Genomic DNA, 56,251 nt, shown 5'->3' with positions numbered 1-56,251 from the left:
GTGAAGATCGTGGTGAAGGCGATGACCGCGGCGATCGGCCCTGCCAGGTCGGGCGCGAACACCGTGGCCGAGAGGCTGGGGTCGGCGTCCGAGACGGCCTTGCGGTAGGCCTCGGCGTCGGCGCCCTTGGCGAGCGTCACGTCGTACTCGACCACGTGCGGGTCGTCGGTGAGGGCGGCCCTGGTGGCGTCGTTGGAGGCGAACGCCCGGGGGTTGCCCTCGGACTCCTCCCCGACGAGGGTGACGGGCAGCTGCCGCCCGTCCAGGGACAGGGTCAGCTTGTCGCCGATCCTGAGGCCGTGCTGACGGAGGAAGGACGGCCCGGCCTCGATCTCGTTCGGGCCTGTCGCCGGGCGGCCGTTCACCACCGAGAGCCACTTGGCGTTGGCGCTGTCGTCGCCGCCGTAGATGTTGGCGAACGCGGGCTGGTTGTGGCCGACCAGCCCGACCTGGACCAGCCCGCGGGTGCTGACCCGCTCGGCACCGGGAGCGGCGCGCAGCATCGCCTCGGTCTGGGCGGGGGTGAGCTTGGGTGCGGCCTTGTTGCCCGCGAAGTGGGCGGTCTGGACGTTGACGTGGGTGTGGCCGTCGGTGTGGTCCACCAATCTGGTCAGGGTGGTGCTCAGACCGGTCGTCATCGTCACGGTGACCACGCCGATCACGATCGCCGACATGGTCAGCGCGGTGCGGCCGGGGCGGGCGAAGGGCTGGCCGAGGCCGAGGCTGACGGCGCGCGGCAGCCGGGTGCCGCTCAGCCGGCGCTGGACCTTCAGGCCGCGGCCGTTGCGCGGCGTGCTGCCGGCCGAGATGGCCTGGGCGGCGGGGAGCCGGTGGGCGCGCGAGGCCGGGGCCAGGGCGGCGAGGACGACCAGCAGCGGGACGCCGATCAGGGTGGCGGCGGGCAGCCCGCCGGCGGGCTCGATCACGGCGGTGCCGGTGACGATGCCGGAGAACGCGGCCCGGAGGATCGGGTGCGCCGCCGCCCAGCCGGCCGCCGTGCCGAGGACGGTGCCGGCGACCGCGGGCACCGAGACCATCGTCAGGTAGACGGTGACCACCTGGCGCGGGGTGAAGCCGATCGACTTCAGCACGCCGATGTGCCGGTAGCCGGAGACCACCGCGCCGCTCACCACGTTGCCGACGATCAGCGCGGAGACCACCAGGCCGAGCACGCCGAAGACCGTCATCAGCGGCAGGTAGGAGTCGGCGCCCGCCGAGAAGGCGTCCTTGAGCACCAGGTACGACTGGGTGCTGACGACCGCGTCCCCGGGCAGGCCCTCGGTGGCGGTGGCCAGGGCGGAGCTGAGCCGCTGCTCGTCGGCGGCGTCGGTGAAGCGGTAGAGCATCTGGCGGCCGGTGGGGTGCAGGGCGGTCGCCTGTTCGGGGGTGACCCAGCCGCCGGCGCTCTGGCTCATGCTGGTGGCGAAGCCGACGATGGTGAGCTGTCGGCCGCCGCCGATGGGGATCGGGGTGTTCAGGAGCCTGTCCGCCGCACCGCCGAACGGCGAGTCGAGGACCACCTCGCCGGGTGCGGCGGCCCAGCGGCCGGAGAGCAACTCCACCCGGTCCACCGGCCCGGCCGGGTCGGCGCGGCCGACCAGGGTCAGCGGCCCGGGCGGGCTGCCGAACCAGTCGCTGGGGACCTCCACCGTGGCCTGGTCGAACGGCCCGGCGGCCGCCGCGACGCCCGGCCGGTGGGCGGTGGCGGCCAGTTGCTCCGCCGGGGCCGCGGCCGGGTCGAAGGCCGCGACGACGTGCGCTCCGCGCTGCTCGCCGAAGGCCGCGTCGAAGGGGGCCCGGGCGGCGCTGATCACCGCGAGGGCGAGCAGCACGGTCGTGGTGGCGCAGAAGACGACCAGGCCGATCACGACGGTCTGCACCCGGCGGCGCTTCACGGCCGCCCGGGAGGCGCGCCACACGGCACCGGTCATGCGGAGGCCTCCAGCATCCGCTCGTTCGCCACGCGCCCGTCCGCCACCTCGACGAGCCGGCTGGCGCAGCGGGTGGCCAGGTTGGGGTCGTGGGTGACGATCAGCAGGGTCTGCCCGATCTGGTTGAGGTCGATCAGCAGGTCCATCACCTGCTCGCCCGAGCGGCTGTCCAGCGCGCCGGTGGGCTCGTCCGCCAGTAGCAGGGCCGGGCGGTTCATCAGGGCCCTGGCCACCGCGACGCGCTGGCGTTCGCCGCCGCTGAGCGTGGCCGGGTAGACGTCCTTGCGGTGCGCGACGCCGAGTTCGTCCAGCAGCTCCAGTGCCCGGCGGCGGGCCTGGCGGGCGCTGGTGCCGGTCAGCTGGGCGGCCAGGGCGACGTTGTCGAGGGCGGGGAGGTCGTCGATCAGGTTGAAGAACTGGAAGATCATGCCGATGTGGCGGCGGCGGAAGAGGGCCAGCCCGTGCTCGTTCAGCTGCCCGAGGTCCTGCCCGTGTACCCGGACGGTGCCGGCGGTGGGCCGGTCCAGCCCGGCCACCATGTTCAGCAGGGTGGACTTGCCGCACCCCGAGGGGCCCATCACGGCGACCGCCTCGCCGGCGCGGATCCGCAGGTCGAGGCCGTCGAGCGCCTTGGCGTCGCCGAACTCCTTGTGGACCCCGGACAGCTCGACGACGACCTGCGCGTCGTCCGGCCGGGAGGTCCCGTCGTGGTCGTTGCTCATGGTGGACGACCGTAGGCGCGGGGCCCCCGGCCGTACGTCCCACCCCGGGTGTAACCGTGGACGGCCGTAGTACCGGGGATGTACGGCAGCGGCACCCCCGGATGATGTGGATCATCGCGTGACCTGGGAGGCTGACGCCGTGTGGGGAACGGGGTGGGAGTGGGCGGCCGTCGCGACGGCCGGTGCGGCGGGCACGGCGGCCGGCTGGCTGGCGGTGGCGCTCGCCCGGGCGCGGCGGCTGCACCGCGCGGCCATCGGCGAGCGCGGCTGGCTGCTGGAACGGGAGCGGGAGAGCGCCGCCCGTACCGCCGTGGACGCCGAACGGGCCCGGATCGCCGCCGAGTTGCACGACATCGTGAGCCACAACGTGAGCCTGATGGTGGTGCAGGCCGGGGCCGCGCGCGAGGTGCTGGCCACCATGCCGCAGGAGGCGGCGGCCGCGATGGCCGCGGTCGAGGCCGCCGGGCGGGACACCATGACCGAGCTGCGGCACCTGCTGGGCCTGCTCGCCCCCGCCGCGGACGGCGGCGAGGAGCCGGCCGGGGACGGCTTCGCCCCGCAGCCCAGCCTGAGCCGGCTGAGTCCGCTGATCGACCGCTTCGCCTTCGCCGGGCTGCCGGTCGAGGTGCGGATCTCCGGTGAGCCGAGGCCGCTGCCCGGCGGCATCGACGTGACGGCGTACCGGATCATCCAGGAGGCGCTGACCAACGCGCTCAAGCACGGGGACGGGGTGACGGCGGAGGTGACGGTGCGCTACGCGGACCACTACCTGCGGGTGGAGGTGCTCAACAGCGGCCCGAGCGTGCTCTCCGGGGCGCCCGGTCCGGCCCCGCGGCCGGCGGACGGCGCCGGGCGCGGGCTGATCGGCCTGCGCGAGCGCGTCGCCGTGTACGGCGGGGACCTGGACGCCCGGCGCCGGATCGGCGGCGGCTTCCGGGTCCGCGCCCGCATCCCGCTGGACCGGCCGTGACGGAGGGGACCATGGACGTGGAACAGGGGACCATGGGCGTGTCGCGGGGGGCCGGGAACGGGGCGCAGGAGCCGGGGCAGCAGCCGGGCCGGGGGCAGGAGCCGGAGCAGGAGAGCCGCCCGCGGGTGGTGATCGCGGACGACCAGGAGCTGGTCCGCACGGGCTTCCGGATGATCCTCACCGCGCGCGGCATCGACGTGGTCGCCGAGGCCGGCGACGGCGCCGAGGCGGTGGCCGCCGCCGTCCTGCACCGCCCGGACGTCGCGCTGCTGGACATCCGGATGCCCGGCATGGACGGCCTGGAGGCCGCCCGGCGCATCCTGGCCCAGGTGCCCGGCTGCCGGGTGATCATGCTGACCACCTTCGACCTGGACCACTACGTCTACGCCGCGCTGTCCGCCGGGGCCAGCGGCTTCCTGCTCAAGGACGTCACCTCGGCCCACCTCGCCGCCGCCGTACGGCTGGTGGACACCGGGGACGCGCTGCTCGCCCCCTCGATCACCCGCCGCCTGGTCGAGCGCTTCGCGGCCGGCGCGCCGCGCCCGGCCCCGGGCGCCGACGGCCCGCCGCTGCACCGCGACCTCGCACCGCTCACCCCGCGCGAGGCGGAGGTGCTGGCGCTGCTCGGCCGCGGGCTGTCCAACACCGAGCTGGCGCGCGAACTGACGCTCAGCGAGTCGACGGTGAAGACCCACGTGGCCCGGATCTTCGCCAAGCTCAACCTGCGCGACCGGGCGCAGGCGGTGGTGCTCGCGTACGAGACCGGGCTGGTCGCGCCGGGCGGCGGCTGACCGTCAAGTCATCTCCACCGCACATCAGTTCGCGTGACTATCAGCCGAATCTCACTCATTGGAGTTAACTCCGCACCGAACTCCCCTTTTTGCCATTCCATGGGGCACCATCTGCATGTCCACGCCCGAACCGGACGGATCACCTCGGGCGCCACCCCGGCATGACGAGCACACCTGGACCAGCCCGTGACCACCAATGCTTCCGTGTGGGACTGCCCCTTCCACCACACCGACGGCCTGGAGTTCGACCCCCTCCTGAAGCGGCTGCTCACCGAGGCCCCGGTTGCCAGGATCCGGCTGCCGCACGGCGAGGGCGAGGCCTGGCTGGCCACCCGCCACGAGGACGTCAGGACGGTCACGACCGACCGCCGGTTCAGCCGCGCCGCGGGCATCGGCCGCGACCTGCCCCGGATGACGCCCGCCCCGATCGCCCAGGCCGAGGCGATCAACCTGATGGACCCGCCCGCCCACAACCGGCTGCGCCGGCTCGTCGCCCAGGGCTTCACCAACCGCCAGGTCGAGCGGATGCGCCCGGCCACCCAGCGGACCGTCGACGGCTACTTCGACGAGATGACCGAGCACGGCGCCCCCGCCGACCTGATGCACTTCCTGGCCGGCCGCCTCCCGCTCGCCACCATCTGCGAACTGCTGGACATCCCCGCGGCCGACCGCACCGAACTGCGCGGCCACGCCGTGGCGATGATGCGGATGGGCCCCGGCAGCCGGGACGGCCAGGAGGCCGCCAAGACCGCCCTGCGCGCGTACTTCACCGAACTCACCGCCGAACGCCGGGCCCACCCCCGCGAGGACCTGATCAGCGCCCTCGCCACCGCCCGCGACGGCGACGAACTGCTCGACCCGGACGAGCTGACCGTCATGGCGATGGTCCTGCTGGTCACCGGCCACGACACCAGCACCTACCAGCTCGGCAACATCGGCTACACCCTGCTCACCCACCCCGAGCAGCTCGCCAAGCTGCGCGCCCAGCCGGACATGCTGCCGCGCGCCCTGGAGGAGCTGCTGCGCTTCATCCCGTTCCGCCAGGGCGTCGGCATCGCCCGGGTCGCCACCGAGGACGTCGAGCTGGGCGGCACGCTGATCCGGGCCGGCGAGGCCGTGCACGTCTCCTACCTCACCGCCAACCGGGACCCTTCGGTCTACGAGCGCCCCGACGAGCTGGACCTCGACCGCGGCGCGCCCACCCACATGGCCTTCGGGTACGGCCAGCACCACTGCCTCGGCTCGCACCTGGCCCGGATGGAGCTGCAGGTCGCCATCGGCACCCTGCTGCGCCGCTTCCCCGGGCTGCGACTGGCCGTCGACCCGGCCGAACTCGACTGGGACTCCGGCTCGATCTGGCGCTTCCCGCGCACCCTGCCGGTGGCCTGGTAGCACCTCCCCTCGACCCACCGTTCCCGCAGCACTGGGGAGACCCGCACCCATGGCAACACTCTGCCGCCCCGCCGTCGCCGTACCCGAGCACGTCATCACCCTCGCCGAGACCCTCGACCTGGCCCGCACCCTGCACGCCGGGCACCCGCAACTCGGCCTGGCACTGCGGCTGATCGAGAACACCGGGGTGCGCACCCGGCACCTGGTCCAGCCGATCGAGCGGACCCTCGCCCACCCGGGCTTCACCGTCCGCAACGAGCTGTACGAGCGCGAGGCCAAGCGGCGCGTCCCCGAGGTGGTCGAACGGGCCCTGGCACACGGCGAGTTGACGGCTCGTGACATCGACCTGATCATCTACGTGTCGTGCACCGGCTTCATGATGCCGTCGATGACCGCCTGGCTGATCAACACCATGGGCTTCCGCTCCGACACCCGCCAGGTACCGATCGCCCAGCTCGGCTGCGCGGCCGGCGGCGCAGCCGTCAACCGGGCCCACGACTTCTGCCGCGCCTACCCGGGCGCCAACGTGCTGATCGTGGCCTGCGAGTTCTGCTCGCTCTGCTACCAGCCGACCGACCTCGGCGTCGGCTCGCTGCTCTCCAACGGCCTGTTCGGGGACGCGATCGCCGCCGTGGTGATGCGCGGGAACGGCGGGTGCGGCGTGCAGGTCGAGCGCAACGGCTCGCACCTCGTCCCGCACACCGAGGACTGGATCTCGTACGGGGTGAAGGACACCGGCTTCCACTTCCAGCTGGACAAGCGGGTGCCCGGCACGATGGAGATGCTCGCGCCCGCGCTGCGCGGCCTGGCCGGGGAGCACGGCTGGGACGTCTCCGGGCTCGGCTTCTACATCGTGCACGCGGGCGGCCCGCGCATCCTGGACGACCTGTGCCGTTTCCTCAACCTGGAGCCGGCCACCTTCCGCTACAGCCGGGCGACGCTCACCGAACGCGGCAACATCGCCAGCGCCGTGGTCTTCGACGCCCTGGCCCGGCTGTTCGCCGACGGCGGCGCACCCGAGGGCACCACCGGGCTGATCGCCGGCTTCGGCCCGGGCATCACCGCCGAGATCTCGCTGGGCAGTTGGGTCGGCGCACCGGCCGAGGGGGCGCGCCCTCGCCGTCCGCGCGCCATCTCCACCTCCGACATTGCCCTCGTCCACCCGACCGCCCCCCGCCGTTTCCCGGCCGGCACTACCATCACCGAATGACCGACACCGCGAACCACACCGATGCCTCTGCCAGATCAACCGAACTCGCCGCACTGTTCCCGGCGTTGCACGCGCCGCAGTACTGGAGCTGGGGGCGGTTCGACGCCCGGTTCTCCACCGAGCTGCCGCCGGACGCACTGGTCACCAACATCCACCTGGTCGGCTTCGCGGACGACCGGGTGGTGCTCTGCCGGGACGACCGGGACCACTGGTTCCTGCCCGGCGGCACCCGGGAACGGGACGAGAGCATCACCTCCTGCCTCACCCGCGAGCTGGCGGAGGAGGCCGGCGCCCGGCTGCTCGGCGAGCCCCGCTGGCTGGGCGCGCACCGCTGCCGCACCGAGGACCCGGTGCCGTACCGGCCGTGGCAGCCGCACCCGGAGAAGGCCTGGCTGTGGGGCTGGGGCGAGGTCGTGCTGGACTCCGCGCCGACCAACCCGGTGGACGGCGAGCAGGTGGTCGAGGTGCGCGCGGTGCCGCACGCGGAGGCCCAGCGGCTGCTGCTGACCGGGCACGACGCCTGGTGGGGCGAGCTGGTCGCACTGGCCGTGGAGCTGCGCCGGCGGGCCGCACTGGGGTGAGACCCCGGCCCCGGCGGTTATTCCCGCTGCCGCGGAAGGTCACTTGAACGGCCGAACACCGCGCGAACATGTCCGATTTGCGGTGGTATTACTCAGCCATGGACACCACTTCACTGGCCGTGGACTACCCGGTGCTCAACATCTTCTGGACGATGCTGGAGTTCTTCCTCTGGGTGCTCTGGTTCTTCCTGCTGTTCAAGATCATCACGGACATCTTCCGCAGCCACGACCTCAGCGGCTGGGGCAAGGCCGGCTGGCTCGTCCTGGTGATCATCCTGCCCCTGATCGGCGTCCTCGTGTACCTGATCGTACGCGGGCAGTCGATGACCAAGCGCGACATCCAACAGGCCCAGGAGAACCAGGCCGCGTTCAAGGCCTACGTCCGGGACGCGGCGACTTCGGGGCCCGAGGGCGCCCCCCGCAGCCATGTCGACGACCTGGCGAAACTCGCGGAGCTGAAGGAGAAGGGCGCGATCTCCGAGGAGGAGTACCAGAAGGCCAAGGAGAAGATCCTGGCCTGAACGTCCGGACGGTCGACGACGGCCCGGGGCCGGTGGACGCGGCATGCGTCCACCGGCCCCGGGCCGTCGTGGTCGGTCAAGGGCCCGACTCAGCGCCGCCCGGAGCGGCGGCCGCCCGAGCCGCCGTCGCCACCGCCGGCCAGGCCGGCCCGGCGCAGCGCGTCCGCCATGGCGCTGTTGGCCGGCGCGCCGCCGCCGAAGCCACTGCGGTCGCCGCCCTGGCCGCCACCACGCCGGTCCTGGCCGCCGCGACCGCCCTGGCCACCCTGGCCACCCTGACCGCCGCCACGGCGCTCCTGGCGGGGCGGGCGGGCCTGCCGCTCGCCGCGGTCCCCGCGGTCCCCGCCGCGCTCGCGCCCGACCTCGTCGTCCAGCCGCAGGGTCAGCCCGATCCGCTTGCGCGGCACGTCCACCGAGAGCACCCGGACCTTGACGATGTCGCCGGGCTTGACCACCTCGCGCGGGTCCTTGACGAAGTTCCGCGACAGCGCCGAGACGTGCACCAGCCCGTCCTGGTGGACGCCCACGTCCACGAAGGCGCCGAAGGCGGCGACGTTGGTGACCACGCCCTCCAGCACCATGCCGACCTCCAGGTCGCCGATCTTGTCGACGCCCTCCTTGAAGGTCGCGGTGCGGAAGGCCGGGCGCGGGTCCCGGCCCGGCTTGTCCAGCTCACCGAGGATGTCGGTGACGGTCGGGACGCCGAAGGTGTCGTCGGCGAAGTCCGCCGGGCGCAGCGCGCGCAACCGCTCGCCGTTGCCGATCAGTTCGCGCAGCTCCCCGCCGGTCGCGGCCAGGATGCGGCGCACCACCGGGTAGGCCTCGGGGTGCACGCTGGAGGCGTCCAGCGGGTCCTCGCCGCCGGGGATGCGCAGGAAGCCGGCGCACTGCTCGAAGGCCTTGGGGCCGAGCCGGGAGACGTCCTTGAGCTGCCGGCGGGTGCGGAACGGGCCGTTGGCGTCGCGGTGCGCCACGATGTTGTCGGCCAGCGTGCCGGTGATCCCGGAGACCCGGGTGAGCAGCGGCGCCGAGGCGGTGTTGACGTCCACGCCGACGGCGTTGACGCAGTCCTCGACCACGGCGTCCAGCGAACGGGAGAGCTTCACCTCGCTCAGGTCGTGCTGGTACTGGCCGACGCCGATCGACTTGGGGTCGATCTTGACCAGTTCGGCCAGCGGGTCCTGCAGTCGGCGGGCGATCGAGACCGCGCCGCGGATCGACACGTCCAGGTCCGGCAGCTCCTGCGAGGCGAACGCGGAGGCCGAGTAGACCGAGGCGCCGGCCTCGCTGACCATCGCCTTGGTGAGCTTCAGCTCGGGGTGGCGCCCCAGCAGGTCCTCGGCGAGCTTGTCGGTCTCCCGGGAGGCGGTGCCGTTGCCGATCGCGACCAGGTCGACGTCGTGCTTCTTCGCCAGCGCCGCCAGGGTGGCCAGCGCCGCGTCCCACTTGTTGGCGGGCTGGTGCGGGTAGATCGTGTCGTACGCGACGACCTTGCCGGTGGCGTCCACCACGGCGACCTTCACCCCGGTGCGGAAGCCCGGGTCCAGGCCCATGGTGGCGCGGGTGCCGGCCGGGGCGGCGAGCAGCAGGTCGCGCAGGTTGGCGGCGAAGACCCGCACCGCCTCCTCCTCGGCCTCGGCGCGCAGCCGGGAGCGCAGGTCGATGCCGAGCCGGACCAGGATGCGGGTGCGCCAGGCCCAGCGGACGGTGTCGCCGAGCCACTTGTCGGCCGGGCGGCCGCGGTCGGCGATGCCGAAGCGGGCGGCGATCCGCTGCTCGTAGTCGTTCTCGCCGGGCAGGTCGCCCTCGGTGTCGCCGTCGTACGGGGAGAGGTCGAGGTCGAGCACCTCCTCCTTCTCGCCGCGCAGCATCGCCAGGATGCGGTGCGAGGGGAGCTTGGTGTACGGCTCGGCGAAGTCGAAGTAGTCGGCGAACTTGGCGCCGTCGCCCTCCTTGCCGTCGCGGACCCTGGCGACCAGCCGGCCGCGGGTCCACATCCGCTCGCGCAGCGAGCCGACCAGGTCGGCGTCCTCGCCGAAGCGCTCGACCAGGATCGCCCGGGCGCCCTCCAGCGCGGCGGGGCCGTCCGCGACCGACTCGTTCAGGTACTGCGCGGCCAGCGCGGCCGGGTCCTGGGACGGGTCGGCGAGCAGGGTGTCGGCGAGCGGCTCCAGGCCGGCCTCGCGGGCGATCTGCGCCTTGGTGCGCCGCTTCGGCTTGAACGGCAGGTAGATGTCCTCCAGGCGGGCCTTGGAGTCGGCGGCGAGCACCTGGGCGCGCAGCGCGTCGTCCAGCTTGCCCTGCGCCTCGATCGACTCCAGGACGGCCGCCCGGCGGTCCTCCAGCTCGCGCAGGTAGCGCAGCCGCTCCTCCAGGGTGCGCAGCTGGGCGTCGTCGAGGGAGCCGGTGACCTCCTTGCGGTAGCGGGCCACGAACGGGACGGTCGCGCCGCCGTCGAGCAGTTCGACGGCGGCCTTCACCTGCCCCTCGCGGACGCCCAGTTCCTCGGCGATCTTCCGCTCGATCGCCTGCTGGGCCTGCCGGGCCACCTGTTCGACTGGCGTGGTCACGAAGCCGGTCACCTTCTCCATCAGTGCTTTCGCCGTACGCCCTGCATTCTGGCAGGTGCCGACGACGACGCCCGGGCGCCCCCGGGGCGGCCGGGCGTGGCGCGGTGCCGTGCTCCGGCGGGGGCGGCAGTGCCGGGGCGCCGGCCGGTCGCCTTCCGGCGGGTCCTGCCCGGCGGATCCTCCTCGAACCGGCCCGGGAACGTGCGCAGTTCGGGAATCCTGCCGATTCGGGAATCCTGCTGAACGAAAACGATCGGGCGCTGTACGCTGCCGGACATGTGCGCTGCCACCCGGATGCACCCCGACGGACCGGTGGTCGACGCGGCCCTGGTGCGGCGGCTGATCGCCGCCCAGTTCCCACAGTGGGAGCGCCTCCCGATCATCCCCGCCTCCGCCCCCGGGGCGGACAACGCGATGTTCCGTCTCGGGCCCGAACTCGCCGTCCGGCTGCCGCTGGTGGCCTGGGCCGCCGACGGCCTGCGGCGGGAGCGGCAGTGGCTGTCCCGGCTGGCGCCACGGCTGCCGCAGCCCGTTCCGGCGCCGCTCGAGGTCGGCCGGCCCGCCGCCGGGTACCCGTGGGAGTGGTCGGTGCTGCGCTGGCTGGGCGGCACCAACCCGGTGGTCAACTCGCTGGCCGCGCCCGGGGACCTGGCCGGCGACCTGGCCCGCTTCGTCAACGCGCTGCGCGCCGCCGACCCGGCCGGCGCGCCGACCGCCCAGCGCAGCGTCCCGCTCGCCTCCCGGGACGGCGCCACCCGCGCGGCCATCGCCCAGCTCGCCGGCTCGATCAACACGGCGGCCGCAACCGCCCTGTGGGACAAGGCGCTTCGGCTGCCCGAGTACGCCGGGCCGCCGGTCTGGACGCACGGCGACCTCACCCCCGGCAACCTGCTGGTCGCCCCCACCGGCCGGCTCTCCGCCGTCCTCGACTTCGCCCTGATGGGCGTCGGCGACCCGACCGCCGACCTGATCGCCGCCTGGAACCTGCTGCCCGCCACCACCCGCCCGGCCTTCCGCGCCGCCCTCGGCGCGGACGAGGCCATGTGGGCCCGCGGCCGGGCCTGGGCGTTCTCCATCGCCCTGGTGACGATCCCGTACTACCGCCACACCGACCAGGCGCTGACCGCCAACGCCCGCCACGTCGTCCGCGAGGTGCTCGCCGACCGCAGCGTGTAGGGGCCCTGCGGCGACCGGCCCGCCGGTCACCAGTTCCGGGGCGCGACCACCTCCTCCACGTCCACGTCCGTGAACCCGTAGGCCGTCGCGACGATCCAGAAGTCCTCGGCGATCTCCTCCCGCGCCACCGTCTCGATCTCGCTCCCGGCCGCCTCGAACTCCGCCTCCAGGAGGTTGAACTCCTCCGTCGCGGCGTGGGAGAGCACGTACAGGGCCGCCGGATCCGCCGGCCGCTCGGCCTCGATCCGCTCGCACAGCCGCACCAGGATCGCCTTGCCCTTGTCGACGACGTGATCGGGGAAGTACGGGTCCCGGTACATCCCCCGCAGGAACGCGTGCTCCGCCACCCGCTGATTCGTGATCGCCACGATGCCCTCTCCGTTTCCGCCCGTTCCGCAGGAGAACCGACGCGCCGATCGTGCCCGACGGCACTGACAACGACGGCGCCCGGGCCGCGGGCCCTGGTCCGGGCCGCGTCCGCCGGGAACACACCCGACGGGCGACCAGGTCCAAAACCTGTCCCGGTCAATGTCCGCTGCTAGCCTGAGCCGCATGACCGGACTGCGGGAGCTGAAGAAGGAGCGGACCAGGCGGGCCATCTCCGAGGCGGCCATCGCGCTCTTCCTCGAGCGCGGCTTCGACCGGGTTTCGGTGGCGGACGTCGCGGCGGCCGCCGAGGTCTCCAAGCCGACGCTGTTCTCCTACTTCCCCAGCAAGGAGGACCTGGTCGTCCACCGCTTCGCCGACCACCAGGAGCAGTCCGCGGAGGTGGTCCGCAGCCGGCTGCCCGGCGAGCCGGTGCTGGACGCGCTGCTGCGGGACTTCCTGGCCGGCCTCGGCCGGCGCGACCCGGTCACCGGCCTCAACGACCACCCGGCGGTGCTCGCCTTCACCGCCCTGGTCTACGGCACCCCCAGCCTGGCCGCCCGGGTCGGCGAGTACGTGGCGCGCGCCGAGCAGTCGCTGGCCTCGGCGCTGCGCGAGGACCCCGGGCTGCCCGGGCCGCGGGAGCTCACCGCCACCCTGCTCGCCGCCCAGGTCACCGCCACCCAGCGGGTCCTCGCCCTGCACAACTGGCGCCGCATCCAGGACGGCCGCACCGCCGACGACCTGCACGACGAGGCCGTCGGGGACGCCACCCGCGCCTTCGACCTGCTCGCCCACGGCTACCCGCCCGCCGGGGCCTGAGGTCTTCTTCTAGAGTGCGCGCATGACGACGCGCCACCACTCCTTCGACGCCCTGCACAACTTCCGTGACCTGGGCGGCTATCCGGCCGCCGGCGGGCGGTCCGTCCGGTGGGGACTGCTCTACCGCTCCGACTCGCTCGGCAAGCTCACCTCCCCCGCGGACCTCGACCGGCTGCGGGCGCTCGGCGTACGGACCGTGATCGACCTGCGCTACCCCTGGGAGATCGCCGCCAAGGGCCGGGTGCCCGGGTTCGAGGGCCTGGAGTACCACAACCTCTCGATCGAGCACCGCCCGTACGACCAGGCCGAGATCGACCCGGAGCTCGACCCCTGGCGCTACCTCGCGGACCGCTTCGCCGAGGTCGCCGAGGACGGGGTGAAGGAGATCCGCCAGGCCCTGGACGTGATCACCGCCGCCGAGGCCCCGGTGGTCTTCCACTGCGCCTCCGGCAAGGACCGCACCGGGCTGATCGCCGCCCTGCTGCTCACCCTGCTCGGCGTCGACGAGGACGTCATCGCCGCCGACTTCGCCCTCACCGAGCTCGCCACCGCGCACTTCGTCGCCGAGTGGCACGCCGCCCACCCGGGCCGCGCCCTGCGCTGGCCCGGCTACGGGCGCGCCCCCGAGACCGTGATCCGGCTCGCCCTCGCCGATCTCGCCGCCCGCCACGGCTCCGTCGAGGCCTACCTCACCGGCACGCTCGGCGTCGACCGCGCGCAGGTCGACGCCCTGCGCGCCCGGCTGCTGACCGGCTGAGCGCGCGGGCGCCACGCCGGGCCGCAGGGGCGATAACCAGTGGCGGGGAGGGCGGTCGGGGCCGACGATGCACGGCATGAGCGAACAACCCGCACGATGGACCGAGGCGACCGTCCACCCCGACATGTGGGCCGACCCGGACGACGACCCCCGCAACAACGAAGGCCCCGGCCCCGACGGCGAACTCGCCACCCTCCAGGGTTTTCTGACGAACTACCGGCTGACCCTGCGGATGAAGTGCGACGGCCTGGCCCCGGAGCAGCTGGCCCGCCGCTCGGTGCCGCCGTCGACGATGTCGCTGCTCGGGCTGGTCCGGCACCTGGCCGAGGTGGAGCGGGACTGGCGGAACTGGATCACCGACGGCGAGCCGCTGCCCAGGCTGTACGGCGCGCGGGACGCGGACTTCGACGGGGCCGTCGGCGAGCCGGCCGTGGCGGACGCCGCGTTCCGCGACCTGGAGCGCGAACAGGCCGCGCTGGACGCCGAGTTGGCCGGCCACCAGGACCTGGGCGAGCGGGTCGGCAAGGAGCGGATCTCGATCAGGGAGCTGCAGGTGCACCGGATCGAGGAGTACGCCCGCCACTGCGGCCACGCCGACCTGCTGCGCGAGTGCGTCGACGGTCGGGTGGGCCAGTAGCGGCGCCGGCAGGCGTCAGCGGCGGCGGTTGCCCCGGGCGGGGCGGCCGCCGCCCTTGCCGGAGCGGGGTCCGGAGCCGCCCCTGGCCGCCGGGGCCGGCGCGGTCTCGGGCCAGTGGCCGGGCCGGGTGAGGGAGTCCGGGAGGCGGGTGGTGGCGTCGCCGCGGGCGGCGTCGAGCTGGGCCTGGGTGAGGAAGAGGGCCGTGGAGAGGTCCGCGCCGGCCAGGTCGGCGTCCCGCAGGTCGGCGCCGACCAGGTCGGCGAGGCGCAGGTCCGCACCGGAGAGGTCGGCCGCGACGAGCAGGGCGCCTCGCAGGTTGGCGCCCTGGAGGTCGGCGCCGCGCAGGCGGGCGCCGAAGAGGTCGGCGCCCCGGTGCTCGCGGCGGCGCGGGACGGCCGCGCGGACCAGCTCGCCGGCGCGCAGCAGCAGGTCACTGACCCGCTGCCGGTGGGCCGGGACGTCGACGGCGAGGATCTCCTCGGGGGTGCCGCCGGCCAGCCGGTCGGTCTCCGCCAGCGCCTGCCGCAGTTCGTCGTGGAGGGGGAGGGCGGCGGCGAAGGTGAGCGCCTCGGTGAGGTAGCGGAGCAGCTCGTGCAGCTGCCGCACGATCGGGAAGACGTCGAACATCGCCTTGGCGCTGTCCGGCTCCTCGCGCCAGCTGCGGCCGCCGAAGGTCACCTGGGAGACCCGCTGCCCGGCACCGAAGCAGTCGTAGACGGTGCAGCCCTGGAAGCCCGTGTCACGCAGCCGGGTGTGGATGCCGCAGCGGAAGTCGGCCTGGAGGTTGTGGCAGGGGCTGCCGGCCAGCTTGTTCATGGCGAAGTCGGTGCCGGCGGCGAACGGCAGGGCGACGCAGCAGAGCCCGAAGCAGCTGCCGCAGTCGGCCCGGAGCGGGTTCGGCGCGGCCGCCGTGGGGTCCTGCGGCGACTCGGTCTCGCGCACGTTCCGGGGTCCTTCCAGCAGTCGGGCGCCGGGCGGCGCCGTGAACCCGGAAATCCTACTGGGCAGACGACCCTCGGCGCCGGTAAGTTATGCAATGCAGTAGAGACCATTACACACGGGGGTGGGCGACGTGCGGGACCCGGACGTCAGGGAGCTGGTCCGGATGTGGATCTCCGGCTGGGCCGTCTCACGCGGCTCCGCCGAGCCGGTGGAGCGGCCCTGGGGCTGGAGCATCGACGTCGGCGCGCCGGTCGGCGAGGTGGGCCGGCACGTGCTGCCGGAGCCGACCGAGGCCGAGGTCCGCAAGCTCGCCGAGACGGTCACCGCGCCGACCACCTGGCTGAAGCTGTTCGCCGAGGACGACACCGTGCGCCCCTGGCTGGACGAGCGGTGGCGCCTGGACGCACCGGGCTTCCTGATGAGCGTCCCGCTCACCGCGGGGCGGCCCGGGGCCCCGGCCGGGTACACCGTGACCTCCTGGGAGCGGGGCGGGGTCCTCCGGGTGCTGGTGCGCACCGAGGACGGGCACCTCGCCGCCCGCGGCCAGGCGGGCCTGGCCGGGCCGGTGGCCGTACCGGACCAGATCACCACCGCGCCGGGGCACCGCCGCCGGGGCCTGGGTGCCCTGGTGATGCGGACGCTCCAGTCCGCCGCGTACGAGCGGGGCGCGCGCACCGGCGTGCTGGTCGGCACTCCGGAGGGACAGGCGCTCTACACGGCGCTCGGCTGGACCACCCACGCCCCGATGGCGAGCCTGGTCCTGGAACCGGCGAACCCGGGAGCCCAGCGGAGGGCCTAGCGGTACGGCAGCAGCTCCGGCCGCTTGGCCGGGCGGCCGTCGCCGGAGGAGCGGCCGGTGAGGCGGCGGCCGATCCACGGGCCGACATGGGTGCCCAGCCAGCGGGCGTCCTCGCGCAGCCGCTCGGCGCGGCCGGCCGGGGCGGCGGCGGGCAGCGGGGCGCGCCAGTCGAAGGCGGCGGGGCGGCCGAGCGCCTCCAGCACGCCCTCGGCGACCCGGCGGTGGCCCTCCGGCGACAGGTGCAGGCGGTCCTCGGCCCACAGCCGGCGGTCGTCGAAGCAGGGTGCGGAGAACAGGTCGACCACCGCGAAGCCGTCCTGTCGGCCCAGCTCCTGGACGAAGGCCTTCAGCCGCAGGATGGCGGGCAGCAGCCGGGCGCTGCCCGACATGCGGCGGGTGGGGTCGGTGCTGGTGAACAGCACGACGGTGGCGCCGGTGGCGCGCAGCTCGGCGGCGCAGCGGCCGAGCTGCCGCTCGACGGTGGCGATGTCGCAGCCGGGGCGCAGCACGTCGTTGAGGCCGCCGGCCAGGGTGACCAGCTCGGCGCCCATCGCGGCGGCGGGGGCGAGCTGCTCGTCGTGGATCTGGCCGATGAGCTTGCCGCGGACGGCGAGGTTGGCGTATCGGAAGCCGGTGCCGTTCTCGGCGGCCAGCGCGGAGGCGACCCGGTCGGCCCAGCCCTGGTAGTGGCCGTCCGGCAGCAGGTCGTCGCACATGCCCTCGGTGAAGGAGTCTCCGACGGCGACGTAGCTGCGGTAGGGGGTGGGCACGGGCTGGCCTCCGCTCTCCTGGGCCGACCAAGGCGGTTCGACGATCCGACGATCGTACGTGCGCGCCCACCCTCGGCCGCCGCGGACCCCACCGCCCCGGCACAGCGGGCCCCGCCGCCCATCGCGGCGAGCGGGCGCGCGGCCGTCAGCCGGCCGCGACCGCCGCCTCCTCCTCCGGCTTCCGGGGCGTGAACCAGTGCTCCCGGACGGCGTCGGTGGGCCGCTGCTCGCCGAGGGCGGCCAGGCCCCACTCCCCCAGGGCCTCGACGACCGGCCGCAGTTCGCGGCCGCGCCCGGTCAGCTCGTAGACCATCGCGTTGGCGGGCCGTTCCAGCCGACGGCGGAGGACCAGCCCGTCGCCCTCCAGCTGCTTGAGCCGGGCGGCCAGGATGTCGGTGGAGACGCCGGGCAGGTCGGCGTGCAGGTCGGTGTAGCGGCGCGGGCCGCCGAGGAGCTCACGGACGATCAGGAGGCTCCAGCGCTCCCCCACCGCGTCCAGGGCGCGGGCGACGGCGCAGTACTGGTCGTAGCTTCGGCGTGACATGCGGATCAGCATAGCCAAGAGGTTGGACTTTCCAAGTACACACTTGGTAGAACAAAGCTGAAGCAGCGGAGCGGTGGTGACGGTCGGGAGGCCGCAGATGGAGTTTCGGCAGTCCAGCAAGCTGAATGACGTGTGCTACGAGATCCGGGGCCCGGTGGTCGACCAGGCCAACGCCCTGGAGGAGGCCGGGCACAGCGTGCTGCGGCTGAACACCGGCAACCCCGCCCCGTTCGGCTTCGAGGCGCCCGAGGAGATCATCCAGGACATCATCCGCAACCTGCCCGCGGCGCACGGCTACAGCGACTCGCGCGGCATCCTGCCGGCCCGTCGCGCGGTGGTGCAGTACTACCAGCAGCGCGGCGTGCAGGGCGTCACCGTCAACGACGTCTACCTCGGCAACGGCGTCTCCGAGCTGATCCAGATGGCCGTCACCGCACTGGTGGACGACGGCGACGAGGTGCTCGTGCCGATGCCCGACTACCCGCTCTGGACGGCCGCGGTCCGGCTGGCCGGCGGCAAGGCCGTGCACTACCTGTGCGACGAAGAGGCCGAGTGGTACCCGGACCTGGACGACATCGCCGCCAAGATCACCGCCCGCACCAGGGCGATCGTCGTCATCAACCCCAACAACCCCACCGGCGCGGTCTATCCGAAGGAACTGCTGGAGGGCATCCTCGACCTGGCCCGCCGCCACCACCTGATGGTGCTGGCCGACGAGATCTACGACAAGATCCTCTACGACGGCGCCGAGCACCACTGCCTGGCCGCGCTGGCCGACGACGTGCTGACGCTCACCTTCAACGGCCTCTCCAAGGCCTACCGGGTGGCCGGCTTCCGCAGCGGCTGGCTGGTGGTCTCCGGCCCCAAGCAGCACGCCACCGACTACCTGGAGGGCCTGACCATGCTCTCCGGCATGCGACTGTGCCCCAACGTGCCCGCCCAGTACGCCGTGCAGGCCGCGCTCGGCGGCCACCAGTCCATCAACGACCTGGTGCTGCCCGGCGGTCGGCTCACCGAGCAGCGCGACATCGCGGTCAAGGCGCTCAACGAGATCCCCGGCGTCAGCTGCGTCAAGCCCAAGGGCGCGCTGTACGCCTTCGCCCGGCTGGACCCGGCCGTGCACCGGATCGTCGACGACGAGCGGTTCGTGCTGGACCTGCTGTTGCGCGAGAAGATCCACGTCGTCCAGGGCACCGGCTTCAACTGGCCCCGCCCGGACCACTTCCGCTTCGTCACCCTGCCCCGGGCCGACGACCTGGAGACGGCCATCAACCGGATCGGCCGCTTCCTGGCGACGTACCGCCAGAGCTGACCACGTACGCTGGGCGGCCATGACCGTCCTGCGCTCCGTCGCCCTGTTCGCCCTCGCCGCCCTCGCCGAGATCGGCGGCTGCTGGCTGGTCTGGCAGAGCGTGCGCGAGTCGCGGCCGTGGTGGCTGGCCGGCGTCGGCGTGATCGTGCTCGGCGCGTACGGCTTCGTCGCGGCGCTGCAGCCGGCCAGCGACTTCGGCCGGGTGCTGGCCGCCTACGGCGGGGTGTTCGTGGCCGGCTCGCTGCTGTGGGGCATGGCGGTGGACGGCTTCCGGCCGACCCGCTACGACGTGCTGGGCTCGCTGATCTGCCTGGCCGGGGTCGGCGTGATCATGTACGGGCCCCGGCGCTGACGTGCACGGGCCCCGGCGCCGGACCTCCGGCGCCGGGGCTCCCCAGGGCCCGACGGGACTACCAGCCCCAGCCGCCGCCCTGACCGTCGTCGTCCTGGTTCGAGTCCCAGCCCTCGCCGACCTTGCGCAGGATCGTGTAGTTGTCGATCTGCGTGCCGTCCTCGGCGAGCGCGGTGACCTTCATGACCGACTTCTGACCCAGGTGCTTCGGGGTGACGTCGACCTTGATGAAGGAGTAGCCGGTGTAGCGCACCCGCGACCACTGGATGGTCTCGGGGGTCTTCACCCTGCCCTTGCTCCAGTAGTAGGTCTTGACCTCGTCCTGGTGGTTCTCGTGCCCCTCGTAGGTGTCCGGCACGTCGAACTTGTACAGGCTGCGGCCGGCCGCACCGGCGGTCACGTAGACCACGCCGTCCTTGGCCGGCTCGATGGTGGCGCCGCTCGGCACCTGCTTCGAGACCTTGTTGCCGAGGATCGCGTCGGTGCGCTCGTAGATGTGGTTGTGGCCGTTGATGACCAGGTCCACCCGGTACTTCTCGAACAGCGGCACCCAGGCCTCGCGGACACCGCCCTCGGAGGCGTGCGCGACGGTGGTGGAGAAGGCGCAGTGGTGGAAGAAGACCACGACGAAGTCGATGGTCTCGTCGTTGCGCAGGTCCTTGAGGGTGCGCTCCAGCCACTTGGTCTGCTTGTTCGCCGAGATGCCCAGGTTGGCCGGGATCTCGTAGGAGACGTCGTTGGCGTCCAGCGAGACGACCCCGACGTTCTTGTAGCGGAAGGTGTAGACACCGGGGACGGCGCGCGGGTCCGGGCCGTTGTTCGGCAGGAAGAAGCGGGCGTTCTCGCCGCCGTAGCCGTTCGGCGAGTACCAGGCCTCGATGTCGTGGTTGCCGTACGCGACCATCCACGGGATCTCGGCCGCGACCGTCTCGGTCTGCACCAGGAAGTCGTCCCAGGTCTTCGCGTTGAAGACGGACTTGTCCGGGTCGGTGCCGGAACCGGCCGGGTCGGCGTAGCAGATGTCGCCGGCGTGCAGGTGGAAGGCCGGGTTCTGGGCCTTGATGACGTGGTCGTTGCCGGCCGCGTGCGAGCTGACGCCCTGGTCGCCGAAGGCGGTGAAGGTGAACGGCTCGTACACCTTGCCCCAGCGGTGGTCGCGGGAGGGCGCGGTGCGGAAGGTGTGCAGGGTGGAGATCTGCTGCTGCGAGGCCGGGTCGAAGCCCTCGTGGCCGACACCGTAGTAGTAGGTGGTGTCGGGGCGCAGGTCCTCCAGCGCCACGTGCAGGTAGTACTGGTCCACCGGCCGGCCGGTGGGGGTCAGCGCCGGGGTGTGCAGGGCGCGGACCTCGGCCTGGACCTTGTGGCTCAGCTCCCACGGGGTCTTGCCGAAGCGCAGGAACGGCTTCTTGACCGGGGCCGGCACCTGCCAGGAGACGCGGAACTGAGTGTCCGGCTCCGGGCCGAACTGGAGGTGACGGCCGATCGGTGCGACCAGCGATCCGTCGATGCCGTCGGTCGTGCCACCGGTCAGCAGCTGCGGGCCGGCCGGGGCGGCGAAGGCCGTCCCACTGCCCAGCGCGCCGCCGACGGCGACGGCGCCCACGGTCACGGCACCGGCGCGCAGCATCCGGCGGCGGGAGAAACGGGCCCGCAGGTACTCGTGCTGCTCGGCCATGCTCATGCGGTCGGCAAGCTTGGCCGGCACGCCCATGTTGGGGATATCCATGCGCGGGACTCTTCCAGCGGCGCGTTGATCGCGCACGGACGCCGGGTGAACGGGTTGCAGCGTACCCCCCATTCGAACGCCAATGTTCGACCATGGTTCGGTAAAGGACGTGTCCGTACCGTCTCGACACCGCATCATGGCCCCCGTCCGCCCCTCGGCCTGAGGGTCCGTCGGGTGACGGCGGGGCCGCCCGCGCGGGTGGCCCGGGGTCAGCCGGAGGGCTCGTCCCACTGGTTGGCGGCCCGGTTGCCGGTGCCGTCGCAGGTGCGGCAGATCTCGTCCCGGTAGGCGTGCTTGGCGCCGGTCGCGTCCACCCGGTAGCGCACGTACACCCCGGTGCCGTCGCAGAGGAAGCAGTTGCCGCCCCCGCCGCCCACCTCGGTGGTGCCGGTGCCCTGGCAGGTCCGGCAGCTGAGCCCGGCGGTCCGGCCGGTGCCCGCGCAGATGCGGCAGACCGTCGTCATCGGCTTCCTCCCTCGCGCGCAGACGGCTCGGCGCCGCCCGGGACGGTCCGACGCCACCGGTCATGGTAGTGGTGATGGCCCCGGGACAGGCCTCATCCCAGGTGGATACGATCCGACGATCAGCCCGTAGTGCCGGGGCACCGTCTCACTCGGGCAGGCCCTCGCGCACCCGCCGGGAGACCGAGATCAGCTGGAGGTCGAGCAGCCCCGGCGGATCGGCGAGGCCGGGACCGCCCGCGCGCACCCAGGCGGCGATGTCGTCGATCATCTCGTCCATCAGCACGAAGCCCAGCCAGACCGGCCGGCCGCCCGCCGCCCGGCCCTCGGCGGAGGGGCCGACCACCACCACGTTGGACTGGGTGCACACGTCCAGGCAGGTGACCGCCCGGACCCGGCCCGCCGAGCCCACCGCCGTCCGCAGCCGCTCGTACTGGCCCGCGTGGTCCACCCCGGGGTGCTTCGCCTCGGTGCCACAGCAGCAACCCCGGCAGACCGTGACGGTCACCGGGGCGCCGGCGCCCCGCTTGCGGTCCCGGGCACCGTCGCGGTCTCGGCGGCTCATCGGTTCTCCTGACCCCTCCTGGTCGGCGGCGCACTGCGCACCGGCCTCCGCACTGTACCCGTCACCCCGCCGGCGCCCCGGCCGCGGGTCCCGCCGGATGGCCGGTTAGAGATACGGACCGGTAGATGTCGGCCACCGGGACGCCGCTCCCGGAGTGTCGCCGCCGGAATCTCGGCCCCGGGGTGTACATCGGGGGGTTCAGGCCGGGGGGCGGCGGATCGGGGGGTCCGATCGGGTTGCCGTCCCACGGCGTCGATCTCACGGCCCAGGGGGAATCCGTGGTCACCGAAACAGCACCGCCCAGACCCACGACCGGTCCGGTCTCGCTCTACGAGGGGAACAACATCGAGGAGCTCCGCCAGGTGGTCGGCGAGCGCCTGGCCCCGCACCGGCTCACGGTGCTGGGTGAACAGCGGCTCCCGGGCCGGTTCCGGTCCTTCCACGAGGGCCCGGTGGCGCTCTACGACCTCGGGTACGGGACACCGGTGTGCCTGCGGACCGGAGAGCTGCCGGACTTCTACAACGTCATCCTGCCGTACGCCGGGGGCGGCCGGGTCGTCGCCAACGGCACCGAGCTGGCGTCCGTGCTGTCCGTGGCCGGGCCGGGCGACCGGGTCACCATGGAGTGGGACGCCGCGGCCCTGAACGGGGCCCTGGCGATGTCCCGGCAGACGGTGGAACAGGCGCTCGCCGTCCGGCTGGGCGACCTGCCGCAGGATCAGCTGCGCTTCGCGCCGGTCCTCGACCCGGCCGACCCTGCCGTCCGGTCCTGGCTCGAACTGGCCGGGTCCTTCCGCGAGTTCGCCGTCTCGGCACTGGGCCGCCAGTCCCGCCTGGGCCTGCAGCACTTCGAGCAGCTGCTGGTCGAGGGCCTGCTGGACGCCCAACCCCACTCGCTGGGCCGGGAGACGGCCGACCGCGGCTCCGCGCTGCTGCCGAGCGCCCTGCGCCGGGCCACCGACTACTGCGCCGAACACCCCGACGAGGCGCTGTCCGTGTCCGACATCGCCCAGGCCGCCCGGGTCAGCCTGCGCACCCTGCGGGAGGGGTTCCGGCGCCATCTGGACACCACGCCGCTGGCCTACCTGCGGCGCGTACGGCTCGACCGCGCCCACCACGACCTGCTCGCCATCGCCGACGGCCGGGCCACCGGCACGGTGACCGAGGTGGCCTGTCGCTGGGGCTTCACCCATCTCGGGCGGTTCAGTGCGGACTACCGCCGCGTGTACGGGCAGTCGCCCTCGCAGACCCTCGGCCGCACCGCCTGACCGAGGGCCCGGCAGCCGGTGCGCCCCCTGTCGGGGAGGGGGCGCACCGGGCCACGGGGCCCGCTCGCCCCTTCCCCGCCCGCCCCGTGCCGCGCTTCCGCACCCCGGCGCCCCCGGTACCCGCCGCGCCCTCGGCCCGCAGCCGCCGCGCCCCGGCGGCCCCGCACCCGCCGCGCACCGCTACCCGACCGCCCGCGCCGCCGCCCGTCCCGCGGTACGGCCGGAGAACAGGCAGCCGCCCAGGAAGGTCCCCTCCAGCGAGCGGTACCCGTGCACGCCCCCGCCGCCGAACCCGGCCGCCTCGCCGGCCGCGTACACCCCGGGCAGCACCTCGCCGTCCGGCCGCAGCACCCGGGAGGACAGGTCGGTCTCCAGTCCGCCCAGCGACTTGCGGGTCAGGATGTTCAGCCGGACGGCGATCAGCGGGGCGGCGGCCGGGTCGAGGATGCGGTGCGGGGCGGCGGTGCGGATGAGCCGGTCGCCGAGGTGGCGGCGGGCACCGTGGATCGCGGTGACCTGGAGGTCCTTGGCGAAGGGGTTGACCACCTGCCGGTCGCGGTCCTCGACGGTGCGGCGCAGCCCGTCCGGGTCGATCAGCTGCTCGCCGGTCCTGGCGTTCATGCCCCGGGCGAGGTCGGCGAGGTTCCCGGCGACCACGAAGTCCGGCCCGTGCCGCAGGTGGCCGCGGACCGGCCCGGGGGCGCCGGGCAGCGCGCGCCCGAGCACGCCGCGCACCGACTTCCCGGTCAGGTCGGGGTTCTGCTCGGAGCCGGAGAGGGTGAACTCCTTCTCGACGATGCGCTGGTTGAGCACGAACCAGGTGTACTCGTACCCCGTGGACATGATGTGTTCGAGCGTCCCGAGGGTGTCGAAACCGGGGAACAGCGGGACGGGCAGCCGCTCGCCGCGCGCGTCCAGCCAGAGCGAGGAGGGGCCGGGCAGGATGCGGATGCCGTGCCGGGCCCAGATCGGGTCCCAGTTCTCGATGCCCTCGGTGTAGTGCCACATCCGGTCGCCGTTGATCAGGCTGGCCCCGGCCCGGCCGGCGACCTCCAGCATCAGTCCGTCCACGTGCGCGGGCACGCCGGAGAGCAGCCTGGCGGGCGGGGTGCCGAGCCGGGCCGGCCAGGCCCTGCGGACCAGGTCGTGGTTGCCGCCGATGCCGCCGGAGGTGACGACCACGGCCTGGGCGCGCAGTTCGAAGCTCCCGGCGACCTCGCGCGAGCTGGCCTCGCCCCGGCCCGCCGGGCTCGGCACCAGCACCTCGCCGGTGACGGTGTCGACGGCGCCCGCGGTGGCGGACAGCCCGGTGACCCGGTGCCGGAAGCGCAGGTCCACCAGGCCGCGCGCGGCGGCCGCCCGGACCCTGCGGACGAAGGGCGCCAGCAGCCCCGGCCCGGTGCCCCAGGTGATGTGGAAGCGCGGCACCGAGTTGCCGGGCCCGTCGGCGAGGAAACCCCCGCGCTCGGCCCAGCCGACCACCGGGAAGAACCGCACGCCCATGCCGTGCAGCCAGGAACGTTTCTCGCCCGCCGCGAAGTCCACGTACGCCTCGGCCCAGCGGCGCGGCCAGGCGTCCTCGGGCCGGTCGAAGCCGGCCGTGCCGAGCCAGTCCTGCCAGGCGAGGGCGTGCGAGTCGCGGATCCGCATCCGGCGCTGCTCGGGCGAGTCGACCAGGAAGAGGCCGCCGAAGGACCAGTGCGCCTGGCCGCCGAAGGAGGCCGCGGGTTCCTGGTCGAGCAGGATCACCTTCCGTCCCGCGTCGGCGAGTTCGGCGGTGGCGGCGAGGCCCGCGAGGCCCGCTCCGATGACGATGACGTCGGCGTCCAGGGCCATGCGCAGTCCTCCGTCGCGGCTCGCGGTGGCGGCGCGTCCGGGACGCGCCGTCGCTGTGCGCCCGATACTGCGGTCTGCGGCGAGGTCCGGTCAACCGGCGGGTGACAACCGCCGGGCCGAATTCCGCTCCGGGGCGTTTCGGAATTGCCGTCGACAGCCGCACGGCCCGCGGTCGGACGAATTGTGAAATGCCGTCCGGGGCCGCCTGACGGAATATCGGCAATTTCCGCGCACACCATGGACGCCCGGGAAACCTGGCAGTAACTTACCTGCGAGTAGCTGCGGCCCGGCTCGGCACGACCCCCACCCGTCGTTTCTCTCCCCCCAGGAGGAACCGTGCTCCGCCCTGCCCGGAAATCCCGGCACCTCCGGAATTCCACCGCACTCGCCGCCGTCGCCCTCGGCGCCGCGCTCGCACTCACCTCCACCGCCGCCCAGGCCGCCACCCCGGCACCGAAGCACTACGTGGCGCTCGGCGACTCCTACGCCGCGGGCGCCGGCGTGCCGGGCCAGTCGGCCGGCCTGTGCCTGCGCTCCGACCGCAACTACGGCCACCTGGTCGCCGCCGCCCTCAAGGCCGGCGCGTACACCGACGCCACCTGCTCCGCCGCCAAGATCAAGGCGATGACCCAGCCCCAGTACGACGCCTTCATCCGGGTCAACGACCCCCAGCTGGACTCGGTGACCGCCGACACCGACCTGGTCACCCTCGGGATCGGCGGCAACGACCTCGCGGCCAGCGACCTCGGCCTCGGCGAACTGGTCGCCACCTGCATCGCCGGCGCCGTCGTCAACCCGCTCGGCACGCCCTGCAAGGACGTCTACCACCACGGCTACTGGGACTGGAGCAGCATGTCCTGGCAGTACGGCACCGACGACCTGGCCGAGCGGATCCGCACCACCATCGCCCCGCAGCTGGCCGACACCCTCCGGCGGATCCACGCCAAGGCGCCGGGCGCCAGGGTGCTACTGGTCGGCTACCCGTCCGTGCTGCCCGCCGACGGCTCGACGTGCGTCCTGCGCCAGCCGGTGACCCCGGGCGACGTCGAGTACATGCACGGCGTGCTGGACAAGCTGAACGCCGCCCTGAAGTCCACCGCGGCCGCCAACGGCGCGACCTACGTGGACACCGCCACGCCGACCCTCGGGCACGACGTCTGCTCGGACGACCGCTGGATCGAGGGCGCGCTGCCCGGCTCGCCCGCCGTGCCGTTCCACCCGAACGCGACCGGCGAGCGGGTGATGGCGCAGGCGGTGCTCGCGGCGCTGAAGTAAGGCTGCCGCCACCCGCCCCGCCCGCCCCGCCCGTACGCCCGCCGGCCCGGGCCCGGAGAGCCCCGAGGGGCCGGTGACCAGACCCCGGTCACCGGCCCCTCGGTTCCGTGCGCGCTACTCGGACTTCGCGGAGGCGGCGGGCGCGGAGGCGGCGGGCGCGGAGGCGGCGGGCGCGGAGCCGGCGGCCAGCCCGGCCGACCACTTCTCCTCGACGTTGCCGAACTTCCAGTAGGCGATCGCCGCGGCCCAGGTGAGCACGAACAGCCCGACGATCGCGTAGCCGACGAAGTTGAGGTCGAGCCCGCCGACCCAGGCGATCGGGCCGCTGGTGATGTCCAGCTTCTCGCCGAGCAGGCCGATCAGCTCGATCGAGCCGATCACCAGCGCGACCAGCACCGACAGCCCGGTGACGGTCAGGTTGTAGTAGATCTTGCGGACCGGCTTGGAGAAGGCCCACTCGTACGCGAAGTTCATGAACGAGCCGTCGATGGTGTCCAGCAGGCTCATTCCGGCCGCGAACAGGATCGGCAGGGTGAGCAGCGCGTACCAGGGCAGCGAGAAGGCCGCCGCGCCGCCCGCCAGCACCAGCAGGGACACCTCGGTGGCGGTGTCGAAGCCCAGGCCGAACAGCAGGCCCACCGGGTACATGTGCCAGGGCTTGGTGACGGCCCTGGTGACCCGGCCGAGGATGCGGTTCATCAGTCCGCGCCGCTCCAACTGGCGCTCCAGCTCGGCCTCGTCGTAGTCGCCGTGGCGCATCCGGCGGAAGACCTTGAGGATGCCGTTGAAGGCGCCCAGGTTGATCAGGCCGAGCAGCAGCAGGAAGGTGCCGGAGACGGTGACGCCGATGAGGCCGGTCATCTCGTGCAGCGTCGAGTCGTCGGACTCCAGCTGGCCGGCCAGCGAGCGGATGCCGAAGGCCAGCAGCGCGCAGAGGCCGAAGACGATCGAGGAGTGCCCGAGCGAGAACCAGAAGCCGACCGACAGCGGACGCTTGCCCTGGCCCATCAGCTTGCGGGTGGTGTTGTCGATGGCGGCGATGTGGTCCGCGTCGAAGGCGTGCCGCATGCCGAGGGTGTAGGCGGTCAGGCCCATGCCCGCACCGAACACCTGGCCGCCGACGTCGTAGTGCTCGGGTTCCACCAGGGCGAGCAGCGTGAACCAGCCGATGACGTGCAGCGCGAGGATGAAGCCGCCCATTCCGGCCAGGCGGATCCACTCCTCACGGGTGAGCCGGTCGCGCCATCGGGGGGCGGTCATCGTCGTGTCCTTTCGGTCGGGCGGTCGAAGCTGGGCCATCTTTCCGCCTCGGTGCGCGCAGTTGCAAGTCATGCGCAATTACGGATTCGTCTCCCTTCGCCTCCACCCCCCTCCCGAAGATCGTCACGACTCGTACAGGGCTTCGTAACCTCCGGGGACTTTCACCGGGCGCTCTACGCGCGGATACTCCCGTTCTACGCGCGAAACCTGAGCGCTGCCCCCTCAACTCCCCACGGAGGAACGGCTCATGACGATCCGCATTCGAACCGCCGCCGCCCTGGCCGGAGCGGCGCTGCTCGCGGCCGGCCTCACCACCCCCGCCGCCACCGCCGCGCCCGCCACCCCCGCCGTCAAGGCCGCCGCGGTCAGCGCGACCCCGCACCGGGTGCTGTTCGACAACAGCAAGGCCGAGACCGCGGGCAACGCCGACTGGATCATCAGCACCAGCCAGCCCGACCCGCTCGCCCAGAACGCCAACCCCACCACCGAGAAGAGCTGGACCGGCGCGCTGTCCGCCTGGGGCGTCGCCCTCCAGAAGACCGGCCAGTACAGCCTGAAGACCCTCCCGGCCGGCTCCACCATCAGCTACGGCACCGGCGCCGCGCTCGACCTCGCCAACTTCGACACCTTCGTGATCCCGGAGCCCAACATCCGGTTCAGCGCGAGCGAGAAGACCGCGATCATGAAGTTCGTCCAGAACGGCGGCGGGCTCTTCCTGATCTCCGACCACGTCAACAGCGACCGCAACAACGACGGCTGGGACTCCCCGAAGATCATCAACGACCTGCTGACCAGCAACGGGGTGAACAACAACGACCCCTTCGGCTTCTCCGTCGACCTGCTCAACATCACCACCGACAACCCGCGCGCGGTCAACGACGCGACCGACCCGGTGCTGCACGGCTCCTTCGGTACCGTCACCGGCTCGATCCTGCGCAACGGCACCACCTTCACCCTCAAGCCCGCCGACAACCCGAACGTCAAGGGCCTGGTCTACCGGACCGGCTACAGCGGGAACACCGGCGCGTTCTTCGTCACCAGCACCTTCGGCTCCGGCCGGGTCGCGATCTGGGGCGACAGCTCCCCGATCGACGACGGCACCGGCCAGTCCGGCAACACCCTGTACAACGGCTGGGACGACCCGGCGGGCACCGACGCCGCCCTCGCCCTCAACGCCACCGCCTGGCTGAGCAAGGCCTGACCGGCCGCGCACCCCAGGGGGCGCCCCGCCTGTGGCGGCGGCGCCCCCGTCCCCCTTCGCCGGACCCCTCCCATCGGGCCAAGGACCCCTCCCATCGGGCCAAGGACCGCTCTCATCAGGCCAAGGGCCGCACCCTCCCCTACTGTCGAAGTACCGAACCGTCGCGACGCCGACGCCCGGGACCGATGGGAGCGGCCATGCCGTCCTACCCCTTCCACACCACCCGCGAGGACCTGCGCATCCCGCTGCCCGACGGCACACGGCTGGCCGCCCGGCTGTGGCGGCCGGTCGGCGGCGAGCCCGGCCCCGCGCTGCTGGAGTACTCCGGCGGCCGCCTCACCGACCGGACCGCCGCCGAGGACTCCCGCCGCCACCCCTGGTACGCGGGCCACGGCTACGCCGCCGTCCGGGTCGACACCCGCGGGCACGGCAACTCCGAGGGCACCCCCGGCGAGCCCGGCGGCGTGCAGGAGCTGGCCGACGGCACCGCCGTGGTCGACTGGCTCGCCCGCCGCCCCTGGTGCAACGGCCGGCTCGGCCTGCTCGGCGTCGGCACGGCCGGCACCACCGCCCTGCGCCTCGCCGCCCGGACCCCCGAGACCGTCGGCGCCGTCGTCACCGCCTGCCCCGAGGGCGGCCACCGGCTCGGCGGAGCCGTGCTCGCCGCCGACCTCCACGACCGGCTCACCGCGCTGGTCGCCGACGCCGCCCTGCCGCCGGACCCACGGCACGTCGGCGACGCCTGGCGGCCCGCCTGGCTCGCCCGGCTGGAGTCACTGCGGCCGCCCGTCGAGGACTGGCTCGCGGCCGGCGAGTCCACCGTCCCGGTGTCCGTCCCCGCCCTCGCGGTGGCCGGCTGGGGCGACCCGTCCTGCTCCTTCGTGCTGCGGCTGCTCGCCGAGTCCCCCACCGCGCGCGCCCTGATCGGCCCCTGGCCGCACGGCCTGCCCGAACCCGCCCTGCCCGACACCCTGCGCTGGTGGGACCACTGGCTGCGCGGCGTCGACACCGGCGCCCTCAAGGAACCCGCCCTGCGCAGCTGGCTCGGCACCCGCTGGACCGGTGACGAGGCCTGGCCCTCCCCCGACGTCCGCGAGATCCACTACGGCCTGGACGGGCCGCTGCGCACCGCCGGCACCGCCTCCGAGGACCGGTACGTCCGGGTCCGCTCCCCGCAGCACACCGGCCTCAACGCCGGCGCCTACGTCCCGCACGGCCGCCCCGCCGACCGGCCGCCGGACCAGCGCGAGGAGGACGGCCGCTCGGTCTGCTTCGACTCCCAGCCGCTGCCCGAACCGGTCGAGCTGCTCGGCGCCCCCACCGTACGGCTGCGGCTGCGCGAGGACGGCGTGCCCGCCCAGGTCGCGGTGCGGCTGTGCGCCGTCGGCCCGGACGGCACCTCCGAGCTGGTCACCCGGGGCGTCCTGGCCGCCGAGGGGCCGGACGCCGAGGTCGAACTCGCGGCCTGCGCCTGGACCTTCCCGGCCGGACACCGGCTGCGGCTCGCCCTCTCCTCGGTCTACTGGCCCTGGGTGTGGCCCCCGGCCGAGGACACCGGGTACGGCGTCGACCCGTCCCGCTCCACCCTGAGCCTGCCGGTGCGCCACCTCGCCGCCGACGTCGGCGCCCCGCCCGTCACCTTCGAGCCCCCGGAGCTGCCCGACCCCCTCGACGTCCACCTCACCGAACCGCTCACCGCCCGGCCCGAACACCTCACCGTGCACGACATCGGCCGCCACGAGTGGCGCACCGAGCTCTCCCCCGCGGGCGACGGCACCCGCACCCACCCCGACGGCCTGGTCCGCGACGAGCACACCGTCACCGCCTACCGCGTGCTCACCGGCGCCCCGCTCAGCGCCCAGGCCCGCACCGACCGCACCGTCCGGCTGGAGCGGCCTGACATCGGCTGGGACGTCACCGTCCAGACCCGCACCCAACTGCGCTGCGACGCCGGACACTTCATCAGCATCGTGCAACTGCGGGCGCTGGAGGCGGGCTCCGTGGTGTTCACCCGGGAATGGCAGCACCGGGTGCCCCGGGAGAGCTGATCAAAGATTTCCTTATGCGCTTGCCTAATATTTCGAACCTGGCTTATAAATGGCCCCCATGAAGACCACGAAGACCATGAAGACCGTCGGCCTGATCGGCGGCATGAGCTGGGAATCCACCGCCGAGTACTACCGCCTGCTGAACCGGCTCACCCGCGAGCGCCTCGGCGGACTGCACTCCGCCCGACTCGTGCTCTACTCCGTCGACTTCGCGCAGATCGAGCGGCTACAGGCGGCCGGCCGGTGGGAGGAGGCCGGCGAGGTCCTCGCCGACGCGGCCCGGTCACTGGAGGCGGCGGGCGCCGACCTGCTGCTGATCTGCACCAACACCATGCACAAGGTCGCCGACCAGGTCGCGGCGGCGGTCTCCGTCCCCCTGCTACACCTGGCCGACACCACGGCGGCGGCCGTCCGGGCGGCGGGCCTGCGACGGGTCGGGCTGCTCGGGACGGCCTTCACGATGGAACAGGACTTCTACCGCGGCCGGTTGGCGGCGGGCGGCCTGGACGTCCTGGTGCCGCGGGCGGACTCGCGCGCCCTGGTCCACCGGGTGATCTACGAGGAACTGTGCGTCGGACTGGTCCGCGAGGAGTCCCGGGCGGCGTACCGGCGGGTGATCGGGGAACTGGTGGCCGGGGGCGCGGAAGGGATCGTCCTCGGCTGCACCGAGATCGAACTGCTGGTCCGGCCGGAGGACAGCCCGGTACCCGTCTTCCCCACCACCCGGCTGCACGCCGAGGCGGCGGTCGACGCCGCCCTGGCCGGCCTCTGACGGGCCCGGACGATTCCTCGGCGACGACTACACCTTCATCGAGGGCGAGGTCACCCCGAACGCCGCCCTCGGCACCCAGGTCGCCCACTTCAACGACCCGGACGGCACCAACCTGGAGATCATCCGCCCCGAGGGCGGCTTCGCCAGTTAAGAGTTCGCGGCGGCGGGTTGTCGGGGCCGGCCACGCAGGGCCGCCCGGGCCCGGGCGACGCCGCCGGGGGTGGCGGGCGCGCCGGTGCCGACGGCAACGGCCCTCGTGCCGAGGCCCGCGCAGGCGCGACAGATGCCGGGCCGGGGCACCGGGTCGTGGCAACGGCCGCACTCGGCATACGGATTGGGCGGGGCTTCGGGGCGTTCCGGCGGCAGCTTGCGTTGCAGGCGGTCCCGGAGGATCGCCGCCGGGCAGTGCATCGGCTGCGGCAGCCCGGGGATCAGGGCCTGGGCCAACTCGGCCTCGCTGCAGCCCCGTTCCAGCCACTGCGCGACGAGCGGTGCCAGCGCCTGCGCCTCGGCGAGGCCGAGGCGCAGGCGGGGCTCGGGCCTGATCACCCGGAACAGGGTGGCCACGGCGGCCCGCGTCCGTTCATCCGGGAGGGTGGGTTCTTGTCCCGGGTCATTTACGGGAGGGGTGACAGCACCGCCGGAACTCCCTCCACCGGAGGCCGGGCGGGGGACAGTCGGTGCGGGCTGAGGGGTGTCGAAGACGTGGGCCTCGGAGCGGACGGTGCCGTCGGCCCTCCGGACCTTGTCGACCCGGTAGTACCCGGCGTCCTTCAGTTCTTTGAGCGCCCGCCGGACCGCGCCCCGCCCCTGCGGACTGCTGTCCGCCATCTGCCGCCCGTCCTCCCGCCACCCGTCGGGGCGGGAGAGCAGGTCGGCGAGGAGGCCACGAGCGGTGTAGCTGAGCCGACGGTCCTGCAACAGGCCGTTCGGAAGAACGGTGAACGCGCGCGTGTGCGCGTTACGATGAATCCGCATCTGGAGCTGTTCTCCTGGTGCCAGACCCCGGGGTGTTCCCGCACCGCCGGGGTCTCCTATGTTCGGTTGATGATGCGGAAAGTAGCACAGTAGCTACACAGAGTGCGAACGGTTCGCGCGCAAAGCCCTGCCCGCCGCACCAAGTACACCCCCACCTTCGGCGCGGGAAGTCGGCCCCACCGACTTCCCACGCCGAGCACAGCACTCAGGAATGGGCGCGTTCGATCGCCTCGAAGATGTCCGCATCGGTCTCCTGCTGCCACGACGGCAGATCGACCCAGTCGGCGACGTAGCCCGGCTTCGGATTCTCGATGTGCTTGTGGATCTGGGCGATCCAACACGTCGCGACGAAGCGGCCCTTCTGCTCCCGGGTCAGCTTGGACGTGTTGCCGCCGCTCACCAGAATGAAGTCACGGACCTGGCCGAACACGGCGGCGGCACACGCGCGCTCCCACTCGGGCGTGTCGTCCCACGGGGCGACATAGCCTGCCTTCGGCTCGCCCGGGTAGTGCTTCGACACGCCGGCGATCCACGCTTCGCGGAAGAATTGCCCGTCAGACGACATGCGTTGATCCCTCGTCAGGCGGCGCCATCAAGCGCCGAAATCTGCTGGTCCAGGGCTGAAGCCCCGGCGGTCGGCCACGAACGGAACGAGACGATTCCTGACCGCCTGCAACTTCCTGCTGATGTAGCCCGAGCCGGTCTGGTCCGCCAGCTCCAGAGCGGCGTGAGTGTAGTGACTCGCCTGGTCCAGATCACGGCACAGGGCGTCCCGGCCGCCCGCCGTGGGGCGTCGGCTGACGTGTGGCGAGGCGGTCAGGAGCACCGAGCGAGTCGATGCGGGCCGAGGAAATAGGACAGGGCGGCGTGCGACGGGCCGTCAGCGACCTCACCGTTCGTCAGAAGCCTCACGACCTCGCTTTCGGGTACCCACTCCACGCGGGTCGCCTCGGACACGTCCTCGGGCTCGCCGACCCGGGTGCAGCCGGTGACGTGGTAGACGTGGAAGTGGGCGTCGCCGATACCAGACATGGCGTCGTACTCGGTCAACAGCTCGACCCGACCGGGACGCCAGCCGGTCTCCTCCTCGACCTCGCGGACGATGGCCGCCGTCGGCTCCTCGCCGGGCTCGGCCCAACCGGCCGGCACCTCCCAGCCCCAGCGGCCGGTGATGAACCGGTGCCGGTAGAGGAGCAGGAACTCGCCGGCCTCGTTGGTGACGACGGCGGTGGTCGAGGAGCGGGGATAGCGGACGACGTGGTGGTCGATCCGGCCGACACCGGGGATGTCGACGTCATCGAGCCAGACCTCGACCCACGGGCTCCCGTAGACCTGCCGTCGCCCGAACACCTCCCACTCCACGAGCAGTTCCTCCCTCACACGCGCACCAATTGCGTTCCCGACTCTCTCACGCGCGCGGCGAGCTCCCGTACAGGCCTCTCGGCCGACCAGGGCGACAGGGACACCTGAAGCGCTCGGGCGCGCAGGACGATCGGTTGGATGATGCCGGCCCGCGCCAGGTCGAGGGCGGAGTGTGCCGTGACACTCGCGGCTTCGAAGTCGCCTTGGGCGAGCCGCACCTCGGCGAGGTCGAAGGTGAGGACGGCCCTCCCCTTGAGATCGGGCGGCCCGGCCGTTCTCGGCCGGGCCGCCCGAAGAACTGCTCACCCGAACTGGATCCGGTGGCGAGTTGGTCCCGGTGGCGTGGTACCTGTGATCACCGCGCCGTCCGACGGGGCGTCCCGGCCTACCGCCGGGGCCGACCAACGTCAACATTGTTTGCCCGAATGATCTGTGACCGGGCGAGTTCGGGGGTACGGTCCCGCATACAGGTTCAAGGCATTCACGAGATGGGGCCAGCGTGGCACCTCCGGACGGAATCAGTACCGGCCAGCGCATCGCCGCCTACGAAGATGTGAGAGGCCTGAGCCATCGGCAACTTGCTGATCGTGCTCACGTCTCGTACAGCCTGCTCACGAAGGTGGTGGCCGGGCACAAGCCGGCGACACCAGAGTTCGTGGCAGCGGTGGCCAGAGCCTTGGGAGTCGATCCAGGCGACCTTCAGCCGTTCTCGCACATTGACGGGGTGGCAGATGATCCGCTGGTCCCATTGATGGGGCCGATCCGTACGACCCTCGACCTGTACGACCTGCCTCCGCAGGAGGCCGTTCGGCCTCGTGCCCTACCTGCGCTCCGGGCGGCGGTCCGGCAGGCGAACGCGCTGGCCCAGGCCGCAAAGTACAGGCCGATGGTGGCGATGTTGCCAGGCCTCCTGGTCGAGCTGCACACGGCCGCGCACGAGTTCACCGGTGATCAGCAGCGGCAGGCATGGGGTCTGCTGGCGGAGGCCTACCGGTGCGGGCACTCGGTCGGGATCGCGATCGGGCTGAGCGACTTGTCCGCGACCGCGCCGGCCCGGATGGACTGGGCTGCGGAGCGGGCCGGGGACCAGGCGCCCGCGTTGCGGGCCGCCCGCGAGTACCTGCGGGTCACCGCTTACCTGCGCGTTGGCGACCTCGCGGCCTGCCGGCGCCTCCAGGAATCCGGCCGCGGACACCTGGAGGGCACCGACATCAAGACTCCAAGCGCACTGGTCACCACCGGGCAACTGCACCTCGGCTCGGCCGTGGTCGCCGCCCGCGCCCGACAGAAGGACCTGATGCAGCACCACCTGGACGAGGCCGAAAGAGTAGCCGCCCAGACCGGCGAGCGGCCGGACCTGTCGCTGCACTTCGGGCCCACCAACGTGCAGGTGCACCGGGTGATGACTTTGGTGGAGGCCGGCGAGCACGACCGGGCGGTGGCCGCCGCGAAGGGGCTGCGGTTCCCCACCGGATGGGCGCCAACCAGGATCGGGCATCACCACATCGACCTGGCCCGCGCCTACCGATGGATGGCCAGACCGGAGGCTGCACTCGACCAGCTCGACGCCGCGTACGCGGTCGCACCCGACCAGGTATCCCGGCACCCGCTCGCCCGCGAGACGGTGACCGCACTGTCACGCTCCGCTAGCCGCCGGAGTCTGCGGCTGTCAACCTGGATCACCCGAACGGGTATCTGACGACCTTTCACTTCTGGTGAAATTCAAGGACTTCCATCAGCGGCATCGTGGTGTTCAGCACCCCCGAGAGGCGAAGCCTCGGGGTGTGAGCCCGGTCAGGTCCGGGCTCACCAACACCACTGCCGCATCCCTTGGAGCCCGCGATGGCCGCCGCACCCCGCCCTTCGTGCCCTGCCCAGACGCCGCCCGGGCCGCGCAGATCCGCCGAGGATCGCCTACGACGGAACGCCCTGGCCGCCGCAGCGGCCGGCTGGGCAGAGTTCGCCCCGACCGCCGACCCCCGGGCCCGCCGGGCCTCGTGAGTTCGGAGACGGCTCTCTCTCCGCTTGCAGCACGCCCCGCCCCCGGTCGGGTGATCCGACCCCGATCGGCGGCAGGTCTGGCGTACGTCGTACTTCCTTGACATGCTCCCGCTCCGCCTCTTCGAGGTACCCCCATGCTCACGTCCCGTCGTCCTCGCATGTTCGTCGCGCGCCTCGACTCGCGGACCGAATCCACGCCGCTGGCCCGCTACTTGCTCCGGGCCTACCTGTCCGCGCTGCCTTCCGGCGACCGCTATCGCGATACCGCCGAACTGCTCCTCGGCGAGCTCTTCGCCAACGCCGTCCAGCACTCCGACGCCCCCGCCGACCAACACATCGAGGTCCGCTTCGCCCTCACTGGCTCCCGCCTGCGGCTGGAGGTGCACGACGCCGGAAGCGGCCACCCGTCGGTCCGTACCGCCGCGCCTGACGACGAGCACGGGCGCGGCCTCTACCTCGTGAACGAGCTCGCCGAGCGCTGGGGCTGTGCCTCCCGCCCGTGCGGCGTCGGCAAGTTCGCCTGGGCTCTCGTCGCCCCCACCACCGTCTGAAAGCCCGATTCCCCATGCACCTCGCCACCCTTGCCCGGCACACCCTCTCCCGCGGCGCCACCCCCGCCGCCACCTACGCCCTCCTCGCCCGCCTCGGCCACCGACCCCTGCCCGTCGCCCGCGCCGTCTGCCTCGCCCTCGACATCCCCCACACCGAGACCACCCGCCGCCTCGCCGACTGCTACGACGCCCTGCTCGCCGACCCCCGCCCCGACTCCGCGAGCGACACCGGCGAACTCCTCGAAGCCCTCGGCGTCTTCGACATCCCCAAGTCCCTCACCGACACCGAACTCGCCGTCGTCGAACACTTCCTGACCGCCGTCGACGCCATGGGCGGCATCCGCCCCGGCCACCGCCACGGCCTCAACCGCTGGTTCACCACCGGCAACCTCACCACCGCCTACCTCTCCCTCGCCGCCGCCCACCCCCTCCCCCGCACCGGAAACCCCGCCCTCTACTGGACCACCCTCGTCACCGCCGGCGAACTCCTCGCCACCACCCTCCCCTCCGACCGCCGCATCACCTACGCCCTCACCCACTGCCGCACCCGCGCAACCCGCCCGTAAGCGCGGGAAGTCGGCCCGGCCGACTTCCCGCGCAGGAGTGGCCCGTCGCCGCTTCGGCAAGGCCAAAGCGGCGACGGAGGGTGGGGCGAGTGCTGCTCGGCGGTGCTCTCGGCGGCCTGGCCAAGCTTGGCCAGGCCGCCGTTGCTCTTGCGGTTCCTGGAAGGGGCGGAAATCGAGTGGGGCGCAGCTGTTGCCGCTGTTCCGGCCTGCTCTCTTCGGGCGGCCCGGCCGTTCTCTGCCGGGCCGCCCGAAGAGAGCACCGCTTCCGGCCGAAGCCGTCCGGCGCGGGGTCTCGCCCGAGGGCGGCCTCGTCGGCTGATCCCCTCCTCCCCGGGCCGGATCCGTCAGCGGTGTGAGAATGCCGGGACGGGGAAGGCCAGCCAGGGGAGGGCGAGCATGCTGACCGAGTCGGTGTACCGGACCGAGGACGTGGAACCACGGGACCGCTTCGAGTACTGGCAGCACCAACTCGCCCGGCTGATAGCGCCGTTCGACGTCCACACCGAGCACCGGGCCGACTTCCGGTCCGAGGTGCACGTCCTGCCGCTCGGCGACCTGGCGCTCTGGACGATGGAGCACCCGCCGCTCGCCGCGAGCCGGTCAGCACGCTTGATCCGCTCGTCCACCGACCCCGAGCTGTACCTGTTCTCGCTTCCGTTCGGCGACACCGCCACCGCGGTCCGCTCCGACGGCCTCGGCGCCTACCGCCCGCACGACGTGGTCCTGCAGGACAGCGCCCGGCCCATCCTCCTCCGGGCGAGCACCGACGATCCGCGCCAGCGGTTCCGCGGGGGCTGGCTGACCGTACCCCGACAGGCGCTGCCGCTGTCGCCGGACCGGATCGGCACGCTCACGGCCCGCCGGATGCCCGGGGGCACGGGCGTGGGCGCCCTGCTCGTCCAGCTGCTCGCCGGCATCGCCGCCGACCCCGGCGCCTACCGGGCCGGCGACGCACCCCGGCTGGGCACCGTCGCCCTCGACCTGGTGTCGGCGCTGCTCGCCCACCACCTCGACGCCGAGGACGCCGTACCGCCGGAGAGCCGGCGCCGGGCCCTGGTCCAGCGGATCCGGGCCTTCATCCGCGCCCACTTGCACGAGCCGGACCTGGACCCCGGCGCGGTCGCCGCCGCGCACCACATCTCGGTCAGCTACCTGCACCGCCTCTTCGAGGGCGAGGAGGAGACCGTCGCCGCCTGGATCCGCCACCAGCGCCTCGAACGGGCCCGCCGCGACCTCGGCGACCCGGCCCTGGCCACCACGCCCGTCCACGTCATCGCGGCCCGCTGCGGGTTCCCCCGCGCCGCGGACTTCACCCGCGCCTTCCGCGGCGCGTACGGCCTGCCGCCCCGCGACTACCGCCACGGCGCCGTGACGGCCGGCGGTGGACTCTGAACCAAGCGGCAGTGGACCGCATGCTAACGACAACCGCCGGGCGGGATCGGCAAGCTGATGGTGCGTCCGACAGGGGGGATCGAGTGGCGGACGCGACCAACACCGACACCCTCGAAGGGGGACCATCCATGTCCAGCAACGGACTCCGCAGGACCCGGCGCTCCGCCGCCGCCGTCGGCGTCGCCGCCCTGGCGCTCACCCTGAGCGGCCTCGGCGGCGGCCAGGCCTTCGCCGACTCGCACGCCGGCCTCACGGCCTCGATCGAGATCAAGAACGACAACGGCAAGTGCCTGGAGATCACCAGCTCCTCCACGGCGAACGGCGCCAGGGCCCAGCAGTGGGACTGCAAGGGCCAGGCCGGCTCGAAGTGGCGGTGGCAGTCCGCGGGCAACGGCTACTGGAACCTCGTGAACGCCAACAGCGGCAAGTGCCTGGAGATCCAGAGCTCCTCCACCTCGAACGGCGCCGAGGCCCAGCAGTGGTCGTGCAACGGCCAGGACGGCGCGAAGTGGTGGACGGTGCAGGAACGGACGAACCGGTGGACGATCCGGAACCACAGCGGCAAGGTCCTGGAGATCACCAGCTCCTCCGACGCGAACGGGGCCAACGCCCAGCAGTGGGAGAACAAGGGCCAGTCCGGCGCGCTCTGGTACTGGTAACGAGCCGCCGGCCGCTCCCCGCCAGGCCTGCCGCCCGGCGGGTAGCGGCCCGGCCCGCTACGCGTGGTCGGCCAGCACCTCGGCGATCACGTGGCGGGCGATGGAGGTCATCCTCGGGTCGCTGTCCCGGTAGTAGGACACCTCCATCAGGGCGATGGACAGGGCCCAGCCGCGGGCGCGGTCCCAGGCCGCGTCGTCGGGGGCGGCGGCCGCGCGGAAGGCCGGGCGGGCAGCCGCGGGCAGCACGTACCAGGCGGGGATCAGGTCGACGGCCGGCTCGCCGAGGCCCGCGCAGCCGAAGTCGATGACGGCGGCGAGCCGGCCGTCCGGGCCCACCAGCATGTTGCCGGGCTGGAGGTCGCCGTGGAGCCAGACCGGGGGGCCGGTGGGCGCGGGGGCCTCCAGGGCGTGCTCCCAGGCGGCGGTCGCGGCGGCGGCGTCGACCAGGTCCGGCACGGCCGCGATCGCCCGCCTGGTCTGGGCGTCGCGCTCCGCCAGCGACTCGCTGCGGTAGGCGGCGGGCCCGTCGGCCGGGTCGATCCGGCGGATGGCGGTCACGAAGCCGGCCAAGTCCCCGGCCAGCAGAGCGGGTTCCGCGATCCGCCCGGTGACCGGGGTGGCGCCGTCGAGCCAGCGCAGCACCGACCAGGGCCAGGGGCAGCCGTCGACCGGCCCGCCCACGGCCAGCGGGACCGGCACCGGGACGGGCAGCCGCGGGGCCAGGTGCCGCAGCCAGCGGTCCTCCTTGGCGATCTCCTCGACCACCCCGGGGATCCGCGGGATGCGCACCACCAGCTCGGTACCCAGCCGGTACATCGCGTTGCTGGTCCCGGTCGGCGTCACCGGCTCGACCGGCAGGCCGGCCCACTCGGGGAAGTGCTCGGCGACCATCCGGCGCACCAGCGACTCGTCGATGTCCAGTTCGTCGGGGTGCAGCTTGCGGGAGGAGGCCATGGTGACCGACCCTGCCAGCCGCGCACCGGGCCCGGCAACCGAATTGGCGCCAGGGGCGCCCTACCCCCGGCGGACGGCGCCCGCGGCGATCAGTCCGGGCAGCTCCCGCATGTCGTCGAAGACCACGGTGCCCGGCCCGGCCAGCCGCTCCGCGGCCGTGACGCCGCCCGCGTAGCCGAGCGAGCGCATCCCGGCCGCGCGGGCGGCCTCCACGCCGGGCCGGCTGTCCTCGACCACCACGCAGGCGGCCGGGTCGACACCCATCGAGCGCGCGGCGTGCAGGAAGAGGTCGGGCGCGGGCTTGCCGCGTGCGACCTCGGTGGCACTGAAGATCCGCCCGGCGAAGTGGTCGTGGAGGCCGGTCCGGCCCAGGGTGTGGCGCATCTTCTCGTGGGTGCCGCTGGAGGCCACGCAGGTGGGCAGGGTGATCGCGGCCAGCGCCTCCGGCAGTCCGTCCACGGGGGTCAGCCCGGCGTCCACCGCCTCGGCGTGCAGTTCGTGGAAACGCCTGCCCCACACGGCCGCCACCTCCGCCCCGAGCCGCTCGGCGACCAGCGCGTTGTTGGCCGGCTCCGACCGCCCGACGAAGCGCTCGATCGCCTCCGCCTCGGTCAGCGGCCAGCCGTACTCCTCCCCCAGCCGCACCAGCACCCGGACGGCGATCACCTCGCTGTCCACCAGGACGCCGTCACAGTCGAATATCACCAGCTCGATGGGCTTGATCATCCGACCAGGATAGGGAGGCCGCCACGACAAGGGCCCGGCAGCCGTAGCCACCGGGCCCCTCACCTGTCCTGGTTCACCGGCCCGTCAGGAGCCGGTCCCGGCTCAGCCGGTCTGGACGGAGGTGTCGTCGATCACGAAGCTGGTCTGGAGCGAGGCGTCCTCGGTCCCGGCGAACTTCACCGTGACCGACTGGCCCGCGTAGGACGACAGGTCGAAGGTGCGCTGCTGGTAGCCCGCCGCGGCGTCCACGTTGGAGTAGGTCTTCAGCGTGGTGCCGTTGACCGACACGGTCAGCTTGTCGTACGCGGTGCTGCCCGACTCGGCGGTGTCGATGTGCAGCCAGAAGCTCAGCGTCGCCTTGCAGCCCGCCGGGATGGTCACCGTCTGCGACAGCGAGTCCGAGTGGGTGGAGCCGTAGCCGTTCAGCCACGCCTTCCAGGAGCCGCTGTGGGCCGCCTGGGAGGAGCTGCTGTCCACCACGCCGCTGGACGCCGTCCACGGCGTGGCCGTGCCGCTCTCGAAGCCCTCGTTGCCCAGCAGCTGCGCCGGGGTGCAGCCACCGCCACCGGTCGAGACGGCCCAGGTGAAGGCGGTGGAGGCCGACTTGCCCGCGGCGTCCGTCACGGTGACGGTCACGTTGGAGCTGCCGGCGGTGGAGACCGTACCGGCTATGACGCCGGTGGAGGAGTTGATGGACAGCCCGGCGGGCAGGCCGGTCGCCGCGTAGGACAGCGGGGCGGTGCCGCCGGAGGCGCTGATCTGGAGGTTGACCGAACCGCCCACGGTGGTGGACTGGTTGCCCGGGTTGGTGACGGTGACGGCGCCGCTGCCGGCCGGCTTGGTGAGCAGGCAGCCGGTCGTGTTGAGGTCGATGGCCCGGGTGGAGGAGTTCAGGCAGGTGGTGAACCAGTACGTCTCCTCGCCGTAGCTCTGGCCCTTGTAGGCCTTGGTGGTGCCGTCGGCGGCCACCTCGCACGGGTTGTTGAGGGTGCACATGGCGCCGTCGTCGTTGCCGGTGTTGTTGATGCCGATGATCCGCCCGCTGGCGGAGTCGACGATCGGCGAACCGGAGGTGCCGTGGGTGGTGTTGCAGCCGGAGCTGTAGCGCAGCGAGTCGTGCCAGGTCCACTCGTCCTCGCGCAGGGTCGGCACGAAGCCGTTCACGGAGCAGTTCCAGACCTGCTTCCAGTACGACGAGGGTATGTACATCGACGCGCCGTCGGTCGGGTGCGTGTCGCTGATGGTCAGCGCGGTGGCGCCGTACTTGGAGGTGATCGACCCGTAGGTGTCGGTGAGTTGGTAGAGCGCGACGTCGGTGCCGGTCATCGTCGCGTAGAGCACCTTGTCGGCCTGGACGGTGCCCAGGCTGTTGCCCGCACCGTCGAGCAGGGTACCGCTACGGCTGGCGGTGGCGTTCTGGATGACCTGGCCGGCCGAGGGCATGGTCGGCAGGCAGTGCCCGTTGGTGAGCATCAGCGCGCGGTCGCCGGCCACCGAGGTGGGGTAACGGACCAGCGAGGCCGAGCAGTTGCTCAGGGCGATGGTGGAGGTCAGGTCGGCCGCCTGAACGGCGTGCGCGGGGGCGGCCGCGAAGGCCAGCCCGCCCGCGACGACGGCGCTCGTACCGGCCACCGCGACAATCCTCTTGAACATGGCTCTCCTTGTGGGGGATCGCGGGGTGTACGACTGGTCGCCGACGCCCGCGCCGCACGAAAGTGCCATGGCCACTTCAAGCGGTCAAGGATTGTGACCGAACTCGCCACTCCCCATGGCCTGTTGTGCCACCCGGCGGCAACGACCCGTCCCGGTATGCCCGTTACGGGCCGGGGTTATGGCTGCGGGGCGGTGGCCACGCTCCCCGACTCGGTCTTGGCGGGGGTACCCTCGCCCTCCTTCGCGCCGAGGGTCATCGTCCAGGTCGTCCCGGTCGGCTTGAAGTCGTACTTCTCGGAGAACTTGACGGAACGGCAGTTCTGCCAGAACTGCTTCTCGTCGGAATCCCAGTCCTCCCCGGCGAGGTAGTAGAAGTCGTACGAGCCCGCCTTGACGCCCTCGATGAGGGCCTCTTTCCCCTTGGCCGCGTACACCGAGGCCACCGACGTGCCGTCCACCCCGATCGTGAAGACCACGTCCGTGGCGCTGTTGTTCCTGACCTCCAAGGTGCCCTTGCCGTTGCTCCCGCCGTCACGGACCAGGGTGCCGTTCTCCAGCACACGCGGCGTCGGCTGCGGCTTGGGCAGCTGCGGGACGGTGAAGGCGGCCTGCTGGCCGGCCGTCGCCAGCTTGGCGAGCGCGGCGGGGATCGCCACCACCCCCTGGCCGCCGCCGAGCTGCGCCCGGATGACGCCGACCGTGCAGTACCTCTTGAGGTTGAGGTCGGTGCGGATCGTCAGCGCCTCGGAGGAGAGCGCGTTCAGACCGGCCACGAGCTCGGTGCGCGCCGCGTCGGCCCCGTCCGGTGCGGCGGCGGCCTTCAGGTTCCGGACGGCGCGGTCGGCGTTGGACTCGGTGACGGCGAGCGCGGTCTCGACCTCCTTCATCGTCGTCGCCGCGGCCACCTTCGCCAGCCCGGCACCGACCGGCTCCAAGGACTGGGCGAGCGTCGTACCGAACGGCGTCGCCGAAGCGCTCGGCACCGCCGCCGACGAAGCGCTCGGCGCCGCCACCCCTCCGCCCCCGCCGGAACACGCCGCCAGCAGCAGCACCCCACCGACCGCCAGGACAGCCCTACCCCTGAACTCCACGACCCCACCCCACCGTCATCCCAGCGCGCACTCCCCGTACGCGTCAGGCGACATGCTGTCGAGCACGAACCACCCCGGTCAACCCGATTCGGACGGCCACCCGAAGGGGCCGCCCCCAGGGCCGTTCACGGAGGTCAACTACGATCGGGCCCGTGCTCAGTCTCACCGGACTCCCGCTCCAGATCATCACCTCCCTCCTCGCGATAGCCGTCTTCGCCGCCACCATGTGGCTGTGGCCGCGGCTCGGCGGGAAGGGCTGGAAGGCGTGGCTGGGCCGGATCGGCGCGTTCCTGGCCACCCAGGTGTCGGTGCTGGCCGCGATGGGTCTGATCGCCAACAGCTACTTCGGCTTCTACAGCTCCTGGACGGACCTGCTGGGCACCAGCGGCGGGCTCGGCACGGTGGTCGACCACCAGCCCAACGCCTCCGGGGTGGCCGTCACCGGTGAGCAGAAGTTCTACTCCGCGCAGGGCTCGGACCCGGAGCGCTCCGGCCAGATCCAGAAGGTCGACGTCCGGGGGGCCGGCAGCGGGCTGACCACCGAGGCGTACGTCTACCTGCCGCCGCAGTACTTCCAGCCGGACTACGCCAAGCAGCGCTTCCCGATGGCCCTGGTGCTCACCGGATACCCGGGCACCCCGGAGAAGCTGATCTCGCTGATGCAGTACCCGGCGTCGACGCTGGACGCGATAGAGCGGAAGAAGCTGCCGCCGACCGTCCTGGTGATGACCCGCCCCACCCTGGTCGGCGACCGGGACACCGAGTGCGTGGACGTGCCGAACGGCCCCCAGGTGGAGACCTTCTTCACCTCCGACCTGCCCAAGGCCCTCGCCACCACCTACCGGATCGGCACCGACCCGGCCAACCGGGCGGTGATCGGCAACTCCACCGGCGGCTACTGCGCGCTCAAGTTCGCGCTGCGCAAGCCCGACTCCTACCGCGCGGCGGTCGCGCTCTCCGGCTACTACAGCGCCGCCCACGACCCGACCACCGGTGACCTGTTCGGCGGCAGCGCCCAGCTGAAGCAGGAGAACGACCTGCTGTGGCGGCTGAAGAACCAGCCCGCGGCCCCCGTCTCGCTGCTGCTGACCACCGCGTACGACGAGAACAACTACGACGAGACCAAGGCCATGGTCGCCGCCTTCAAGGCCCCCACCAAGGTGTCCACCATCACCCTGGACACCGCCGGCCACAACTTCCACACCTGGACCCGGGAGATCCCCCCGGCCCTGGAGTGGCTGGGCAAGCACCTCACCATGCCGCCGTCCGCCTGACGTTCCGGATCACACGCGTCTCACAGCCCCGTCTCACGGTTCTCTCAGCAGCGCCACGCACCGTATGGCGCATGACCACGAGCAGCTACTCCCCTCCGGCCGGCGAACCGTGGCCCGAGGCCGCGGACCACCCGCCGCCGGAGGTGCCGGCCCCGGTCCGGCCGGGCCCGGCACCGCTCTTCCCCGAGCAGCCCCTGCCGGCCGCCGGCCCCAAGGGCCCGGCCTCCTGGTCCGGCCGGCTGCGCACCCTCCCCGCCCGCGCGTGGCGCGGGCGCGCGGACGACCCGCGCTGGGTGCGCCCGGCCCTGCTCGCGCTGCTGGCCGCGACCGCCGTCCTCTACCTGTGGGGCCTGAGCGCCTCCGGCTGGGCCAACTCCTTCTACTCGGCCGCCGTGCAGGCCGGCTCCCGGAGCTGGAAGGCTTTCTTCTTCGGCTCCTCGGACGCGGCGAACTTCATCACCGTCGACAAGCCCCCGGCCGCGCTGTGGCCGATGGCGCTGTCGGCGCGGGTCTTCGGCCTCTCCTCCTGGTCGGTCCTCGCCCCGCAGGCACTGATGGGCGCGGCCACCGTCGGCGTGCTGTACGCGACGGTGCGCCGCCGCTTCTCCCCGCTGGGCGGCCTGCTGGCGGGCGCCGCGCTGGCGCTCACCCCGGTCGCGGCGCTGATGTTCCGCTTCAACAACCCGGACGCGCTGCTGGTGCTGCTGCTGACGCTGGCCGCGTACGGGCTGGTGCGGGCAATCGAGGCGGCGGGCACCCGGTGGCTGGTCCTCACCGGGGTGATGTTCGGCCTCGCCTTCCTCACCAAGACCCTGGCGGCCTTCCTGGTGCTGCCCGCCTTCGCGGTGACCTACCTGGTCGCGGCGCCCACCGGGTTCGGGCGGCGGGTGCGCCAGAGCCTGCTCGCGGGCGCGGCACTGCTGGTCTCGGGCGGCTGGTGGGTGGCGGTCGTCGAGCTGATGCCCGCCTCGGCCCGCCCGTACATCGGCGGCTCGCAGGACAACAGCTTCCTCTCGCTCACCTTCGGCTACAACGGCCTCGGCCGGGTCGACGGCAACGAGCGCGGCAGTGTGGGCGGCGGCGGCCGGATGCCGGCCGGGCTGGACCTGCCGGGCGGCGCCACGGCGCACGGCGGCGGCCGCGGCTGGGGCGAGACCGGGCTGACCCGGATGTTCGGCACCGACATCGGCGGGCAGATCGCCTGGCTGCTGCCGGCCGCGCTGATCCTGCTGGCCGTCGGCCTCTGGGCGACCCGCCGCCACGCCCGCACCGACACCGCCCGCGCGGCCTTCCTGGTCTGGGGCGGCTGGCTGCTGTCCACCGCGCTGATCTTCAGCTTCATGTCCGGGATCTTCCACCAGTACTACACGGTGGCGCTGGCCCCGGCCGTCGCGGCGCTGGTCGGCATGGGCGTGGACGGGCTGTGGCGGGCCCGGCACCGGCTGCCCTGGGCGCTGGTGCTGGCCGGGACGCTCGCGGTGACGTCGGTCTGGGCGTTCGTGCTGCTCGGCCGCAGCCCGGGCTTCCTGCCGTGGCTGCGGTGGGCGGTGCTGATCGGCGGTCTGGTGGCGGCGGCCGCGCTGGTCGTCGGGCAGATGGCCGGACGGGCCTCGGGTCGGACCGGCGCGCGGATCGCCTCGGTGGCGGGCCTGGTGGGCGTGGCGGCGGCGCTCGGCGGACCGGCGGCGTACGCGGTGGACACCGTGAACACCCCGCACACCGGCTCGATCGTGACCGCGGGGCCGGGCGTGGACGGCGCGTCCGGGCCCGGCGGCATGGGGCGCAGGGGCGGCAACGGCGCGAAGGGATTCCCGGGCGGCGGCAACGGGCGCGGGTTCGGCCAGGGCGGTCAGGCGGGTCAGAACGGCCAGGGCGGCCAGGGCGGCCAGCCGGGCTTCCCGGGTGCCCGGGGCTTCCCCGGCGGGCAGGGCTTCGGCGGCGCCCAGGGCTTCGGCGGCGGCGGTACGGGCTCCGAGCACGCCAACGGCCGCCACGAGCGCGGCACCGGCGGCACCGGCACCGGCACCGACGGCGTCCCCGGCCTGCCGGACACCGAGGCCTCGGGCGGCCTCACCGGCGGCACGGCCGGCGGCCCGCCGCCCGGCGGTATGGGCGGGCTGCTCGACGGCCCCAAGGTGACCGGCGAGGTCGCCGCCATGCTCGAGGAGAACGCCGACCACTACACCTGGGCGGCCGCCACGGTCGGCTCGCAGACCGCCGCCGGCTACCAACTCGCCACCGGCGAACCGGTGATGGCCCTCGGCGGCTTCAACGGCACCGACCCCTCGCTGACCCTGGCCGGCTTCCGGCAGTACGTCCAGGACGGGAAGGTGCACTGGTTCATCGGCGCGGGCGGCTCCCGCCGCGGCTTCGGCGGCGCGGGCGGCGACGAGGGCGGGCAGCAGAGCGAGTCCGCCCAGATCGAGTCCTGGGTGACGGCGCACTACACGGCGAAGACCATCGGCTCCACCACCTTCTACGACCTGACGGCCCCCACCTCCTGAGCCCGAATCCCCGAGGGGGCGTGCCGCGTTCGCGCGGCACGCCCCCTTTCCCGTCCGGCCCCCTGTTCCTCTCCCGCCCCGGTTCCTCAGTCGGACGGGCAGTGCGTCCCGGCCGCCGGCAGCCGGCCGTCCACCAGGTAGGCGGCCACCGCGTCCCGGACACATCCGCTCTTGTCGTACCCGGTGTGCCCGTCGCCGTCCCGGGTGAGCAGCACCCCGTGCTCCAGCCCGCCGGCGAGCCGCTGCGCCCAGGCGTACGGGGTGACCGGGTCGCCGGTGGAGCCGATCACCAGGATCGGGGCGCTGCCCGCCGCCCGGATCGGCCGCGGCGGCTCGGGACTGCGGAAGGGCCAGGCGCGGCAGTCCGGGTCGAGCAGGGTGCCCACCGGGTCGTGGCCGCTGACCAGCGGGGCGCGGGCGGCGAGTTCGGCGAGGGCCGGGCGCAGTTCCGCGTCGGTGGGCGGGGGCGGGCCGTCCGCGCAGGAGATGGCGGCGTAGGCGTCGGCCGGGGTCCGGTAGCGGCCGTCCTCGTCGCGGTGGTCGGCGCCGTCGGCGAGGGCGAGCAGGCCCTCGGCCTCGCCCCGGGTGACGGCCGGTCCGAGGGCCTCGCGCAGCCGGGGCCAGGAGCGGTGGCCGTCGGAGAGCACGTCCAGGGCGGCGTCCCAGCCGAGCGCGGCGGTGAGCGCGCGGCCGTCGGCGGCGCGCAGCGGGTGGTCGCGCAGCCCGTCGAGGAAGCGGGCGAGGCGCTGCGGGGCGGCGGCGGGGTCGGCGCCGAGCGGGCAGGCCGCTCCGTCGTCGGTGGCGCAGGCGGCGGCGAAGGCCCGGAGCCCGGTCTCGGCGGCGGCGGCCTGTTCGGTGCCGAGCCGCGCGGCGGGGGCGCCGTGGTCGACGGCGCCGTCGAGGACGAGCCGGCCGGTGCGGTCGGGGAACTGCTCGGCGTAGGCGGCGCCGAGGTGGGTACCGTAGGAGAAGCCGAGGAAGTCCAGCCTGCGTTCGCCGAGGGCGCCGCGCAGGACGTCGAGGTCGCGGGCGGTGTCGCGGGTGCCGAGGTGCGGGAGCAGGTCGGCGTGCCGGGCGCGGCAGGCCTCGGCGAGGACCCGGCCGTGGTCGTAGGCCGGGTCGTCGGTGGCGTCCCACTGGTCGCGGGTGCGGTCGTCCAGGCAGTGGACCGGGGTGGTGTCCCCGGCGCCGCGCGGGTCGAAGCCGACCAGGTCGTACCGGTCGTGCAGCGGCCCCTGGTAGCCCTTCCAGCCCCAACGGACCATGTCGACACCGGAGTTGCCGGGGCCGCCGGGGTTGAGCAGCAGGGCGCCGAGCCGGTGCGCGCGGTCGGCGGCGGGCACCATGGCGAGGGCGACGTCGACGGTGGGCCCGCCCGGGTCGGCGTAGTCCAGCGGGACCTTGAGGGTGGCGCACCGCACGGCGGCCCGGTCCGGGTCGTCGCCGTCCTCGCCGGGGCAGCGCCGCCAGTCGATCCGCTGGTCGTAGAGCGCGCGCAGGGCGGGCGCGGCGGTGGCGGCGACCCGCTCGGCCAGCGGCGGCCGGTCGGGCGGGGCGGGGGCGCTGCCCGTGCAGCCGCTCGGCAGCGCGAGGGCGAGGGCGGCGGCGAGGGCGGGCAGGGTACGCCCGGGCGGGCGGGGAAGCCGGGGGATCATCGGGGCCACCGCCCACAAGTACCACCCGGCACGCGCCCCGCGCACACCGCACCCGCCCCCGGCTTCACGGGATTAACGTTTCGTCAGCCGCCGCACTGCTGAAGCATGGCCTTCTTGTCGGCCTCGGAGACGGGCAGCTGGTACTTCAGCGAGACCTGGGCGAAGCGCACCGCGTAGGAGCAGCGGATCTCGGTGTTGGCGGGCAGCCAGGTGGCCGGGCCGGAGTCGCCCTTGGAGGCGTTCTGCGAGCCGTCGGCGGGGATCAGGTTGAGCGGGTCGTTGGCGATCTGGACGCGCTTGGCCTTGTCCCACTTACTGGCGCCCATCTGCCAGTCGTAGGACAGCGGCATCACGTGGTCGATCTGGATCTTGGAGGCCTGCTGCTTGGTCCACTGGACGCTCTTGCCGGTGTACGGGTCCCAGATGGTCATCGCGGTGACGGTGCAGTCCGAGCCGTCCTTGTGCTCGACGCCGGTGCCGTCCCGGGCGAGCAGGTCGTTGCGGGTGTCGCACTTGTTGCCGCCGAACGGGACGCCGTCGACGTTGTCCGTCCAGGCGGGGCCGAACTCGTTGCGGTCGTAGCCGTCCTTGGTGCCGGCGGCGGCGGTGGCGACCTTGGCGATGACGTCCCGGCCGGCCTTCTGCTCCTCGGGGGTGGTCAGCGGCGCCAGGCCGGGCTTGGTGCCGTCCGGGTTCTGCAGCGGGCTGGTGCCGGTGGCTCCGGTGGCGGGGGCGGCGGTGCCGCCGTCGGCCTTGGGGCCGGTCGGCTTGTGGTCGCGGCCGCCGATCAACCATCCGACCAGCGCGAGCGCGCATATCAGGAACACGGTGGCGGCGGACAGCGTGGAGCGGCGGGCGGGCACGGAGAACTCCCGGGATCAGGGGCGGGGTGACGGCGAACCAGCAGATCAGCCGCCCCGAGAGCAGGTCAAGCCGACGCCACGCGGCGGCCCGGAGCATGTCGAAGCTCACACTCGCTCACACCGCCCTCCCCGCGAGGGCGTCCGGCCACCGGACGCGGCGGCGCCCCCTCGGCCCCGCCGTGCACGCCCCGGTCCCGACCGGGCAGGCTGACCCCATGCAGACACCACCGACACCCGCCGGGCGGGGCCCGGTCGCCGCCCTGGTCCTCGCCGCCGGGGGCGGGAGCCGCCTCGGCGGGCGCCCCAAGGCACTGCTGCGGTACGGGGGCCGGCCGCTGGTGGAGCACGCGGCGGCGGTGGTCCGGGCCGGCGGCTGCGCGGACGTCACGGTGGTGCTGGGCGCGCAGGGCGACCGGGTACGGGCCACCGCGCACCTGCCGGGCTGCCGGCTGGTCGGCAATCCGGACTGGAAGCAGGGCATGGGCACCTCGCTGCGGGCCGGCCTGGCCGCGCTGCCGCCGCACGCCTCGGCGGCGCTGGTGATGCTGGTGGACACCCCGGGCGTCACCCCGGCCGCGGTGGCCCGGCTGCTGGCCGCCCACCGGGCGGGCGCCGACCTGGCCGCCGCGTCCTACGGCGGGCGGCGCGGGCACCCGGTGCTGATCGGCGCCCGGCACTTCGCGGAGGCGGCGGCGGGCGCCCGGGGCGACGCCGGGGCCCGCGCCCTGCTGACGGCGCACGCGGCGGAGCTCGTCCTGGTCGAGTGCGCCGACGTCGCCGTCCCCGACGACCTCGACACCCCCGCCGACCTGGCCCGCTGGTCCGCGGGATGAACGTCCAGGTCCGACCCGCCGGGCATCCCCCTCCGGAAGGATTCGGCCCCTACCCAGGTGGCCAGGAGCCCCTGATCCGTCCCTGAGGATTGCCCCATTCCGCGCCCGGCGCCGGACATTTCGGGGAGCATGGGAATCGTCCCACCCACCCGACACCGACGGACGGAGCCCGCGATGGCCGGACTGCCCGACGACTTCACCGGACACGACCCCACGCGGCCGGGGCCGGGTGGTGGCGCCCGGGCCATCCGCTGCCCCGCCTGCCGCCGCGAACACCTCTACGAACCGCCGTCCCTGCCCTGCCCGTGCGGGGCCTCGCTCAAGGTGCCGCTGCTGCGCGGCGGGGTGCCGGTGCAGGTGCGCTTCCGCTCCTGGGAGGACTCCTGGCTGAGCATGCGCTGCCCGCACTGCGGCCGCTCCGACCAGTGGCCGCAGCCCGAGTTCACCTGCAACTGCGGCGCCACCGTCCGGCTGCCGGTCGACCGCACCACCCGGCTGGGCACCGGCACCGCCGCCCCGCTCGCCGCCCCCGGCCCGCAGGCCGCCCGCCCGTACCCGGCCCATCCGGTGAACGTGCCCACCCCGGCCCCGCCCGCGCCGCCCGCGGCCGGCCGTTCCCGCCCGTTCCGCCACCGCACGCCGTTCCGCCCGCACCCGGTGCGTACCTCGCAGGACGCGGTGTTCACCGCCGCCCGCTACCTGGAGTGGCTCGGCTTCGACGACCTGGAGCTGACCGAGGCCCAGGAGCGCGACGGGGTCACCCTGCTGGGCAGCCGGATGGTCGCCCAGGTGGACACCTGGACCGAGCCCGCCGACGTGAAGTCGGTCGAGTGCCTGTGGCTGCAGACCCTGCACGCCGAGGAGATGGCCGCCGCGATGTTCACCCTCGCGGGTTATTCGCACCAGGCCACCGTGCGCGGCGAACAGCTGCTGGTCGCCCTGTTCAGCCTGGACCTGGCGGGTGTGCCGCAGCCCGCGAACGGCGCCGCCGAGGCCCTGATGGAGACCGGCTGGACCTCCTGACCCACCGGCTGACCCACCGGGCCGCCCGGTGGGCGGCCCGCTTCCCTCTCCTCCGCGTCTCCTCCCGTGCGCACCCCTAGATCATTTCTCCTCCAAAAGCAACAACCTTCGCTCGTGATCTGGTGCACAAGCTCACCCCCGTGTTGAATTGCGGCCACAGCGCGGGCCTTTCGCCCTGTCGTCGTCATGCGCACGGGTCGTGGCGGCAGGGCCTCAGGGGCGGGTCCGCGCCCTTGCCGGATGGCGCACACAAGGAGGTGGCGTTGTCGGAGCACGGATGGGACCCGAGCGGCCCGGAGGGGCGGGGGCGGGCGGCAGCGGAGGAGCCGGGTGACACCGTGTGGCGGCTGAGGTCCCGGGGGTGCTGGCAGGAGGCCGCCGAACTGCTGCGACCGGCCGCCGAGCACGACCCGGCCGCGGCCCTGGGGCGGGCCGAACTCCTCATCGAGCAGTGCCTGTTCACCGCCGCGAACTGGACCCAGGCGGAGCAGGCGCTGCGCCTGGCGGAGGCGCTGGCCTCCGGCACCGAACAGCGCGCGGGCGCCGCCTGCGCCCGCGGCTTCCTCGCGTACGTGGCGAGCGTGCTCGGCCCGCGGGACCGGCTGGACGAGGCACAGGCGGCGCTCGGCCGCACCTCGGCCCTGCTGCCGCCGGACGCCCCGGGCCGCCCGCTGCTGGACTTCCGGCGCGGGCTGGTCGCCGAGAACCTGCTGCGGGACCGCAGCGCAGCCTGGATCGCCTACCGCCGGGCGCACGACGGCGCCGGCGAGCGCGGGGACGAGCTGCTGCGCTCGTACACCTGGCGACACCTGGCCGCACTGGCGCTCTCCCGCGGGGACCGGGGGAACGCCCGGGAGGGCTTCGACGCCTCCCTGCGGCTGCGCGAGCAACTCGGCTTCACGGTGGGGGTGGCGCCGGCGCTCGCCGCGCTCGCCGAGGTGTCCGAGCCGCCCGAGGCCGCGCGGCTGCGGGCCGAGGCGGCCCGACTGGTGGCCGCCCTGGGCGGAGTGCCGGTCTGGCTCGCGCGCCAGCTGGGGCCCCGCCGTACGCCGGGGGCTCCCACGGACGGGCGCATCACGAGCGAGACCGGGGGGACAATCAGCTAAGGTGAGGCTAACCTGGCCGGGGGGAGCAGTACCCCGGCCAGGTCGCCTTGCCGTTCCCCGGGCACCGCCATGCCCCGGTCCGGCCGCGTCCGGCGCACCACCGCCGCCGGGCACCGCCGGGCGGACCATCGGCGCCCCGGTCGACCCGATGGGGCCGCCCATGACCGCGAGCACCCGGCCCGGCCCCACGCCGCGCGCCCCCCGCACCACCGGCTCGCGCACCCCCGTCCCCGCTCCCGCGCCCACCACCCCGGGCGCGCCCTCGTACCACCGGCTGTCCGGACTCACCCCCATCCTGACGGTGCGCTGCGCCCGGCCCCGGCGCGGCGACGGCTGGCTGACCGCCGCCGACCTCGCCGTCCGCCCCGAGGCGGTGCGCGAGCTGATCGCCCACGACGCCCGGCAGGGCCTCGCCCGCTACGGGCGGCCGCTGCGCCCGGACGTCGCGGCCGGCTTCGGGCTGCACCGCTTCGTCTGGCCGGTCTCGCTGCTGTTCACTCTGCCGTGGTTCCTGGAGCGGCGCGTCCCGCTGCTCACGCCCGGGGACGTCGCACTGCGCCGGCACCCCGACGCGGTCGAACTGACCGTCCGCCCGGCGGAGTTCACCTGCCTGCCGGAGGATCCGGCGGCCGGCGCGGGCCAGGCCGGGGCGGTGCCGGACGAGTCGGCGCTGGCCGCCGCGCTGCGGTCCGCACTGGGCGCCTTCCTGACCCCGGTGCTCACCGCCTTCGGCCCGGAGGCGCGGCGCGGACCCCGGGTGCTGTGGGCGATGGCCACCGACGCGGTGGTGGAGGGGCTCTGCTACGCGGGCGGGCTGCTCGGGGAGCCGGAGCGGGCGCGCGCCGAACTGTCCGCGCTGCTGGCGCCCGGCGAGCCCCTCGACCCCGCGCACACGCCGGGCGCGGGTGACCGGCCCGCGCCCGCTCCGGCCCCCTTCACCCCGGGCGCCGGTTTCGCGTCCCCGGCACCCGGGGAGGGCGGCGCCCCGGGCCCGGAGCGGTCCCGGGCCAGCTGCTGCCTCGTCTACACCGCGGATCCGCAGGACATGTGTGCCGGCTGCCCTCGCGTCACGCGGCGTTGACGAAAACCTGTCCGATATCAGGTTCGAAAAGCCCGTCATTCCAGGAACAATCCGCCGCGCTTTCCTATGACAGTGTGATCGTCACCGGGTCAGAAATCCCTCTCCTCAGCGCATTGCCGGCGAATCCGCCGTTCCCCCGCCGGGCATCCGCCATGATGGTCCCCGCCATCACGGCACAGGAGCGCGACGCAGGAAAGCGAGGCCGGTTCCGGCGATGAAACTGTCCGACATACCGCTCGGGTGGGCGATCACCGTGGTCGTGGGGCTGCTGGTCAGCGCACTGCTGGTGGCCCTGTTCCGCAGCCGGGGATCCGCCTCGCCCACCACCGCCGGTCCTGATTCCTGGGAGCGCTCCGAGGACCGGCGCCGCCGCAAGGAATCCCTCTACGGCGGCGCCTCCTACACCCTGCTGTTCTGCTGTGCCGGTGTCGCGGCCGCCCTCTCCTTCCACGGACTGGTCGGCTTCGGCGCGCAGAACCTGGGTCTGTCGGGCGGCTGGGAGTACCTCGTCCCGTTCGGTCTGGACGGCGCCGCGATGTTCTGCTCGGTGCTCGCCGTCCGCGAGGCCAGCCACGGTGACGCCGCGCTCGGCTCCCGCCTGCTGGTCTGGGTGTTCGCGATCGCCTCGGCCTGGTTCAACTGGGTGCACGCCCCGCGCGGCGTGTCGCACGACGGTGCCCCGCAGTTCTTCTCCGGCATGTCGATCTCGGCGGCGATCCTCTTCGACCGGGCGCTGAAGCAGACCCGCAAGGCCGCGCTGCGCGAGCAGGGCCTGGTGCCGCGCCCGCTGCCGCAGATCCGCATCGTCCGCTGGCTGCGCGCCCCGCGCGAGACCTACGCGGCCTGGTCGCTGATGCTGCTGGAGAACGTCCGCAGCCTGGACGAGGCGGTGAACGAGGTGCGCGAGGACAGGCGGGAGCGGGCCGTCCAGAAGCAGCGCCGCAGGCTGGCCGGGCGCCGGGAACGGGCCGAGCTCCGGGCGATCAACCGCTCCCACAGCGCCTGGCGGCGCGGCGGCGGGCCGGGCCCGCGGCGGCTGGAGTCCGGCGCGGAGCCCCCGGCGGCCGCCGGGGCGGCCCGTCCCGACGTGGAACGGGTCTCCGCGGAGCGCGAGGTGGAGCCGGCCGGGGGCGCGGTCGTCCAGCCGGGCCCACCGGCCCGTCCGGAGCGGCGCACCATCGACCTCACCCTGGAGGACGACACCGTCCCGCTGCCCCGGCTGGAGGTGCTGGAGCGCAAGCTGAAGGACCTCGAGCAGCAGTTCGGCTGAGCCTCCCGGCACCGGGCCTGAGCCGACGGGGCCTCAGGCCGCCGCCGACGCCGTCCCGCTGAGCTCGAACCACATCCGTTTGCCGGAGCCGCGCGGCTCCACGCCCCAGGAGTCCGCGAGCGCCTCGACCAGCATCAGCCCGCGTCCGGAGGAGGCCTGCTCCCCGGGCGTGCGGCGGGTCGGCCAGAGGTCCGATTCGTCCTCCACCTCGACCCGCAGCCGGGCCCGGCCGCCGTCCGCCTCCGGCTCCCGGTAGAGCCGGGCGGTGAACATGGCGTCCCGATCGGTGTGCCGGATGGCGTTGGTGACCAGTTCGGAGGAGAGCAGCTCGGCGGTGTCGATGAACTCGGCGACGCCCCAGCGGCGCAGCGCGTCGCGCAGCTCGGCCCGGACCTCGGCGACCCGCGCAAGGTCGGCCTGGCCGATCCGGCGGCGCAGCTGCTGGGCGGCCAGGCCGCCGGCCGGGCCGTCCCAGCGCAGGAGCAGCAGCGCTATGTCGTCCTCGCGCTCGCTGGAGTCGGCGGCCTGGGAGGCGATCCGGTCGGCCAGCTCCTCCAGCGGGTCGTGGGCGGCCTCGGCGGCGTCCGGCAGCGGGCGGGCGAGCGTCCGGGTGAGCCGGGCGATGCCCTCGTCGAGGTCCATGCCGCGTGCCTCGACGAGGCCGTCGGTACAGAGCAGCACCGTCTCGCCCGGGTCCAGGCTGAACCGGGTGACGCGGTACTCCTGGTCCGGGTCGATGCCCAGCGGCAGCCCGCCGGCCACCGGCACCACGGCGGCGGTGCCGTCCGCGCGGCGCACCACCGGGTCGAGGTGCCCGGCCCGCACCGCGTAGACCACGCCGTAGTCCACGTTGACCTCGGCGTAGGTGCAGGTCGCGAAGTGGTCGGTGTCCAGGTCGGCGAGGAAGCGGGAGGCGCGGGCCATCACGGCGGCGGGCGGGTGGCCCTCGGCCGCGTAGGCGCGCAGCGCGATCCTCAGCTGGCCCATGATCCCGGCGGCGTGCACGTCGTGGCCCTGGACGTCGCCGATCACCAGGCCGACGTGCCCGCCGGGCAGCGGCACCACGTCGTACCAGTCGCCGCCGATCTGGAGGCCGGAGCCGGCCGCGAGGTAGCGCACGGCGGTGGTCACG

General features: G+C 73.6%; 49 protein-coding genes and 4 pseudogenes (2 of these 53 running past the window's edge). 30 read left to right on the top strand and 23 right to left on the bottom strand.

Annotation, left to right across the window (positions count from 1 at the left end; translation table 11 throughout):
* Positions 1-1,931, bottom strand: the 5' portion of a protein-coding gene (locus tag ACIQ87_RS26940; RefSeq protein ID WP_402411042.1) for an FtsX-like permease family protein. The gene continues 379 nt to the left of window position 1, outside the view; only the first 1,931 of its 2,310 coding nucleotides appear in the window; it begins with the start codon at positions 1,929-1,931; its stop codon lies off the left edge, out of view.
* Positions 1,928-2,653, bottom strand: coding sequence for an ABC transporter ATP-binding protein (locus ACIQ87_RS26935; RefSeq protein ID WP_402411039.1), 726 nt, complete (start codon positions 2,651-2,653; stop codon positions 1,928-1,930). The genes ACIQ87_RS26940 and ACIQ87_RS26935 overlap by 4 nt, the downstream gene beginning before the upstream one ends.
* 118 nt (positions 2,654-2,771) lie before the next feature.
* Between ACIQ87_RS26935 and ACIQ87_RS26930 the strand changes: the two genes are divergently transcribed.
* The 6 genes from ACIQ87_RS26930 (at position 2,772) to ACIQ87_RS26905 (ending at position 8,118) form a co-directional block, all read left to right on the top strand.
* Positions 2,772-3,623 (top strand): sensor histidine kinase, encoded by an 852-nt coding sequence (locus ACIQ87_RS26930; protein WP_402411037.1) that lies wholly within the window; start codon positions 2,772-2,774, stop codon positions 3,621-3,623.
* Positions 3,624-3,634: 11 nt separating this feature from the next.
* Positions 3,635-4,414, top strand: coding sequence for a response regulator (locus tag ACIQ87_RS26925; RefSeq protein ID WP_402411034.1), 780 nt, complete (start codon positions 3,635-3,637; stop codon positions 4,412-4,414).
* Positions 4,415-4,600: 186 nt separating this feature from the next.
* Positions 4,601-5,806: a cytochrome P450 gene (locus ACIQ87_RS26920; RefSeq protein ID WP_402411031.1), complete on the top strand. Its 1,206-nt coding sequence runs from the start codon at positions 4,601-4,603 to the stop codon at positions 5,804-5,806.
* A 49-nt stretch (positions 5,807-5,855) separates the two neighbouring features.
* Positions 5,856-7,016, top strand: a complete 1,161-nt coding sequence (locus tag ACIQ87_RS26915) for a type III polyketide synthase (RefSeq protein ID WP_402411028.1) — start codon at positions 5,856-5,858, stop codon at positions 7,014-7,016.
* Entirely contained in the window at positions 7,013-7,597 is a 585-nt protein-coding gene (locus ACIQ87_RS26910; protein ID WP_402411026.1) for an NUDIX hydrolase, read from the top strand. Before ACIQ87_RS26915 ends, ACIQ87_RS26910 begins: the two co-directional genes overlap by 4 nt.
* A gap of 98 nt (positions 7,598-7,695) precedes the next feature.
* Positions 7,696-8,118 carry an SHOCT domain-containing protein gene (locus ACIQ87_RS26905; RefSeq protein ID WP_402411024.1) on the top strand — a complete coding sequence of 141 codons (423 nt, stop codon included), beginning with the start codon at positions 7,696-7,698 and terminating at the stop codon, positions 8,116-8,118.
* 89 nt (positions 8,119-8,207) lie between these two features.
* Here the strand turns inward: ACIQ87_RS26905 and ACIQ87_RS26900 are convergent, their stop codons facing one another.
* Complete coding sequence (locus ACIQ87_RS26900) at positions 8,208-10,688, bottom strand: Tex family protein (protein ID WP_402411021.1); 2,481 nt, start codon at positions 10,686-10,688, stop codon at positions 8,208-8,210.
* 276 nt (positions 10,689-10,964) lie between these two features.
* Between ACIQ87_RS26900 and ACIQ87_RS26895 the strand changes: the two genes are divergently transcribed.
* On the top strand, positions 10,965-11,864 hold the full coding sequence (locus tag ACIQ87_RS26895; RefSeq protein WP_402411018.1) for an aminoglycoside phosphotransferase family protein: 900 nt from the start codon (positions 10,965-10,967) through the stop codon (positions 11,862-11,864).
* Between the two features lie 26 nt (positions 11,865-11,890).
* Here the strand turns inward: ACIQ87_RS26895 and ACIQ87_RS26890 are convergent, their stop codons facing one another.
* Positions 11,891-12,232, bottom strand: coding sequence for a DUF5713 family protein (locus tag ACIQ87_RS26890; RefSeq protein ID WP_402411015.1), 342 nt, complete (start codon positions 12,230-12,232; stop codon positions 11,891-11,893).
* A gap of 184 nt (positions 12,233-12,416) precedes the next feature.
* On the opposite strand from ACIQ87_RS26890, the gene ACIQ87_RS26885 reads away from it, so the two are divergent.
* The 3 genes from ACIQ87_RS26885 (at position 12,417) to ACIQ87_RS26875 (ending at position 14,446) form a co-directional block, all read left to right on the top strand.
* Positions 12,417-13,052 (top strand): TetR/AcrR family transcriptional regulator, encoded by a 636-nt coding sequence (locus ACIQ87_RS26885; RefSeq protein WP_402411012.1) that lies wholly within the window; start codon positions 12,417-12,419, stop codon positions 13,050-13,052.
* 22 nt (positions 13,053-13,074) lie between these two features.
* Entirely contained in the window at positions 13,075-13,809 is a 735-nt protein-coding gene (locus ACIQ87_RS26880; protein ID WP_402411010.1) for a tyrosine-protein phosphatase, read from the top strand.
* Between the two features lie 67 nt (positions 13,810-13,876).
* The gene (locus ACIQ87_RS26875) at positions 13,877-14,446 is read left to right on the top strand and encodes a DinB family protein (RefSeq protein WP_402411008.1); all 570 of its coding nucleotides are present in this window, start codon (positions 13,877-13,879) and stop codon (positions 14,444-14,446) included.
* A gap of 15 nt (positions 14,447-14,461) precedes the next feature.
* Here the strand turns inward: ACIQ87_RS26875 and ACIQ87_RS26870 are convergent, their stop codons facing one another.
* Positions 14,462-15,388, bottom strand: coding sequence for a pentapeptide repeat-containing protein (locus ACIQ87_RS26870; RefSeq protein ID WP_402411006.1), 927 nt, complete (start codon positions 15,386-15,388; stop codon positions 14,462-14,464).
* 130 nt (positions 15,389-15,518) lie between these two features.
* Between ACIQ87_RS26870 and ACIQ87_RS26865 the strand changes: the two genes are divergently transcribed.
* Positions 15,519-16,187, top strand: coding sequence for a GNAT family N-acetyltransferase (locus ACIQ87_RS26865; RefSeq protein ID WP_402411004.1), 669 nt, complete (start codon positions 15,519-15,521; stop codon positions 16,185-16,187).
* On the opposite strand, the gene ACIQ87_RS26860 is transcribed toward ACIQ87_RS26865, so the two are convergent.
* Both ACIQ87_RS26860 and ACIQ87_RS26855 read right to left on the bottom strand, forming a co-directional pair.
* Positions 16,184-16,957: an SGNH/GDSL hydrolase family protein gene (locus tag ACIQ87_RS26860; RefSeq protein ID WP_402411002.1), complete on the bottom strand. Its 774-nt coding sequence runs from the start codon at positions 16,955-16,957 to the stop codon at positions 16,184-16,186. The two genes, ACIQ87_RS26865 and ACIQ87_RS26860, sit on opposite strands and share 4 nt — an antisense overlap.
* Before the next feature lie 190 nt (positions 16,958-17,147).
* Positions 17,148-17,501: pseudogene (locus ACIQ87_RS26855) on the bottom strand (winged helix-turn-helix transcriptional regulator); the annotation flags it as partial.
* A gap of 97 nt (positions 17,502-17,598) precedes the next feature.
* On the opposite strand from ACIQ87_RS26855, the gene ACIQ87_RS26850 reads away from it, so the two are divergent.
* Positions 17,599-18,813: a pyridoxal phosphate-dependent aminotransferase gene (locus tag ACIQ87_RS26850; protein WP_392868994.1), complete on the top strand. Its 1,215-nt coding sequence runs from the start codon at positions 17,599-17,601 to the stop codon at positions 18,811-18,813.
* A gap of 19 nt (positions 18,814-18,832) precedes the next feature.
* Positions 18,833-19,165 carry a YnfA family protein gene (locus ACIQ87_RS26845; protein ID WP_402410998.1) on the top strand — a complete coding sequence of 111 codons (333 nt, stop codon included), beginning with the start codon at positions 18,833-18,835 and terminating at the stop codon, positions 19,163-19,165.
* Between the two features lie 58 nt (positions 19,166-19,223).
* Here ACIQ87_RS26845 and ACIQ87_RS26840 read toward each other — a convergent pair whose 3' ends face one another.
* From ACIQ87_RS26840 to ACIQ87_RS26830, 3 genes are all read right to left on the bottom strand, one after another.
* Positions 19,224-20,891: a fibronectin type III domain-containing protein gene (locus tag ACIQ87_RS26840; RefSeq protein WP_402410996.1), complete on the bottom strand. Its 1,668-nt coding sequence runs from the start codon at positions 20,889-20,891 to the stop codon at positions 19,224-19,226.
* Positions 20,892-21,100: 209 nt separating this feature from the next.
* Positions 21,101-21,355, bottom strand: coding sequence for a hypothetical protein (locus tag ACIQ87_RS26835; RefSeq protein WP_387758132.1), 255 nt, complete (start codon positions 21,353-21,355; stop codon positions 21,101-21,103).
* Between the two features lie 145 nt (positions 21,356-21,500).
* Positions 21,501-21,917, bottom strand: coding sequence for a (2Fe-2S) ferredoxin domain-containing protein (locus ACIQ87_RS26830; protein WP_402410993.1), 417 nt, complete (start codon positions 21,915-21,917; stop codon positions 21,501-21,503).
* Positions 21,918-22,195: 278 nt separating this feature from the next.
* Between ACIQ87_RS26830 and ACIQ87_RS26825 the strand changes: the two genes are divergently transcribed.
* Entirely contained in the window at positions 22,196-23,185 is a 990-nt protein-coding gene (locus ACIQ87_RS26825) for an AraC family transcriptional regulator (protein WP_402410990.1), read from the top strand.
* A gap of 180 nt (positions 23,186-23,365) precedes the next feature.
* Here the strand turns inward: ACIQ87_RS26825 and ACIQ87_RS26820 are convergent, their stop codons facing one another.
* Positions 23,366-25,021, bottom strand: a complete 1,656-nt coding sequence (locus tag ACIQ87_RS26820) for an FAD-binding dehydrogenase (protein WP_402410987.1) — start codon at positions 25,019-25,021, stop codon at positions 23,366-23,368.
* 336 nt (positions 25,022-25,357) lie between these two features.
* Between ACIQ87_RS26820 and ACIQ87_RS26815 the strand changes: the two genes are divergently transcribed.
* Complete coding sequence (locus tag ACIQ87_RS26815) at positions 25,358-26,296, top strand: SGNH/GDSL hydrolase family protein (protein WP_402410985.1); 939 nt, start codon at positions 25,358-25,360, stop codon at positions 26,294-26,296.
* Between the two features lie 114 nt (positions 26,297-26,410).
* Here the strand turns inward: ACIQ87_RS26815 and ACIQ87_RS26810 are convergent, their stop codons facing one another.
* Positions 26,411-27,556, bottom strand: coding sequence for a HoxN/HupN/NixA family nickel/cobalt transporter (locus tag ACIQ87_RS26810; RefSeq protein WP_402410982.1), 1,146 nt, complete (start codon positions 27,554-27,556; stop codon positions 26,411-26,413).
* A 247-nt stretch (positions 27,557-27,803) separates the two neighbouring features.
* On the opposite strand from ACIQ87_RS26810, the pseudogene ACIQ87_RS26805 reads away from it, so the two are divergent.
* The 3 genes and pseudogenes from ACIQ87_RS26805 to ACIQ87_RS26795 form a co-directional block, all read left to right on the top strand.
* Positions 27,804-28,754 (top strand): annotated as a pseudogene (locus tag ACIQ87_RS26805) (hydrolase); the annotation flags it as partial.
* A 200-nt stretch (positions 28,755-28,954) separates the two neighbouring features.
* Complete coding sequence (locus ACIQ87_RS26800) at positions 28,955-30,805, top strand: CocE/NonD family hydrolase (RefSeq protein WP_402410979.1); 1,851 nt, start codon at positions 28,955-28,957, stop codon at positions 30,803-30,805.
* Positions 30,806-30,881: 76 nt separating this feature from the next.
* Positions 30,882-31,577, top strand: a complete 696-nt coding sequence (locus ACIQ87_RS26795; protein ID WP_402411108.1) for an aspartate/glutamate racemase family protein — start codon at positions 30,882-30,884, stop codon at positions 31,575-31,577.
* Between the two features lie 147 nt (positions 31,578-31,724).
* Here ACIQ87_RS26795 and ACIQ87_RS26790 read toward each other — a convergent pair whose 3' ends face one another.
* The 3 genes from ACIQ87_RS26790 to ACIQ87_RS26780 all read right to left on the bottom strand — a co-directional run bounded on the left by ACIQ87_RS26790 (position 31,725) and on the right by ACIQ87_RS26780 (position 33,935).
* Entirely contained in the window at positions 31,725-32,555 is an 831-nt protein-coding gene (locus tag ACIQ87_RS26790; protein WP_402410976.1) for a hypothetical protein, read from the bottom strand.
* A gap of 205 nt (positions 32,556-32,760) precedes the next feature.
* Positions 32,761-33,120: a hypothetical protein gene (locus tag ACIQ87_RS26785; RefSeq protein ID WP_402410975.1), complete on the bottom strand. Its 360-nt coding sequence runs from the start codon at positions 33,118-33,120 to the stop codon at positions 32,761-32,763.
* A gap of 251 nt (positions 33,121-33,371) precedes the next feature.
* Positions 33,372-33,935, bottom strand: a complete 564-nt coding sequence (locus ACIQ87_RS26780; RefSeq protein WP_402410972.1) for an NUDIX hydrolase — start codon at positions 33,933-33,935, stop codon at positions 33,372-33,374.
* A 481-nt stretch (positions 33,936-34,416) separates the two neighbouring features.
* On the opposite strand from ACIQ87_RS26780, the gene ACIQ87_RS26775 reads away from it, so the two are divergent.
* The 5 genes from ACIQ87_RS26775 (at position 34,417) to ACIQ87_RS26755 (ending at position 39,086) form a co-directional block, all read left to right on the top strand.
* Complete coding sequence (locus ACIQ87_RS26775; protein WP_402410969.1) at positions 34,417-35,616, top strand: helix-turn-helix domain-containing protein; 1,200 nt, start codon at positions 34,417-34,419, stop codon at positions 35,614-35,616.
* A 460-nt stretch (positions 35,617-36,076) separates the two neighbouring features.
* Positions 36,077-36,469: an ATP-binding protein gene (locus tag ACIQ87_RS26770; protein ID WP_402410966.1), complete on the top strand. Its 393-nt coding sequence runs from the start codon at positions 36,077-36,079 to the stop codon at positions 36,467-36,469.
* A 14-nt stretch (positions 36,470-36,483) separates the two neighbouring features.
* Positions 36,484-37,035, top strand: a complete 552-nt coding sequence (locus tag ACIQ87_RS26765; RefSeq protein WP_402410963.1) for a hypothetical protein — start codon at positions 36,484-36,486, stop codon at positions 37,033-37,035.
* A gap of 396 nt (positions 37,036-37,431) precedes the next feature.
* A complete protein-coding gene (locus ACIQ87_RS26760; RefSeq protein WP_402410961.1) occupies positions 37,432-38,427 on the top strand; it encodes a helix-turn-helix domain-containing protein in 996 nt (331 codons plus the stop codon).
* Between the two features lie 128 nt (positions 38,428-38,555).
* Positions 38,556-39,086 carry an RICIN domain-containing protein gene (locus ACIQ87_RS26755; RefSeq protein ID WP_402410958.1) on the top strand — a complete coding sequence of 177 codons (531 nt, stop codon included), beginning with the start codon at positions 38,556-38,558 and terminating at the stop codon, positions 39,084-39,086.
* Positions 39,087-39,143: 57 nt separating this feature from the next.
* Here ACIQ87_RS26755 and ACIQ87_RS26750 read toward each other — a convergent pair whose 3' ends face one another.
* The 5 genes and pseudogenes from ACIQ87_RS26750 to ACIQ87_RS26730 form a co-directional block, all read right to left on the bottom strand.
* Entirely contained in the window at positions 39,144-40,040 is an 897-nt protein-coding gene (locus ACIQ87_RS26750; RefSeq protein WP_402410955.1) for an aminoglycoside phosphotransferase family protein, read from the bottom strand.
* A 60-nt stretch (positions 40,041-40,100) separates the two neighbouring features.
* Positions 40,101-40,766 carry an HAD family hydrolase gene (locus ACIQ87_RS26745; RefSeq protein WP_402410952.1) on the bottom strand — a complete coding sequence of 222 codons (666 nt, stop codon included), beginning with the start codon at positions 40,764-40,766 and terminating at the stop codon, positions 40,101-40,103.
* Between the two features lie 102 nt (positions 40,767-40,868).
* Positions 40,869-41,594: pseudogene (locus ACIQ87_RS26740) on the bottom strand (putative Ig domain-containing protein); the annotation flags it as partial.
* 207 nt (positions 41,595-41,801) lie between these two features.
* Positions 41,802-42,419, bottom strand: a pseudogene (locus ACIQ87_RS26735) (serine protease); the annotation flags it as partial.
* Between the two features lie 176 nt (positions 42,420-42,595).
* Positions 42,596-43,510: a hypothetical protein gene (locus ACIQ87_RS26730; protein WP_402410949.1), complete on the bottom strand. Its 915-nt coding sequence runs from the start codon at positions 43,508-43,510 to the stop codon at positions 42,596-42,598.
* Between the two features lie 152 nt (positions 43,511-43,662).
* Between ACIQ87_RS26730 and ACIQ87_RS26725 the strand changes: the two genes are divergently transcribed.
* Both ACIQ87_RS26725 and ACIQ87_RS26720 read left to right on the top strand, forming a co-directional pair.
* The gene (locus ACIQ87_RS26725; protein ID WP_402410946.1) at positions 43,663-44,784 is read left to right on the top strand and encodes an alpha/beta hydrolase; all 1,122 of its coding nucleotides are present in this window, start codon (positions 43,663-43,665) and stop codon (positions 44,782-44,784) included.
* Positions 44,785-44,855: 71 nt separating this feature from the next.
* On the top strand, positions 44,856-47,288 hold the full coding sequence (locus ACIQ87_RS26720) for a glycosyltransferase family 39 protein (RefSeq protein ID WP_402410943.1): 2,433 nt from the start codon (positions 44,856-44,858) through the stop codon (positions 47,286-47,288).
* Between the two features lie 86 nt (positions 47,289-47,374).
* On the opposite strand, the gene ACIQ87_RS26715 is transcribed toward ACIQ87_RS26720, so the two are convergent.
* Positions 47,375-48,943, bottom strand: a complete 1,569-nt coding sequence (locus ACIQ87_RS26715) for an alpha/beta hydrolase (protein WP_402410940.1) — start codon at positions 48,941-48,943, stop codon at positions 47,375-47,377.
* Positions 48,944-49,026: 83 nt separating this feature from the next.
* Positions 49,027-49,806 (bottom strand): HNH endonuclease family protein, encoded by a 780-nt coding sequence (locus ACIQ87_RS26710; RefSeq protein ID WP_402410937.1) that lies wholly within the window; start codon positions 49,804-49,806, stop codon positions 49,027-49,029.
* A 215-nt stretch (positions 49,807-50,021) separates the two neighbouring features.
* Between ACIQ87_RS26710 and ACIQ87_RS26705 the strand changes: the two genes are divergently transcribed.
* From ACIQ87_RS26705 to ACIQ87_RS26685, 5 genes are all read left to right on the top strand, one after another.
* Positions 50,022-50,639 (top strand): NTP transferase domain-containing protein, encoded by a 618-nt coding sequence (locus tag ACIQ87_RS26705; RefSeq protein WP_402410934.1) that lies wholly within the window; start codon positions 50,022-50,024, stop codon positions 50,637-50,639.
* 174 nt (positions 50,640-50,813) lie between these two features.
* Entirely contained in the window at positions 50,814-51,662 is an 849-nt protein-coding gene (locus ACIQ87_RS26700) for a hypothetical protein (protein ID WP_402410932.1), read from the top strand.
* A 263-nt stretch (positions 51,663-51,925) separates the two neighbouring features.
* Positions 51,926-52,768 carry a hypothetical protein gene (locus ACIQ87_RS26695; RefSeq protein WP_402410929.1) on the top strand — a complete coding sequence of 281 codons (843 nt, stop codon included), beginning with the start codon at positions 51,926-51,928 and terminating at the stop codon, positions 52,766-52,768.
* A 160-nt stretch (positions 52,769-52,928) separates the two neighbouring features.
* Positions 52,929-53,849 carry a (2Fe-2S)-binding protein gene (locus ACIQ87_RS26690; RefSeq protein WP_402410926.1) on the top strand — a complete coding sequence of 307 codons (921 nt, stop codon included), beginning with the start codon at positions 52,929-52,931 and terminating at the stop codon, positions 53,847-53,849.
* Positions 53,850-54,063: 214 nt separating this feature from the next.
* Positions 54,064-55,119, top strand: a complete 1,056-nt coding sequence (locus tag ACIQ87_RS26685) for a DUF2637 domain-containing protein (RefSeq protein WP_402410923.1) — start codon at positions 54,064-54,066, stop codon at positions 55,117-55,119.
* Positions 55,120-55,152: 33 nt separating this feature from the next.
* Here ACIQ87_RS26685 and ACIQ87_RS26680 read toward each other — a convergent pair whose 3' ends face one another.
* Positions 55,153-56,251: the end of a SpoIIE family protein phosphatase gene (locus ACIQ87_RS26680; RefSeq protein ID WP_402410921.1), read on the bottom strand. The gene runs 1,169 nt beyond the window's last position; 1,099 of the gene's 2,268 nt are visible here — the last part of the coding sequence; its start codon lies beyond the right edge, outside the window; it ends in the stop codon at positions 55,153-55,155.

Source organism: Kitasatospora sp. NPDC096204, from assembly GCF_044763205.1.
Classification (GTDB): domain Bacteria; phylum Actinomycetota; class Actinomycetes; order Streptomycetales; family Streptomycetaceae; genus Kitasatospora.
The sequence above is the reverse complement of the archived record's forward strand: the minus strand, read 5'-3'. Positions and strand labels throughout refer to the sequence as shown.

Excerpts from the sequence above, each read along its gene's own strand:
- ACIQ87_RS26935 (WP_402411039.1), bottom strand. The coding sequence starts at position 2,653 with ATGAGCAACGACCACGACGGGACCTCCCGGCCGGACGACGCGCAGGTC.
- ACIQ87_RS26925 (WP_402411034.1), top strand. The coding sequence starts at position 3,635 with ATGGACGTGGAACAGGGGACCATGGGCGTGTCGCGGGGGGCCGGGAAC.
- ACIQ87_RS26915 (WP_402411028.1), top strand. The coding sequence starts at position 5,856 with ATGGCAACACTCTGCCGCCCCGCCGTCGCCGTACCCGAGCACGTCATC.
- ACIQ87_RS26910 (WP_402411026.1), top strand. The coding sequence starts at position 7,013 with ATGACCGACACCGCGAACCACACCGATGCCTCTGCCAGATCAACCGAA.
- ACIQ87_RS26905 (WP_402411024.1), top strand. The coding sequence starts at position 7,696 with ATGGACACCACTTCACTGGCCGTGGACTACCCGGTGCTCAACATCTTC.
- ACIQ87_RS26895 (WP_402411018.1), top strand. The coding sequence starts at position 10,965 with ATGTGCGCTGCCACCCGGATGCACCCCGACGGACCGGTGGTCGACGCG.
- ACIQ87_RS26885 (WP_402411012.1), top strand. The coding sequence starts at position 12,417 with ATGACCGGACTGCGGGAGCTGAAGAAGGAGCGGACCAGGCGGGCCATC.
- ACIQ87_RS26880 (WP_402411010.1), top strand. The coding sequence starts at position 13,075 with ATGACGACGCGCCACCACTCCTTCGACGCCCTGCACAACTTCCGTGAC.
- ACIQ87_RS26875 (WP_402411008.1), top strand. The coding sequence starts at position 13,877 with ATGCACGGCATGAGCGAACAACCCGCACGATGGACCGAGGCGACCGTC.
- ACIQ87_RS26850 (WP_392868994.1), top strand. The coding sequence starts at position 17,599 with ATGGAGTTTCGGCAGTCCAGCAAGCTGAATGACGTGTGCTACGAGATC.
- ACIQ87_RS26845 (WP_402410998.1), top strand. The coding sequence starts at position 18,833 with ATGACCGTCCTGCGCTCCGTCGCCCTGTTCGCCCTCGCCGCCCTCGCC.
- ACIQ87_RS26840 (WP_402410996.1), bottom strand. The coding sequence starts at position 20,891 with ATGGATATCCCCAACATGGGCGTGCCGGCCAAGCTTGCCGACCGCATG.
- ACIQ87_RS26835 (WP_387758132.1), bottom strand. The coding sequence starts at position 21,355 with ATGACGACGGTCTGCCGCATCTGCGCGGGCACCGGCCGGACCGCCGGG.
- ACIQ87_RS26830 (WP_402410993.1), bottom strand. The coding sequence starts at position 21,917 with ATGAGCCGCCGAGACCGCGACGGTGCCCGGGACCGCAAGCGGGGCGCC.
- ACIQ87_RS26820 (WP_402410987.1), bottom strand. The coding sequence starts at position 25,021 with ATGGCCCTGGACGCCGACGTCATCGTCATCGGAGCGGGCCTCGCGGGC.
- ACIQ87_RS26810 (WP_402410982.1), bottom strand. The coding sequence starts at position 27,556 with ATGACCGCCCCCCGATGGCGCGACCGGCTCACCCGTGAGGAGTGGATC.
- ACIQ87_RS26800 (WP_402410979.1), top strand. The coding sequence starts at position 28,955 with ATGCCGTCCTACCCCTTCCACACCACCCGCGAGGACCTGCGCATCCCG.
- ACIQ87_RS26795 (WP_402411108.1), top strand. The coding sequence starts at position 30,882 with ATGAAGACCGTCGGCCTGATCGGCGGCATGAGCTGGGAATCCACCGCC.
- ACIQ87_RS26790 (WP_402410976.1), bottom strand. The coding sequence starts at position 32,555 with ATGCGGATTCATCGTAACGCGCACACGCGCGCGTTCACCGTTCTTCCG.
- ACIQ87_RS26785 (WP_402410975.1), bottom strand. The coding sequence starts at position 33,120 with ATGTCGTCTGACGGGCAATTCTTCCGCGAAGCGTGGATCGCCGGCGTG.
- ACIQ87_RS26770 (WP_402410966.1), top strand. The coding sequence starts at position 36,077 with ATGTTCGTCGCGCGCCTCGACTCGCGGACCGAATCCACGCCGCTGGCC.
- ACIQ87_RS26765 (WP_402410963.1), top strand. The coding sequence starts at position 36,484 with ATGCACCTCGCCACCCTTGCCCGGCACACCCTCTCCCGCGGCGCCACC.
- ACIQ87_RS26760 (WP_402410961.1), top strand. The coding sequence starts at position 37,432 with ATGCTGACCGAGTCGGTGTACCGGACCGAGGACGTGGAACCACGGGAC.
- ACIQ87_RS26755 (WP_402410958.1), top strand. The coding sequence starts at position 38,556 with ATGTCCAGCAACGGACTCCGCAGGACCCGGCGCTCCGCCGCCGCCGTC.
- ACIQ87_RS26750 (WP_402410955.1), bottom strand. The coding sequence starts at position 40,040 with ATGGCCTCCTCCCGCAAGCTGCACCCCGACGAACTGGACATCGACGAG.
- ACIQ87_RS26745 (WP_402410952.1), bottom strand. The coding sequence starts at position 40,766 with ATGATCAAGCCCATCGAGCTGGTGATATTCGACTGTGACGGCGTCCTG.
- ACIQ87_RS26720 (WP_402410943.1), top strand. The coding sequence starts at position 44,856 with ATGACCACGAGCAGCTACTCCCCTCCGGCCGGCGAACCGTGGCCCGAG.
- ACIQ87_RS26715 (WP_402410940.1), bottom strand. The coding sequence starts at position 48,943 with ATGATCCCCCGGCTTCCCCGCCCGCCCGGGCGTACCCTGCCCGCCCTC.
- ACIQ87_RS26705 (WP_402410934.1), top strand. The coding sequence starts at position 50,022 with ATGCAGACACCACCGACACCCGCCGGGCGGGGCCCGGTCGCCGCCCTG.
- ACIQ87_RS26700 (WP_402410932.1), top strand. The coding sequence starts at position 50,814 with ATGGCCGGACTGCCCGACGACTTCACCGGACACGACCCCACGCGGCCG.
- ACIQ87_RS26690 (WP_402410926.1), top strand. The coding sequence starts at position 52,929 with ATGACCGCGAGCACCCGGCCCGGCCCCACGCCGCGCGCCCCCCGCACC.
- ACIQ87_RS26685 (WP_402410923.1), top strand. The coding sequence starts at position 54,064 with ATGAAACTGTCCGACATACCGCTCGGGTGGGCGATCACCGTGGTCGTG.